The organism is Paenibacillus sp. UMB7766-LJ446, from assembly GCF_030226665.1.
Classification (GTDB): domain Bacteria; phylum Bacillota; class Bacilli; order Paenibacillales; family Paenibacillaceae; genus Paenibacillus; species Paenibacillus vandeheii.
In genome coordinates, this window is the sequence record NZ_JASOYM010000001.1 from 689353 (window position 1) to 746537 (window position 57185).

Annotated in this window: 67 protein-coding genes and 3 pseudogenes (2 of these 70 only partly in view); 12 read left to right on the top strand and 58 right to left on the bottom strand. The window is 44.5% G+C overall.

Annotated elements, in window-relative coordinates:
- The 17 genes from QP794_RS03420 to QP794_RS03500 form a co-directional block, all read right to left on the bottom strand.
- On the bottom strand, positions 1 to 330 hold the 5' portion of the coding sequence (locus QP794_RS03420) for a hypothetical protein (RefSeq protein ID WP_285074911.1). The gene continues 30 nt to the left of window position 1, outside the view; only the first 330 of its 360 coding nucleotides appear in the window; it begins with the start codon at positions 328 to 330; its stop codon lies off the left edge, out of view.
- A gap of 47 nt (positions 331 to 377) precedes the next feature.
- Positions 378 to 734 (bottom strand): immunity protein Imm33 domain-containing protein, encoded by a 357-nt coding sequence (locus QP794_RS03425; RefSeq protein ID WP_285074913.1) that lies wholly within the window; start codon positions 732 to 734, stop codon positions 378 to 380.
- 32 nt (positions 735 to 766) lie between these two features.
- Complete coding sequence (locus tag QP794_RS03430; RefSeq protein WP_285074914.1) at positions 767 to 1063, bottom strand: hypothetical protein; 297 nt, start codon at positions 1061 to 1063, stop codon at positions 767 to 769.
- 379 nt (positions 1064 to 1442) lie between these two features.
- Positions 1443 to 1955: a hypothetical protein gene (locus QP794_RS03435; RefSeq protein ID WP_285074915.1), complete on the bottom strand. Its 513-nt coding sequence runs from the start codon at positions 1953 to 1955 to the stop codon at positions 1443 to 1445.
- A gap of 56 nt (positions 1956 to 2011) precedes the next feature.
- Positions 2012 to 2515 carry a DUF4188 domain-containing protein gene (locus QP794_RS03440; RefSeq protein ID WP_285074916.1) on the bottom strand — a complete coding sequence of 168 codons (504 nt, stop codon included), beginning with the start codon at positions 2513 to 2515 and terminating at the stop codon, positions 2012 to 2014.
- A gap of 89 nt (positions 2516 to 2604) precedes the next feature.
- The gene (locus tag QP794_RS03445) at positions 2605 to 3087 is read right to left on the bottom strand and encodes a GNAT family N-acetyltransferase (protein ID WP_285074918.1); all 483 of its coding nucleotides are present in this window, start codon (positions 3085 to 3087) and stop codon (positions 2605 to 2607) included.
- Positions 3088 to 3089: 2 nt separating this feature from the next.
- Entirely contained in the window at positions 3090 to 3692 is a 603-nt protein-coding gene (locus QP794_RS03450; RefSeq protein ID WP_285074919.1) for a hypothetical protein, read from the bottom strand.
- A 62-nt stretch (positions 3693 to 3754) separates the two neighbouring features.
- A complete protein-coding gene (locus QP794_RS03455; RefSeq protein WP_024628195.1) occupies positions 3755 to 4141 on the bottom strand; it encodes a hypothetical protein in 387 nt (128 codons plus the stop codon).
- A 36-nt stretch (positions 4142 to 4177) separates the two neighbouring features.
- Complete coding sequence (locus QP794_RS03460) at positions 4178 to 4642, bottom strand: NUDIX domain-containing protein (protein WP_285074920.1); 465 nt, start codon at positions 4640 to 4642, stop codon at positions 4178 to 4180.
- Between the two features lie 76 nt (positions 4643 to 4718).
- A complete protein-coding gene (locus tag QP794_RS03465; RefSeq protein ID WP_024628193.1) occupies positions 4719 to 5201 on the bottom strand; it encodes a hypothetical protein in 483 nt (160 codons plus the stop codon).
- A 72-nt stretch (positions 5202 to 5273) separates the two neighbouring features.
- Positions 5274 to 5681 carry a hypothetical protein gene (locus QP794_RS03470; RefSeq protein WP_285074921.1) on the bottom strand — a complete coding sequence of 136 codons (408 nt, stop codon included), beginning with the start codon at positions 5679 to 5681 and terminating at the stop codon, positions 5274 to 5276.
- A gap of 33 nt (positions 5682 to 5714) precedes the next feature.
- Positions 5715 to 6230: a GNAT family N-acetyltransferase gene (locus QP794_RS03475; protein WP_285074923.1), complete on the bottom strand. Its 516-nt coding sequence runs from the start codon at positions 6228 to 6230 to the stop codon at positions 5715 to 5717.
- A 205-nt stretch (positions 6231 to 6435) separates the two neighbouring features.
- Positions 6436 to 6924, bottom strand: coding sequence for a cysteine hydrolase family protein (locus QP794_RS03480; RefSeq protein ID WP_094937679.1), 489 nt, complete (start codon positions 6922 to 6924; stop codon positions 6436 to 6438).
- Complete coding sequence (locus QP794_RS03485) at positions 6921 to 7406, bottom strand: DinB family protein (protein ID WP_024628189.1); 486 nt, start codon at positions 7404 to 7406, stop codon at positions 6921 to 6923. Before QP794_RS03485 ends, QP794_RS03480 begins: the two co-directional genes overlap by 4 nt.
- Before the next feature lie 34 nt (positions 7407 to 7440).
- Positions 7441 to 8154 carry an AAA family ATPase gene (locus QP794_RS03490; protein WP_285074927.1) on the bottom strand — a complete coding sequence of 238 codons (714 nt, stop codon included), beginning with the start codon at positions 8152 to 8154 and terminating at the stop codon, positions 7441 to 7443.
- A 40-nt stretch (positions 8155 to 8194) separates the two neighbouring features.
- Positions 8195 to 8521: a DUF962 domain-containing protein gene (locus QP794_RS03495; RefSeq protein ID WP_285074928.1), complete on the bottom strand. Its 327-nt coding sequence runs from the start codon at positions 8519 to 8521 to the stop codon at positions 8195 to 8197.
- 20 nt (positions 8522 to 8541) lie between these two features.
- A complete protein-coding gene (locus QP794_RS03500; RefSeq protein ID WP_285074929.1) occupies positions 8542 to 8970 on the bottom strand; it encodes a VOC family protein in 429 nt (142 codons plus the stop codon).
- 178 nt (positions 8971 to 9148) lie between these two features.
- On the opposite strand from QP794_RS03500, the pseudogene QP794_RS33115 reads away from it, so the two are divergent.
- Positions 9149 to 9247, top strand: a pseudogene (locus QP794_RS33115) (CidB/LrgB family autolysis modulator); the annotation flags it as partial.
- 219 nt (positions 9248 to 9466) lie between these two features.
- Here the strand turns inward: QP794_RS33115 and QP794_RS03505 are convergent.
- The 4 genes from QP794_RS03505 to QP794_RS03520 form a co-directional block, all read right to left on the bottom strand.
- Complete coding sequence (locus tag QP794_RS03505; protein ID WP_285074931.1) at positions 9467 to 11155, bottom strand: glycerol-3-phosphate dehydrogenase/oxidase; 1689 nt, start codon at positions 11153 to 11155, stop codon at positions 9467 to 9469.
- 206 nt (positions 11156 to 11361) lie between these two features.
- Positions 11362 to 12855 (bottom strand): glycerol kinase GlpK, encoded by a 1494-nt coding sequence (gene glpK / locus QP794_RS03510; protein WP_285074932.1) that lies wholly within the window; start codon positions 12853 to 12855, stop codon positions 11362 to 11364.
- 36 nt (positions 12856 to 12891) lie between these two features.
- A complete protein-coding gene (locus QP794_RS03515; protein ID WP_024628183.1) occupies positions 12892 to 13713 on the bottom strand; it encodes an MIP/aquaporin family protein in 822 nt (273 codons plus the stop codon).
- A gap of 195 nt (positions 13714 to 13908) precedes the next feature.
- Positions 13909 to 14466, bottom strand: a complete 558-nt coding sequence (locus tag QP794_RS03520; protein ID WP_024628182.1) for a glycerol-3-phosphate responsive antiterminator — start codon at positions 14464 to 14466, stop codon at positions 13909 to 13911.
- A gap of 272 nt (positions 14467 to 14738) precedes the next feature.
- On the opposite strand from QP794_RS03520, the gene QP794_RS03525 reads away from it, so the two are divergent.
- Genes QP794_RS03525 through QP794_RS03535 form a run of 3 tightly spaced genes read left to right on the top strand, consistent with a single transcriptional unit; the run spans position 14739 to position 17614 of the window.
- Positions 14739 to 15623: a PRD domain-containing protein gene (locus QP794_RS03525; protein ID WP_285074934.1), complete on the top strand. Its 885-nt coding sequence runs from the start codon at positions 14739 to 14741 to the stop codon at positions 15621 to 15623.
- Positions 15620 to 16126, top strand: coding sequence for a PTS sugar transporter subunit IIA (locus QP794_RS03530; protein WP_024628180.1), 507 nt, complete (start codon positions 15620 to 15622; stop codon positions 16124 to 16126). The genes QP794_RS03525 and QP794_RS03530 overlap by 4 nt, the downstream gene beginning before the upstream one ends.
- Positions 16127 to 16156: 30 nt before the next feature.
- Entirely contained in the window at positions 16157 to 17614 is a 1458-nt protein-coding gene (locus QP794_RS03535; RefSeq protein WP_024628179.1) for a PTS transporter subunit EIIC, read from the top strand.
- Positions 17615 to 17973: 359 nt separating this feature from the next.
- Here the strand turns inward: QP794_RS03535 and QP794_RS03540 are convergent, their stop codons facing one another.
- The 19 genes from QP794_RS03540 to QP794_RS03630 form a co-directional block, all read right to left on the bottom strand.
- Entirely contained in the window at positions 17974 to 18987 is a 1014-nt protein-coding gene (locus QP794_RS03540) for a bifunctional glycosyltransferase family 2/GtrA family protein (RefSeq protein WP_285074939.1), read from the bottom strand.
- A 2-nt stretch (positions 18988 to 18989) separates the two neighbouring features.
- Positions 18990 to 19994, bottom strand: coding sequence for a phosphodiester glycosidase family protein (locus tag QP794_RS03545; protein WP_285074941.1), 1005 nt, complete (start codon positions 19992 to 19994; stop codon positions 18990 to 18992).
- Between the two features lie 209 nt (positions 19995 to 20203).
- Positions 20204 to 21172: a radical SAM protein gene (locus tag QP794_RS03550; protein ID WP_285074942.1), complete on the bottom strand. Its 969-nt coding sequence runs from the start codon at positions 21170 to 21172 to the stop codon at positions 20204 to 20206.
- A gap of 125 nt (positions 21173 to 21297) precedes the next feature.
- Positions 21298 to 21927 (bottom strand): hypothetical protein, encoded by a 630-nt coding sequence (locus QP794_RS03555; RefSeq protein WP_285074943.1) that lies wholly within the window; start codon positions 21925 to 21927, stop codon positions 21298 to 21300.
- Positions 21928 to 21956: 29 nt separating this feature from the next.
- On the bottom strand, positions 21957 to 22526 hold the full coding sequence (locus QP794_RS03560; RefSeq protein ID WP_285074944.1) for a GNAT family N-acetyltransferase: 570 nt from the start codon (positions 22524 to 22526) through the stop codon (positions 21957 to 21959).
- Positions 22527 to 22594: 68 nt separating this feature from the next.
- Entirely contained in the window at positions 22595 to 22903 is a 309-nt protein-coding gene (locus QP794_RS03565; protein WP_285074945.1) for a hypothetical protein, read from the bottom strand.
- A gap of 22 nt (positions 22904 to 22925) precedes the next feature.
- Positions 22926 to 23582, bottom strand: a complete 657-nt coding sequence (locus QP794_RS03570) for a pyridoxine/pyridoxamine 5'-phosphate oxidase (RefSeq protein ID WP_285074947.1) — start codon at positions 23580 to 23582, stop codon at positions 22926 to 22928.
- Between the two features lie 105 nt (positions 23583 to 23687).
- Positions 23688 to 24302 (bottom strand): histidine phosphatase family protein, encoded by a 615-nt coding sequence (locus tag QP794_RS03575; protein ID WP_285074948.1) that lies wholly within the window; start codon positions 24300 to 24302, stop codon positions 23688 to 23690.
- Positions 24303 to 24470: 168 nt separating this feature from the next.
- The gene (locus tag QP794_RS03580; protein WP_285074950.1) at positions 24471 to 24764 is read right to left on the bottom strand and encodes an RNA polymerase alpha subunit C-terminal domain-containing protein; all 294 of its coding nucleotides are present in this window, start codon (positions 24762 to 24764) and stop codon (positions 24471 to 24473) included.
- Between the two features lie 75 nt (positions 24765 to 24839).
- Positions 24840 to 25796, bottom strand: coding sequence for a GNAT family N-acetyltransferase (locus tag QP794_RS03585; protein WP_285074951.1), 957 nt, complete (start codon positions 25794 to 25796; stop codon positions 24840 to 24842).
- Positions 25797 to 25879: 83 nt separating this feature from the next.
- A complete protein-coding gene (locus QP794_RS03590; RefSeq protein WP_285074953.1) occupies positions 25880 to 26383 on the bottom strand; it encodes a GNAT family N-acetyltransferase in 504 nt (167 codons plus the stop codon).
- 47 nt (positions 26384 to 26430) lie between these two features.
- Positions 26431 to 27309 (bottom strand): alpha/beta fold hydrolase, encoded by an 879-nt coding sequence (locus tag QP794_RS03595; protein ID WP_285074955.1) that lies wholly within the window; start codon positions 27307 to 27309, stop codon positions 26431 to 26433.
- Between the two features lie 122 nt (positions 27310 to 27431).
- Positions 27432 to 28010 (bottom strand): helicase, encoded by a 579-nt coding sequence (locus QP794_RS03600; protein WP_285075205.1) that lies wholly within the window; start codon positions 28008 to 28010, stop codon positions 27432 to 27434.
- A gap of 234 nt (positions 28011 to 28244) precedes the next feature.
- Positions 28245 to 29333, bottom strand: a complete 1089-nt coding sequence (locus QP794_RS03605; RefSeq protein ID WP_285074957.1) for an L-dopachrome tautomerase-related protein — start codon at positions 29331 to 29333, stop codon at positions 28245 to 28247.
- Positions 29334 to 29449: 116 nt separating this feature from the next.
- The gene (locus tag QP794_RS03610) at positions 29450 to 29992 is read right to left on the bottom strand and encodes an NUDIX hydrolase (RefSeq protein ID WP_285074958.1); all 543 of its coding nucleotides are present in this window, start codon (positions 29990 to 29992) and stop codon (positions 29450 to 29452) included.
- A 166-nt stretch (positions 29993 to 30158) separates the two neighbouring features.
- Complete coding sequence (locus tag QP794_RS03615; protein ID WP_285074960.1) at positions 30159 to 30836, bottom strand: ABC transporter ATP-binding protein; 678 nt, start codon at positions 30834 to 30836, stop codon at positions 30159 to 30161.
- Positions 30833 to 31957 carry an ABC transporter permease gene (locus QP794_RS03620; RefSeq protein WP_285074961.1) on the bottom strand — a complete coding sequence of 375 codons (1125 nt, stop codon included), beginning with the start codon at positions 31955 to 31957 and terminating at the stop codon, positions 30833 to 30835. The genes QP794_RS03615 and QP794_RS03620 overlap by 4 nt, the downstream gene beginning before the upstream one ends.
- Positions 31958 to 32024: 67 nt before the next feature.
- On the bottom strand, positions 32025 to 33401 hold the full coding sequence (locus tag QP794_RS03625; RefSeq protein ID WP_285074963.1) for a sensor histidine kinase: 1377 nt from the start codon (positions 33399 to 33401) through the stop codon (positions 32025 to 32027).
- Entirely contained in the window at positions 33398 to 34075 is a 678-nt protein-coding gene (locus QP794_RS03630; RefSeq protein ID WP_079346508.1) for a response regulator transcription factor, read from the bottom strand. Before QP794_RS03630 ends, QP794_RS03625 begins: the two co-directional genes overlap by 4 nt.
- Before the next feature lie 507 nt (positions 34076 to 34582).
- Between QP794_RS03630 and QP794_RS03635 the strand changes: the two genes are divergently transcribed.
- Both QP794_RS03635 and QP794_RS03640 read left to right on the top strand, forming a co-directional pair.
- Positions 34583 to 35551: a cation diffusion facilitator family transporter gene (locus tag QP794_RS03635; RefSeq protein WP_285074966.1), complete on the top strand. Its 969-nt coding sequence runs from the start codon at positions 34583 to 34585 to the stop codon at positions 35549 to 35551.
- A gap of 602 nt (positions 35552 to 36153) precedes the next feature.
- Entirely contained in the window at positions 36154 to 36582 is a 429-nt protein-coding gene (locus QP794_RS03640; RefSeq protein ID WP_285074967.1) for a hypothetical protein, read from the top strand.
- Positions 36583 to 36727: 145 nt separating this feature from the next.
- Here QP794_RS03640 and QP794_RS03645 read toward each other — a convergent pair whose 3' ends face one another.
- From QP794_RS03645 to QP794_RS03675, 7 genes and pseudogenes are all read right to left on the bottom strand, one after another.
- A complete protein-coding gene (locus QP794_RS03645) occupies positions 36728 to 37768 on the bottom strand; it encodes a glycine-rich domain-containing protein (RefSeq protein WP_285074969.1) in 1041 nt (346 codons plus the stop codon).
- Positions 37769 to 37907: 139 nt separating this feature from the next.
- A complete protein-coding gene (locus QP794_RS03650; RefSeq protein WP_079346516.1) occupies positions 37908 to 38291 on the bottom strand; it encodes a hypothetical protein in 384 nt (127 codons plus the stop codon).
- A 409-nt stretch (positions 38292 to 38700) separates the two neighbouring features.
- Positions 38701 to 39672: an aldo/keto reductase gene (locus tag QP794_RS03655; protein ID WP_079346518.1), complete on the bottom strand. Its 972-nt coding sequence runs from the start codon at positions 39670 to 39672 to the stop codon at positions 38701 to 38703.
- Positions 39673 to 39697: 25 nt separating this feature from the next.
- Complete coding sequence (locus tag QP794_RS03660; RefSeq protein ID WP_024628148.1) at positions 39698 to 40114, bottom strand: MerR family transcriptional regulator; 417 nt, start codon at positions 40112 to 40114, stop codon at positions 39698 to 39700.
- A gap of 260 nt (positions 40115 to 40374) precedes the next feature.
- Entirely contained in the window at positions 40375 to 40938 is a 564-nt protein-coding gene (locus QP794_RS03665; RefSeq protein ID WP_350338842.1) for a MepB family protein, read from the bottom strand.
- A 71-nt stretch (positions 40939 to 41009) separates the two neighbouring features.
- Positions 41010 to 41873, bottom strand: a complete 864-nt coding sequence (locus QP794_RS03670) for an aminoglycoside phosphotransferase family protein (protein WP_350338845.1) — start codon at positions 41871 to 41873, stop codon at positions 41010 to 41012.
- A gap of 27 nt (positions 41874 to 41900) precedes the next feature.
- Positions 41901 to 42428 (bottom strand): annotated as a pseudogene (locus tag QP794_RS03675) (HAD-IIIA family hydrolase); the annotation flags it as partial.
- Positions 42429 to 42760: 332 nt separating this feature from the next.
- Here QP794_RS03675 and QP794_RS03680 point away from each other — a divergent pair.
- Complete coding sequence (locus QP794_RS03680; protein ID WP_285074972.1) at positions 42761 to 43042, top strand: hypothetical protein; 282 nt, start codon at positions 42761 to 42763, stop codon at positions 43040 to 43042.
- Between the two features lie 237 nt (positions 43043 to 43279).
- Here the strand turns inward: QP794_RS03680 and QP794_RS03685 are convergent, their stop codons facing one another.
- The 6 genes and pseudogenes from QP794_RS03685 to QP794_RS03710 form a co-directional block, all read right to left on the bottom strand.
- A complete protein-coding gene (locus QP794_RS03685) occupies positions 43280 to 43633 on the bottom strand; it encodes a hypothetical protein (RefSeq protein WP_285074974.1) in 354 nt (117 codons plus the stop codon).
- Positions 43634 to 43639: 6 nt separating this feature from the next.
- Entirely contained in the window at positions 43640 to 44143 is a 504-nt protein-coding gene (locus QP794_RS03690; protein ID WP_285074975.1) for an imm11 family protein, read from the bottom strand.
- Positions 44144 to 44178: 35 nt separating this feature from the next.
- Complete coding sequence (locus tag QP794_RS03695) at positions 44179 to 44460, bottom strand: hypothetical protein (protein WP_285074976.1); 282 nt, start codon at positions 44458 to 44460, stop codon at positions 44179 to 44181.
- 33 nt (positions 44461 to 44493) lie between these two features.
- Positions 44494 to 44966 (bottom strand): annotated as a pseudogene (locus QP794_RS33285) (NUDIX domain-containing protein).
- Positions 44967 to 45021: 55 nt separating this feature from the next.
- Positions 45022 to 45210: an HAD hydrolase-like protein gene (locus tag QP794_RS03705; RefSeq protein WP_285074977.1), complete on the bottom strand. Its 189-nt coding sequence runs from the start codon at positions 45208 to 45210 to the stop codon at positions 45022 to 45024.
- The gene (locus QP794_RS03710; RefSeq protein ID WP_285074978.1) at positions 45194 to 45424 is read right to left on the bottom strand and encodes a hypothetical protein; all 231 of its coding nucleotides are present in this window, start codon (positions 45422 to 45424) and stop codon (positions 45194 to 45196) included. Before QP794_RS03710 ends, QP794_RS03705 begins: the two co-directional genes overlap by 17 nt.
- Positions 45425 to 45671: 247 nt before the next feature.
- Here QP794_RS03710 and QP794_RS03715 point away from each other — a divergent pair, with 247 nt between their 5' ends.
- Both QP794_RS03715 and QP794_RS03720 read left to right on the top strand, forming a co-directional pair.
- Complete coding sequence (locus QP794_RS03715) at positions 45672 to 46181, top strand: RNA polymerase sigma factor (RefSeq protein ID WP_285074979.1); 510 nt, start codon at positions 45672 to 45674, stop codon at positions 46179 to 46181.
- Positions 46182 to 46183: 2 nt separating this feature from the next.
- Positions 46184 to 47236 carry an anti sigma factor C-terminal domain-containing protein gene (locus QP794_RS03720; RefSeq protein WP_285074980.1) on the top strand — a complete coding sequence of 351 codons (1053 nt, stop codon included), beginning with the start codon at positions 46184 to 46186 and terminating at the stop codon, positions 47234 to 47236.
- Between the two features lie 124 nt (positions 47237 to 47360).
- Here QP794_RS03720 and QP794_RS03725 read toward each other — a convergent pair whose 3' ends face one another.
- On the bottom strand, positions 47361 to 48224 hold the full coding sequence (locus QP794_RS03725; protein WP_285074982.1) for a DUF4085 family protein: 864 nt from the start codon (positions 48222 to 48224) through the stop codon (positions 47361 to 47363).
- Positions 48225 to 48990: 766 nt separating this feature from the next.
- Positions 48991 to 49308: a winged helix-turn-helix transcriptional regulator gene (locus tag QP794_RS03730; protein ID WP_459282236.1), complete on the bottom strand. Its 318-nt coding sequence runs from the start codon at positions 49306 to 49308 to the stop codon at positions 48991 to 48993.
- 283 nt (positions 49309 to 49591) lie between these two features.
- Between QP794_RS03730 and QP794_RS03735 the strand changes: the two genes are divergently transcribed.
- Entirely contained in the window at positions 49592 to 50179 is a 588-nt protein-coding gene (locus QP794_RS03735; RefSeq protein ID WP_285074985.1) for an NAD(P)H oxidoreductase, read from the top strand.
- Positions 50180 to 50497: 318 nt separating this feature from the next.
- Here QP794_RS03735 and QP794_RS03740 read toward each other — a convergent pair whose 3' ends face one another.
- The 3 genes from QP794_RS03740 to QP794_RS03750 all read right to left on the bottom strand — a co-directional run bounded on the left by QP794_RS03740 (position 50498) and on the right by QP794_RS03750 (position 53088).
- Positions 50498 to 51154: a hypothetical protein gene (locus tag QP794_RS03740; RefSeq protein ID WP_285074987.1), complete on the bottom strand. Its 657-nt coding sequence runs from the start codon at positions 51152 to 51154 to the stop codon at positions 50498 to 50500.
- A 188-nt stretch (positions 51155 to 51342) separates the two neighbouring features.
- The gene (locus QP794_RS03745; protein WP_285074989.1) at positions 51343 to 52215 is read right to left on the bottom strand and encodes a carbohydrate ABC transporter permease; all 873 of its coding nucleotides are present in this window, start codon (positions 52213 to 52215) and stop codon (positions 51343 to 51345) included.
- A gap of 15 nt (positions 52216 to 52230) precedes the next feature.
- Positions 52231 to 53088, bottom strand: a complete 858-nt coding sequence (locus QP794_RS03750) for an ABC transporter permease (RefSeq protein WP_413379527.1) — start codon at positions 53086 to 53088, stop codon at positions 52231 to 52233.
- Positions 53089 to 53364: 276 nt separating this feature from the next.
- Here QP794_RS03750 and QP794_RS03755 point away from each other — a divergent pair, with 276 nt between their 5' ends.
- Positions 53365 to 55173: a sensor histidine kinase gene (locus tag QP794_RS03755; RefSeq protein ID WP_285074990.1), complete on the top strand. Its 1809-nt coding sequence runs from the start codon at positions 53365 to 53367 to the stop codon at positions 55171 to 55173.
- Between the two features lie 432 nt (positions 55174 to 55605).
- Positions 55606 to 57185: the 5' portion of a response regulator transcription factor gene (locus QP794_RS03760; RefSeq protein ID WP_285074992.1), read on the top strand. 31 nt of this gene lie beyond the right edge of the window; 1580 of the gene's 1611 nt are visible here — the first part of the coding sequence; it begins with the start codon at positions 55606 to 55608; its stop codon lies off the right edge, out of view.

The window sequence follows — 57185 nt, forward strand, 5'->3', positions numbered from 1 at the left end:
TATGGTTTTGATTCTAATTTCATTGCCTTCGGCATCCGTATAAAGCTCATCATACGTTGTATAAATCCCCACATGCTGTATATGTCCGCTTCTGAAAATAAGACTCTTTTCCTGACCGTTCATGATCTGAGTATATGTCGTTCCCGCAATGACATCGTAGGAGGCATGTATACCATGCTCGTTTTCGAGCCATTTATAAAAATCTGTTCTGCTTGGATTGGTATAAGCCAGAATGGCAAGTATGATAACTACAACACTAATAGCCATGGTTAATTTACTTATCCTATTTGCTTTATAACTATCTACTTTGTTATCATGCACACTTGGCATTGTTTGACTCCTTTCAAAGTTCCATTTAAACTCGTTGGTTGCTCTACTTATGTCCTGCTCTGCAACTGCTCGTCAAACCATACATCCTCATAATCTTCTGCAATCACAAACCGCCATCCCGGCGCAAGTCCGAGGTACTTCTTGATTTTCAGGTCCCAGTCATCGATGTGTGTTACATGTAAAGGTACAAAAAAATCATCTGCATCCGAATATTCTTCTGCCCAAATATACCATCCGGTTGTATCTCCCTCGGGCTGAATACGCATTCCATGGATCGGTTCCAACTTTTCTTTGACGTTCCAAGCGATTCCAATCTTATGGTGCAATTCGCTGGGCACATAGTCGGCACTGTATTTCTGGCACATCTGCATCTGTTCCTGGATAGAAGCCGTATTTGTCATCATTGATCATCTCATTTCTCATGTGTTGGATATGACTAAAGCAGTTCATAATATTGTTTATAGTTAGAGACCCATTCCTCTTTGGAAAAATCAATAAAGTCATATGACTCGCACTGTCTAAGATAGCCTAACTGTTCTCCTGTTTGCTCCTCGTGCTTCTGTTCCAGATAAGTAACTGTCTTCTCATAACCGGAACCACATAGAAGCTGCACATCAATATAACTGCCTGTATCCTGATTCTTGCGTTTTGCCTTCCAGATCAGCCCAGTGTCCTCTACATTTCCGATGCAGAATAACATAACACATAAGGTTTTGAGATACTTATTATCCACTGCTTCATGATTCTCGATCTCTTGCTGCAACAACTCCCTGATATGCTACCTGTGTTTGGTATCTGGATCTAAGCCGTACAACTCCAAAATCTCTTCTTTGTCCATCTTCGTTCCCCTTGCTTACTTCAGTATGTTGTTTAATTATTCCGCTTTTTTCCTGCTATCCATTCTAGCATAGAAATAGAATTGAATTGTGTGCAGTACTTGTTATGTTAGAAGAATTTAGAATTACAGCAGCATAGTTTCGCCTTCAAAATCACAAAAAAAGAACTACTCCATGAAGAGTAGTTCTCCTAAATCCTTTATCCACACCTGATGCTAAATAGCAGATCCCCTGGAGATTTCATGAAATGATCACTCGTTATTTTTTCAAATTACTTTAGGTGTTGATCTCCGTGTTCTCCAGATACATCTCCTGATTTTGCCGAATTATTTCATTTATGTGTAAAATAACTTCCTGAGCCGTGGCTCGATATTTAGCATATAGTTCTTCCGTTTTTTGAAGCAGGATCGGGTCTTTCTCCAAGTCCGTGGGCAAGACCTCACGCCATGTGTCTCCAACTTTATTTGTATCTGTAATCAAACGCTCGATGTCATCCAACAGAGTCACCATTTCATTTTGGTTAAAATAGCGCATCCCGGTCCTTATTCCATTCCAGCTCTTCATGTCGATAATGTTGTACGCCGAAAACCAATAAAACTCCGCCAAGCTCTTCGTATGGTTATGATAGGAATAGAACAAAAATATCGCTTGTTGTCCTTCATGTAATTGCCGATATACCTCTACCTTTGCTGCAACATCTTTACCACGAACGGAGATCAACATCGGTTGGACACACAGCCAACTAAGCTGCTCAGAACCTAAATCTTCTGGTTTGACTTTAACTTTCAATAACATGCTCCTCTCTACTTGCGATGATTGTACATTCGAAATTCACTAATCATATGTTAAGGATTCTTTGGTGTTTCTACTGCCGGATCATTCTCTCCACCCATTCTACGTCTGGACGTTTCTTTCCTGCCTGTCGCTGGAACATGGTTAGACACTTTAGCCAATCCAAATTTGGGCATATTCGCATATATGGTCTCATATGAACCGGGTTGAGATTTATAGGTTTCATGATAAATCCCTACGCTTCCATCCGATCCAACGGATTGGTTAAATCGTTTCCATGCCTCCAGGTGCAGGCCACCCCGTGCGTATTTCTCCAATTCATCATAAGATCTCCAATATTGCAGCAGGGTCACTCCACGCCAGCTCATAAAAAATTCCGTCCCCAGAAACCCGGTATCTGGGTTCATGTACAGTTCTTTGATCATCGGGCCCATGGATTTAAAAACAGGCAACCACTTATGTATGGCCCATAGGCGATTAACTCTCATTCCAATAATAAAAACAACAAATTCTCCATCGATCTCAGCTGAATATCTTCCCTTGTGTATGTTCGCCATGTGACTCCTCCTTTTTATCAAATATATAATTAGTGCCCGTTCGGAGTGTATTGTGCTTGATGATATTGGCATTACCGTATTCCCGGGCCCTACTCCATTCTATATTGCAAAATCAATTGAAGACCATGAATGCCCATTTTCCGCTCGCCCATATCCAGAAAACCTACTTTCAGATACAGCTTTTGTGCCGCAATATTCCCCTCATTCACAGCTAAAATAATTTCATCGACCTTCGGATCAAGCTGCTTAACCAATTCAGGCAGAGCCCTCATCGCAGCCAATGCATGCCCGTTCCCCTGATGTTTCATCGTAATGGATAGCGCGCGTACCAGTATCTTTCGGGAATAATCCCTTTCCTCTACGTATTCAGAATGCTTATGTAATATGAAGAAACCAACTAGTGTCTCATCATTCAAAATCACCACCGGATATTTGTTCGGATTTTGGAGTGCCTCCTCAATCACTTGCGCAGGCATTGCAGTAAATTGAACCTGTTCATCACTCAGTGAAAAATTAGCCAAGTCTTGATCGTACTTCTCATGATATGGGGCGAGGATAATCCGTTTTTCCATTGTTAAAACACCTCCCACGTTGTAAACAATTGTTTCAGTCTCCGGGCTGTCGTATGAATAAACTCTTCTATAGCTTCCATAGATAATATGCTCAAATCACCTAAGGGCTCATTTTCAAGGTTATTTAAAAAGTCTACTTTTTCTTTTCTATACTGATACACCTCTTGCTCCAGCAACCCACCTAAGTCAAAAGCTTTACCTGCTTCCAGCTTATTCAATAAATCATGGCCCTCAGACCCTTTTCTCAAAATCATAAATTCTAGCTTCGTAACATCCTGCGTATAAATACTTCGCCCATTCGGATGAACTTCATATGCAGGATAAATCTCGAAAGTCCATACCCGGTCCGTATATACATGAGCGATGTACCCGCACAAATATTGCATGAACTTAGGATCACTATGCGCGCGTTCTTTGTTGGAATTGAAAAATGCCCTGAGCTCTTCGTCTGTTGCGAAACGTCCTGCCTCTGGCATGAGATGCGTTTTTGCCTTTTCGGCTCTTTCATTCGTTCTCACATGAATGGAGTCAGGTGCAAGACTTCCCACTATAAATTCATGAGTTGGATCAGATAATAATTCAGTTGCGATTGCAAAATGAACCATAGGCCAAGGCATGTAAGGACTCCTTTCTCTTTTCTTAATAAAATCTAATATGGTTTTATTACTTACAAAGCCAAGTGCACACTCTCTTGCACACTCATCAATTCAATATCCTCACAATAGAATCCCAATACCCCGTCTTCATAGTCCTCAACAAGATATTTCATCGGATGATACCCGTGGTCTTTCAAATCTCTAATATTAAAACCACTAATCTTCACTAGAACACCATTCGGCTGATAATGGAAACTTTCAATGTTATTGAATCTAAAAAGCAATTCATAAGTTGCATTTGAGAATTTCATCAGAAATGTAATGTCTGCTATCATGATATTTTCATAATATTTATCTTGTTTGATATACAAATTAACACCAGCAACCCACTCCAAATCTTGAACAGAAAATGCAAGAATAAAGGGGCTAAGTAACTCCAGATTTTTTATTATAATCAATCCCCACTTGATATTTAGCTAAGTTGTTTATGCATATTACACTCGTAGCAGCTCAGACTCTCCTTGCATCAAATCTATAAATACAGGCTTCTGTACCTTGTTGATTGTGGAAATATCAATTTCATCCAGACTTTTAAAAACAAGCTCTAGCGATTCATTCTGTTCATCTTCAAATAAAAGAGTTGTTTGATCCTTATCAAGTTTCCCATCCAACTCCGCGGTGACGTTAAACAGAAACATCACAAATACAACCTCGTTGCCATCCGGATATGTATATTTCATTTTCTCACCTGTGTAGACGGAGGCCAGTTCATATGAACTCACAACAAGTCCCGTTTCTTCCTTTACTTCTCTAATCATGGTTTCTTCAATACTCTCCCCGGGCTCCATACCACCACCAGGTAATCCCCAATCGCCATAATCTGATCTTGGTTGCAGTAGAATTCTCCCTGTATGATCACGAATAACAGCTCCGCCAGTAACGACAATGCGACTTGTCATTAATCAAGCTCCTTCTAATGGCTCGCTTCTCCTATAGTCAGCAGCAATGTTCCATAAGAGATTTCACTTTAGAAGATCAAATGCCAAAATGCACAATGCACTTCCCATTCACCTCAGCATCTTTTGCCATATTGGCTAGCTTATTTAATTCGTTTATCAATTCAACTCTGTTATACATGAGTTTCTCATAATAGCCCCTCTGTTCATTTCCATCAAAACAATAATCCCCTGTAAGCTTGATCTGATCAGGAGCAAGGTTGAATACATCAATCCATGCGCGAATTAGTTGATGAAACTTCAACAAAGTATCTTTTTCTTCAATAACCGTTATTCCATAGTTGTTCAGTCCACTACATTTTTTACAGGTAGATGGGTTCCACGTATTCAGCCAGTTAAGAGAATCCTGGATATATGAAAGGAACTCATCCTCCAAGCCAACATGTTCCTCTACCATTAGTCCGCTTTTATGTATATGTCCATGAGTATCCCATGAGTAGGAGGTGTAGATAGATTCATTTATTTCTGACTTATTTTCAATAATAAAATTATGCATAGGCATCTTTTAGTCCCCCAGTACTCTATTGGGCTCATTTTCATTCATCATAACCCATGTATTGGTAAATGCGAAAATCTAAAAGATCCTTTTTTTGACTAAAATCTCTGTTCCTTCTTCTTTGTATCTCTCAATAAAATCATTGGTCACATGATCATGATGAAGTATGCCCATATAGTCTGTACCCGGCTTCTTCGGTCTGTAGTCTGAATCTATCGTGTAGATATTGAAGTGAACCTCATCTTCGTCTTCTGACACGTCCGTATTATTGAAAAGTGTAATCACTTCATCTTTAGTTAAAAACTGAAAATCCTCTTGACTCTCGATAATATAAAAAGGGTAATTCAAGTCCTCAACTTGAATCAAATTTTGGTGTTCTTTCAGCTCATTGGGGATTTGTTCCATGTAATGTATCGCTAACTCTTCTGCTTGAAATATTCCTGGAATCCACCTGAACCTGCCTTTTGAAGCTAATATAATATACAAATTAATCTTCCTTCCTATCACGATTATACAAATCTAATCCGTTCTTGCACGTACAAAGGTTTGAGACAGAATCCGATGGCTGCCAGCGATGTTTTCAATTTCAATGCTATACTCGGACTCTACATACTCAATGTGGTGTTGTTCATAGTATTTTTTCCAGAATGAAACAGCCGATTGGTTATTGGCCAGTTGCTCCACTTTGAATCTGCCCTGAAATTGTGCAAACACCAGATCAACCGCTTGAGCCGCTAATCCTTGTCCACGATACTTTTTGACCAGAAACAGCTCTTGTACCGTATAATCTACGTCATCATCTACATATGGAGGAGAGCAAACCAGCACAAATCCGATTACCTTTCCTTCATATTGAATAAAAAACGGATGTAATTCCGCTCGTTCCAGATAGAGATAGGTATTTGTCGGATCGTACTTCCCCTCTTCTAGCAAATCCTCACCCGAGAATTCGGAAAGATCATACATATAGAGGTTATACAAGTTTAAAAATAATTCTTTCTGACTGTTATCGATTCTGGTGATCTGTACTTTCATGTCATTACACCTCACTTTATTAATGAACCACACTTCCCCATCTTTAGTTGCATATCACGCCCCTGCTTACCACTTAAATGTATCGCTTCAACTCCAGTAATTATAGGTAAAATTTTAATTTAAACGATGAAGAATCCTTTCCATCATAAAAGGTTATGTGTAACCAAAAACGGACACGACATCGTCGCGCCCATGGCACTCTCAATTATTTGATTAAATAATTAACTACAGGATAGGAAATCACATTCCGGTCCCTATAGGTTGAAATCACCGCTTCGGGATGCGTGCTGAGAATCCCATTTTGCAACATGACAGGTCTAAATCCTCGCTCCATCGCGCCATTATAGGTGAACAGAACACATTCCTCAGCGGCAAATCCCGATATGATCAACAGCTCAACACCGTGACTTTTCAAGATCTGCTCCAAGTCTGTCTGCCAGAATGCGTTGGAACTTTCCTTGGTAACCGTCAGATCCTTCTCATTCACATCAACCTCAGAAATAATACGATACGCTTCAGAATCTGAATCCTCCATCCCCTCCACGTCCTGCACATGAACCACCACATGCCCGCTCGAACGAAGAACATCTGCAACATGATTGATATATTCACAAGCGCGGTCTATTGCTTTTTGATCCAACTTATCCCTTACAATACTCTCTTGCATATCCACGATCAGAAAACCTATTTTCATATCATCTCTCCTCTTACTTTCTTTCTCAGCATCATGATCTGTCCAATATGATATGCATTATGAATACACACATTGGATATGACATTCCACCATGGGGCATTGAAGTACGAGGGGATGGTCATCCCTAATTTTGCATCATCACTATCCTCTACAGCCTGAATCCAGCGACTAAATGTTGCTCCAAGGTGTTCAATACTTTTCTGCCAATCTTCTTCACTTACCTGGGATGGGTTAACAATGAACGTCTCATCATTATTTATGTTATTATCCAAACCCACTTCACCCTCGATAAAACGCTCCAACCAGGTTTCATTCCAGAAAGTCAGATGATTCACCAACCCCCAGATTGATTGCCCCTCATCATTTACCCATAAGGCTTGGGCAGCGGTTATATCACATAACATTTCTTCCAGCGGCATAAACCAGCTCTTGTCATGATGACATGCAGCCAGTTGGTCCAACAACACCAATTTTGTACTCATATTCGGCCTCCTTACTCCTTTCAAAGTGAAAAAATCAGTCCTTAAACAATTCGTTCAGCATCCGGTCGCGGTTTTCCAGGAAACTGCGGGTGATCTGATAATGTTCCGTATCCTCATACTCCACTTCCTGGATTCCACCATCGTCAAAACTCAGAATGCATGCACCCGGATAACCCAATAAAATTGGCGAATGTGTCGCGATAATAAATTGGGAATTAGCTGATAGATCATGAAGAATGCGCAACAAGGAGAGCTGACGAGCTGGCGATAAGGCGGCTTCGGGCTCATCGAGCAGATAGATGCCTTTGGAATTGAATCGGTTCACAAACAGATTGAGAAAAGACTCCCCATGGGATTGTTCATGCAACGAACGCCCGCCATAATACCTGAGCGACTCGGGCCCCAATTCATCTACATGCGATGCAAATTGATAAAAGGACTCCGAGCGCATGAAGAAACCATTCGTGATTTTTGGCAACCAGGCTAGACGCAAATAGTCACCTAATGATGATTCAGCAGCATCAATCTCAAATTCATTATTTTTCCCGCCCCCTGCTGTGTTAAATCCACATTGATGAGCGATGCCCTCCAGCAGCGTGGACTTACCCGATCCATTCTCACCAACAAAGAACGTAATGTTATTATTAAATTCCAATCGCTCCAGAGACTGTATGGAGGGTATATGAAACGGATATTGATCCGGATTCTCGACTTTAACAGACAGTAACTCCACACTTCGAAGATACATAGACACACTCCTATTTTATAAAGTTCGACTCCTGCTGGTTTCAGTCCTGTTTATTGATCCACGGATGGATGATCTCTTTGCGGGTGATGATCTCAATGGTCCTGAGAAAAAACCAGGTGAACCCGGCATAAAAACCGATATGCGGATATCGGAATGCCGCCGGTTTGTTACCTTCGTAATAGAAGTGCCCAATCCAGGACAGGACGTAATGGATAAGTGCCAGAACCAGCATAACTTTGATATTAATGAACAAGAAAATCCAGGCCACAAACGCCGATAAAAATGCGAAATAATGCAAGATGAGGTTGTTTCGATCCTGATGTTCCTGAAGATAATAATGCAAATCTTTACGAACACGATTCAACATCTGGTCACACTCATTTCACCTTAAAATGTGATCATGGCTCCTTTTTCATCGAATACGGCGGTTGGATTCCAAGTGACTTCCCAGCAGTTATTCTCCGGGTCCAGAAAATAAGCAATTCTTCCGCCCCAAGTAGCGTCATATGGTTCTCTGATTACATTCCCTCCGGCTTCACGAATTTTTCCAATGGTATCATCCACGTCTTCCGCTTTATCCACATTGATTGCCAGTAACGTTCCCTTCAATCCACCAGATACACTGAATGTCATACCCGTATCTTTCTCAAGCTCCCGAATAGGATATAACGATAACAATACACCTGTCGTTTCAAAGACACTGTACTGATCTGAACTGATTGCTGTCTCACTCCAGCCAAGCTTCTGATAGAACGAACGCAGTTCAGGCAAATGTATCGCACCAATAGTTACGAGACTAACTCGCTGTGGAACCATATTCTTCTCCTCCCATATCTTTTCAACATGAATTTGGAATAGGATAACTCCAACCTGTGGATAAGTCATGTTTACGTCAATTGTTGTTAAGGACACCCCCTCTTCAGGTTATTGTGGGTACTTTAACCATTAGACAAGAGGTGCATGGTGTCCTGTTTCTTTTGCAAAAAAATCACTGAGTCGGCTAACCGGAACGATCTCCAGCATCTCTATGGTGCTGGCCGCAGTGTTCACACTGGCAATCGCGTCGTTCCTCGTGGAACTGCTCCTGCACTAACAGCGTAATGGACTATTCACGAACAAAAGGTCGAGAACAGAGGTAAGTTTGCTCCTGTTCTCGACCTTTTTTACGGAATCACAGAAGATCCTGTTAAAGCGATTCCTTCTATTTTCTTCATTTATGAATATGCACGAAGCAATTCCGGAAAAGCGGAGCGTTCCACCACATAAAAAAAGAGAAGCCCCAGTTCAATGGAGCTTCTGGGACTTCCTCCGCCTATCCAACCGACACAGTACTCTTCTCGTCTTCAGGCACCACGGCATAATGCAGTTCCGTCTCCAGCTCCTCCGTGTACCACTCCTGCTGCTCTGCACTCCAGCCTGCCCGTTCGGCCATGAGCCCAATCACCTGTGTTTTCCACTGCTTCACCCAGGCAATATTGAAGAAGAGAGCGCCGGTGCGGCGGATGAAGAAATCAGCCGGCGTGACCGCCATCTCCTCCTCCATGGCGTACAGCAGCGGTACTCGCACCTCATCCGGAAGCGCACCCTCGGCCTGGCCCTGATTCGGCCGGGCGGCAATGGCGAACAGCCGCTCGGCGTTGGAGCCGTAGCGTTTGACCCAGGCTTCCGCCAGTTGGCGTGGCACTCCGTGAGAAGCGCCCTTATCGGCAGTTGAGCGCACGAAGCCCTCAAAACCCTTGGAACCGCCCACATCGCCGCCGGACATGGTCAAGTCTCTGGTAACTGCGCCGCCATAGGAGGCACCTGCCCGGTTCTTCAGCAGCTCTGCTGCCCGATCCACGACCATCTCCGCCATTTTACGGTAGCCTGTCAGCTTGCCGCCCGCAATAGTGACCATCCCGGATGCCGACTCCCAAATTTCATCTCTGCGCGAAATTTCCGAGGGATCTTTGCCTTCCTCATAAATCAGTGGCCGTACCCCCGCCCAACTGGATTCCACATCCTCAGCGGTGATTTTCACGTCCGGGAACATATAGTTGATCGCATTGATAATATAGGTGCGGTCCGCCGTAGTCATTCGCGGATGGGCCGTATCCGTCTTATATACCGTATCCGTCGTTCCGACGTAGGTTTTGCCATCCCGCGGGATCGCAAACACCATCCGCCCATCCGGCGTATCGAAATAGATCGCCTGGTGCAGCGGGAAACGCTGCTGATCGAAGACCAGATGCACACCTTTGGTCAGCTGCAGAATCTTGCCTTTCTTGGACCCGTCCATTTCACGCATCGTGTCGACCCACGGCCCCGCCGCATTAATAACCAGCGTAGCCCGCACATCATAGCCCTCGCCCGATGCACGATCCTTCACATGGGCTCCGATCACACGACCATTTTCGTAGAGAAGCTTGGAGACCCTGGCATAATTAGCTGCCAGAGCGCCGGAGGCGACCGCCTTTTTCATGACCTCGATCGTCATCCGGGCATCATCTGTTCGGTATTCCACGTAGGTGCCGCCGCCCTTCAAGCCTTCACGCTTCAGGAGCGGCTCTTTGGCGAGAGTCTCCTGTGCATCATGCATCCGCCGCCGCTCACTGTGCTTGACACCCGCCAGTCGGTCGTATACCTGCAGCCCGATGGAGGTCGTGAACTTGCCGAACGTTCCCCCTTTATGCATCGGCAGCAACATACGTTCCGGCGTCGTAACATGCGGCCCGTTCTCGTATACAATCGCCCGCTCCTTGCCAACCTCGGCCACCATCCCGACTTCAAACTGCTTCAGATAACGCAGACCACCGTGAACAAGCTTCGTGGAGCGGCTGGAGGTTCCTGCCGCAAAATCCTGCATTTCCGCCAGCGCCACCTTCATGCCGCGTGTAGCCGCGTCGAGCGCAATCCCTGCTCCTGTAATGCCGCCGCCGATCACCAGCACATCGAAATGCTCTCCAGCCATCCGCCGCAGCAGCTTGGCCCGTTCTTTTCCCGCAAATTGAACTGTTGTCATATATTTTCCTCCAATTTCTATTTAAATACATCTATCCCAAAATAATCCTATAGCACAACAAAAAAGAGACCACGAAACTGCACCCACGGCGGTGCCGGGTGTATCGTGGTCTCTCCGAATCTCCTGACAAGGATATTAACTTGGATTCATCGTAACATACTGCTACGGAAAAATAAAGTATAAATCCGCCGCTTTTCAGCTGGTTATTATTTGAAGGCCATAGCGGCCTGAACCGCCTTTTTCCAACCTTCATAAAGCCGCTCCCGGGTATCCTCATCCATAGCCGGCTCAAAGGACCGCTCCACCTTCATGTGCGCTCGCAGCTCATCAAGGTCCTTCCAGAAGCCAACAGCCAGACCGGCCAGAAAAGCGGCACCCAGAGCTGTCGTTTCGTGAATTGCGGGACGCTCCACGGTAGAACTGAGAATATCGCTCTGGAACTGCATCAGGAAGTTGTTCAGAACCGCGCCGCCGTCCACCTTCAATGCCTTCATTTTGATACCCGAGTCGCTCTCCATGGCTGTCAGCACATCCCTGGTCTGATAAGCCAGGGCCTCCAGCGTGGCGCGGATGAAATGCTCCTTAGTCGTGCCGCGTGTCAGTCCAAACATAGCTCCGCGCACATCACTGTCCCAATACGGGCTTCCGAGCCCTACGAAGGCTGGAACCATATATACCCCATCGGTCGACTCTACACGGGCAGCATAAGCTTCGCTATCCTTCGCCTCTTTGAACATGCGCAGTCCGTCGCGCAGCCACTGAATGGCCGAGCCTGCCACAAAAATACTGCCTTCCAGCGCATACTGCACCTTACCCTCTTCCAATCCCCAAGCGATCGTCGTAATCAGCCCATGCTCGGATTCGACCGGCTGATCCCCTGTGTTCATCAGCATGAAGCAGCCCGTGCCATAAGTGTTCTTGGCCATGCCTTTGTCATAACAGGCCTGCCCGAACAGAGCCGCCTGCTGGTCGCCTGCTGCTCCGGCGATCGGCACGTTCTGGCCGAAGAAATGGTAATCGACGGTATGAGCGTACACCTCGGAAGAAGGGCGAGCCTGCGGCAGCATGCTTTGCGGCACACCCAGAATTTCCAGCAGCTCTTCATCCCATTTCAATTCATGAATGTTGTACATCAGCGTTCTGGCCGCATTGGAATAATCCGTTACGTGCGCCTTGCCGCCAGAAAGCTTCCAGATCAGCCAGGTATCAATCGTGCCGAACAGCAGCTCACCGCGTTCAGCCTTCTCACGCGCGCCTTCCACATGATCCAGAATCCATTTCACCTTGGTGCCGGAGAAATACGGATCGATCAACAGCCCTGTTTTGCGGCGGAATACGTCGTTCAATCCCTGTGCTTTCAGCTCTTCGCAAATTTCGGCGGTCTGGCGGGACTGCCATACAATCACGTTGTATACAGGAAGGCCGGTTGTTTTATCCCATACCACGACCGTTTCGCGCTGGTTGGTAATGCCGATGCCGGCAATTTGCGCGGCTTTGACGCCCGACTCGGACAAACAGGAGGCGATGACTGCGAGAATCGAGCTCCAGATTTCATTGGCGTTCTGCTCCACCCAGCCGGGATGGGGGAAGTATTGCGGGAATTCATGCTGTGCCGTATATACGATTTCACCCTTGTGGTTGAATAAAATAGCTCGTGAGCTGGTCGTTCCTTGATCCAGTGACAAAATATATTTTTCCATAAATTACATCCTCCTATATAGTTAATTGAACAATCATCAAGCTACCAGCTTGCCTGCGGTTTTTGCTCCATTCTTGCGCCCGGCCTGCAGAGCAATAACGAGCACAACAGCGATCAGAACCAGCACCACCCAGAACGCCGGAATCAAGGCTCCTTTAAATACAGCACTGTAAAAAAGACCTCCGAACGAACCGCCCAGCAGCGGACCCACAATCGGGATCCACGCATATTTCCAATTGGAGCTTCCTTTGCCCGCGATCGGCAGCAGGAAGTGTGCAAGACGTGGTCCCAAATCCCGTGCGGGGTTGATCGCATAACCTGTCGTACCGCCCAGGGACAAACCGATGCTGACGACCAGGAAACCGACGAGCAGTGGATTAAGCCCTTCTGTGAAAGTGTTAGCCCCCATAGCCTGGAGAGCGAGCACAAAAATAAACGTCCCAATCATCTCGCTAAGCACATTCGAAAACGGATGATCAATCGCCGGCCCGGTGGCAAATACGCCCAGCTTCGCGCCCGGGTCCTCGGTGGCCTTCCAGTGCGGCAGGTAATGCAGATAGACAATCGCTGCACCGGCCATTGCCCCGATCAGTTGAGCGATAATATACGCAGGTACGTCTGCCCATGGGAACGATCCCTGGAATGCCAACGCCAGCGTCACCGCCGGATTCAGATGCGCCCCGCTGATTCCGCCAACCGCATAAACCGCAAACGCTACCGCCAGTCCCCAGCCCATGCTGATAACGATCCAGCCTGAGCCCTTCGCGAGTGATTTATTCAACGTCACCCCGGCGCAAACTCCTGCACCCAGTGTAATCAAAATCATTGTGCCTACCAATTCGGCTAAAAATGGTGTCATCATCCTATCCCCCCCTTAATTTCCCTAGCAAACTTCGTGTAACCACTTCCAACCGCACAAAAAAGAGAAGAGCCGTCACAAAACTCCCCCATGCTGCAGCATGGGATGTCTGTGTGGCTCTCCTCGTCTCCGTCACGGTGTATTAACTTGAGTTGAGCATATCGTAACATGTAAGCGGTGTCAATATGATTTTTTTCACAGACTGTACTGATCGAACAGACTCTTATTCGAGGTGGTGACCGCCGTAGCCCCGGCAGCGAGCGCCAATTCCACTTCCTCGACAGTACGGATCAGCCCTCCGGCAAGAATGGGAATGCCTGTCCGCTCACTGACCTCGGGAATCATTTGCGACATGACGCCGGGTAACACCTCAATAAAATCCGGCTGTGTTTTCTTGACCAGCGAGTAGCTCTTCTCCAGCGCAATCGTATCCAGCATGAACAGGCGCTGAATGGCCAAAATCCCCTTCTTCTTGGCTGTTGTAATGACGCCGGCGCGGGTGGAAATGATGCCAAACGGCTTAATCTCCTGGCAAAGATACTGTGCCGCATATTCGTCGTTCTTCAAACCCTGCACCAGATCGGCATGCAGAAGCATATTCTTCTCCCTGCCGCGGGCCATCTGATACAGGTTGCGGAGCTGCGCCACATGCGTATCCAGAAATACTCCGAACTTGTAATCACTATCCAATATCGCTTCAAACTGCTTCATGTTCTTGGCAGCCGGTATAATCTGCTGTCCGTAAAAAGCCATGTCCCGCCTCCTATAAGTACCTTTTCATTTACACATTTACACATTCCTTATACTAAACGACGAACAGACGGATGACAAAATTATGGTTGACGCGTCGGATCAGTTTCTATATGATGTTGGAAGAACGTATTATATAAAAACATAAAATGAATTGGCGTGTTACCACCCCAGAGGGCATGAGCCAAGAAGCGACGAGACCATACTCGCTTCTTGGCTCTTTTTGTCGTTCCTGAATGAAAGCGTTAACTTTAGAAACGAGGAGGCGGTGAACCGTGAGTAAAGGAATGATGCTGCAGGTGGAGCGGGTCGTCGGCAGCAATATTGTTCTGGCCCGGTCGCACCAGAATACCAAGGAGTACGTGCTGATCGGCAAAGGGTTGGGATTTGCGTTCAAGGGGGAAAGCACCGTGCAGGCCGATGATCCTCGGATTGAGAAAAGGTTCCGGCTGGAGGACCGGGAGGAATGGGGGCAGGCGCAGGAGCTGATGAAGGACTTGGACCCGAATGTCATCGACATCTCTGACCGGATTATCCGTCTCATCACTGATCAGTTTCCTGGCAAGCTGAATGACAAGATCTACCTTGCTCTTCCGAGTCATATTCAGTTCACCTTATATCGGATCCGCAACGGGATGGAGATTCTGAATCCTTTCCTTATGGAGACAAAGCTCAGTTTTCCGAAAGAATTCGAAATCGCCTCGGAAGCAGCGGCCATGATCGGAGAGGCCTTTGGCGTAGAGGTCCCGGAGGATGAGGCCGGGTTCCTGACATACCATGTGTACTCCTCCGTAAACCACGTTCCTGTCGGACAGCTGGTTAAGGTATCAAATGTGATCAGCAAGCTTCAGTCCATTATTGAAGAGGAGGGTGGCGTTCGCTTTGAGCAGGGCAGCCTTAGCCAGGCAAGACTCATGATACACCTGCGCTTCTCCATGGAACGCCTGTATCAGCAGCCGATGACGGCCCCCACCTTCGCACCATATGTGCAAAATGAGTATCCGTCCGAATACCAGCTGGCCAGAAAAATGAGCGCTGTAATGGCCGAGGATTTGGGTACAGAGGTACCCGAGGAAGAAACGGCTTTTCTCGCCATGCATTTATACCGACTTTTTCAAACCCATGCCAAAACCAACAACAGAAAGGACAACACACAATGATCTGGAAATGGAAAAACAACAAATCTGCCAAAACATCTGAGACAATATCCGTCGCCTCCCCGCTCACCGGAACCTGCGTCAGTTTGGAAGAAGTGCCTGACGAAGCGTTCGCGCAAGGACTTATGGGACCGGGAGTTGCAGTGATTCCCCAGGAGGGCAGGCTGGTCGCCCCTATCGACGGCACTGTGGTGCACCTGATCAAATCGCATCATGCCGTAATGATTGAGCATGCTTCCGGGCTGCAGCTGCTGCTGCATATCGGTATGAATACTGTCAGCCTGAAAGGACAGGGCTTCACACCCCAAGTACAGACCGGGGATCAGGTCGCTGTCGGTCAGACCCTGATCGAATTTGACCTGAATGCGATCGCTTCGGCTGGTTATCCGGTCATCACCCCTGTCATCGTTGCGAATGCGGCAGAACAGCCGTGGGAGTCACACCCGGAGTATGGCAATGTAGAAGCAGGCTTGGGAACTATCATGAAAGTCAGCTTGCCCAAATAACATAAATCACAAAAAGAAAGGAAGAACAATATGCTGAAAGTACTGCAAAAGCTGGGAAGATCCCTGATGCTTCCTGTAGCAACCCTGCCTGCGGCAGGTATTCTTCAAGGCTTAGGTCTTCTTAATTATGAAAAGGACATTCCGCTCGGACCCGTGATCGGGGGATTTCTCAATCAGTATGTAGTTCCATTCCTGAATGAGGGGGCGGGGGCGATCTTCGGCAACCTTGCGCTCATCTTCGCCATCGGGGTGGCAATCGGACTGGCGGGGGATGCGGTCGCCGCGCTTTCCGCCCTGATCGCTTATATGGTGCTGACGCGGATTCTGGGAGCCGTTCCAGGTGTATTCGGCTATATTCCTGACGATGTCAAACTGGATATGGGCGTATTGGGCGGGATATTTGCCGGACTACTTGCAGCCTATATGTATAAAAAATACCACAATATCAAGCTTCCTGACTGGCTCGGCTTCTTCTCCGGCAAACGCTTTGTGCCGATGGTCACCGCCGGCTCCATGCTGGTGTTGGCCATCCTGTTCGGCATGATCTGGAGCCCGATTCAGGATGCCATCGGCGCTTTCGGCGCCTGGATTGTAGGCTTTGGCGGCGTTGGCTCCATGGTGTTCATGATCGCCAACCGCCTGCTCATCCCGCTCGGTCTGCATCATGTCCTCAACTCCATCGCCTGGTTCCAGATCGGAGATTATACCAATGCAGCCGGGGAAGTCGTGCACGGCGACCTGACCCGCTTCTTCAACGGAGACCCTACGGCAGGCATGTTCATGTCTGGATTCTTCCCGATTATGATGTTCGCTCTTCCGGCGGCGGCGCTTGCCTTGATTCATACAGCCCGGCCTGAAAAGCGCAAAATGGTCGCTTCGATCTTTATCGGCGCAGCGGTGGCTTCGTTCTTAACGGGTATTACCGAGCCGCTCGAGTTCTCCTTCATGTTCGCGGCGCCTCTGCTGTATGTGGTGCACGCTATTCTTACCGGTGCAGCGGCCCTGATCATGTACCTGCTGAATGTTAAGCTGGGCTTCGCCTTCTCGGCAGGTCTGATCGATTACCTCGTGAACATGAAGCTGTCGACCAATCCGCTGCTCATGATCCCGGTCGGACTCGCATTTGCGGTCGTCTATTATTTCCTGTTCCGGTTCATGATTGTGAAGTTCAACCTGAAAACGCCGGGGCGCGAGGATGACGCTGATGATGCCGATGTCCCCACTGATGCTTCCGCCGTGGCAGCGGCGTCTGCCGACACCAAGGCTGGCAAAGTGCTCGCCGAGATCGGGGGAACAGATAATATCGAGAGCATCGACGCCTGCATCACTCGCCTCCGACTTGTTGTTAGGGACGACAAAGCTGTCAACGACCAGGCGCTCAAACAGCTTGGCGCTTCCGGCATCATGAGGCTCGGTGGCGGAGCTGTGCAGGTCATCTTCGGCACCCAGTCCGAAATTCTGAAGGATGAGATTAAGAAGCTGATGTAACGCTCGTCCTCCTTTGAGTTTAAAAGGACGAGAACAAGGGTAGGCTTACCCTGTTCTCGTCCTTTTTTTGTTAACCAAGAAGCGCAGGATATTCTTTTGAGTGGCCATGTCTTCTTTTGGTTTATGAGGTAGGGGTGAGCACGAAGCAGCGGTGAGCACGAAGCAATTCCGGAAAAGCGTCAGCGTTCGCCTTTGCCCCCTAATTTCTTCGGCTAAAACATCATTTAAAATTTGGGGGCAACTGCGATTGGAGGAAAATCCCAACTACCTCCATCGTACCCCATAACACGGTTAACATGAAACGGTTTTGATTGAAAAAAAGAGAGCAAGCGGTATGCTCACTCTCTCTGAGTTTGAGTTTAATACACAAATCTGCGCTGTGCCCAATAGCTGAACACAAAGATCGACACCTCGGTTAACAGCTTGGCTGCAATCAGCGGGATAATGAGCTTTTCATTGTAGAAGTACAGCAGTCCGTAATTTAATAGCAGTACCAGAAGGACCAGTGAAAAGTATTTCGGTAATGACTGGCGGACCCTGGACGTTTTCCCGGTTGAAAATACATACTTCCGGTTAATCGTATAGTTGAAGATCGAGCTGCATAGTCTCGCTGCAACGACCGATAGGAACAGATTATGCGTGAAATACTGAATGACGAACAATAAGCCAAAATCAATCAGAGCGGACAGCACCGAAGACGTACTGAACATCAGAATCGGCATATAAATGCGGAATGAATCTACCAGCGGGCGGAAATGTGAGGATTTGTTGTGATCCAGATAGACCGTATCAATAAACTCCTCCGTGATCTCATACCCTTCTTTATGTGCTGTTAGCAGCATGTTCATTTCGTATTCAAATCGATCTCCCGGAATCTGGCACAGCCAGTCCAGCATCGAGTACGGAAAACCACGCAGGCCTGTCTGTGTATCATATACTTTCGTACCTGTCGTGAGAGAAAAGACGCCTCGTGTGACCGTGTTGCCGAAACGACTGCGCGCTGGAATGGCTCCACTAAAACGACGGCTACCCAGTACCATGCCGGGGATGGTCTGCTCCAATAGTATATCAAATATACGTTTGATATCATGTGGGAGATGCTGTCCGTCACTGTCCGCACACACAATTCCGCCCTGTGGCCCATGTTCCTTTATATGTTTAAAGCCTGTCTTGAGCGCACGTCCCTTGCCCAAATTGGCCGTATGTGTCAGGACCGTGCACCCATAGGCTTCTGCCGTCTCGAAAATCCCCCGATAACCTGGGCCGCTGCCATCATCTACAATGACAATGGGTCCTAACTTAAAAGTCTGCAACTGTAAAACGAGATTTAATAACCGCACATCCGGTTCGTATGAAGGAATTAGTATCGTCATGATTATTGCCCCTCCTTAAGATAAAGGATGTCACTTACACCGCGTTCCTGATTTTTGCCCAGTGGATTGTTCACAACCCGACCCATGAAGTACATCGTGGATGAACCGCCGCCGTCCAGATTGTAGGCTTCCGTTGCTCCAAGACCTTTCATGACATCTGCAAGCTCAGCGAGTGTCATGCCGCGGCTGTCATCCTGCCGTCCGTCCACCACAACGAACACATAATGATTGGGGGCAATCATACCGATCGCGGTTCTTGGGTTCGCATCCTGGATCGATCGGTTACCAAAGTTGTTATCAATTTTCACACTGCTGAAGTCACTGACAATCTCACCATCCTGAATCAGAATCGGTCCAAAAGATAATGTATTGGTCGCGCCTTCCGCCAGCAGTTCCGATGAGGAAACTTCCGTCTCGTTGTAAGTCTTCATCGTACCGTCACTGAATAGCGCCATCGCATCACGCACCGGATCATCCCGATATACCGTACCATTACGGATAATCACACCATCGTCGCGGAAACCGTAGTAGTCTCCATTGATTGCAAAGATCGCATTGTTGGCCGCTGCAATTTCTGAAGTGTTTTCGGTAATATTCGTGCCAAAGCTGTTATCTGCCAGAGCCGAGCGCAGGCTGCTCGCATCCGTCAGCTGTACATCCGCGACGTAATACGTAATCTGGTCCGAGCCGGAGCCCGTCTGCATCTTGTCGATCTTGACCTGCATATCATCGCTGGAGTAGTTCCAGTCATCTGACGTTGCATTCACTTCAGTTGCGTTAACCTCAGTCGCCGTGTTTGAATCGCTGCTGACCGCTGCTGTGTTATCGTCTGCCACGACTACTTCTACATGTCGAATCAAATACCGGTTCGCCAAACTGTATATCACTGTGCCTAGCCCCAGTATGATGACAAGCGTAAGGATCATCCATTTCCGTCTGGACTTGGGTTTCATGTTAAGTTTGTTGTTCTCATTGTTCCGCTGGTTGGGTTCTCTGTGCATCGTCATACGTGAAATTCACCTCTTAATAAAGTTCTTAAGGCTCATGATAGGTCGGATAGCTTAAATGAATCTGAAACATGGGAACACAAAAAAAAAAGAAGATCGCACTGTCTCCGTCGAGGAGATGATGTAACCTTCTGATTAAATGATGATGAATGGATTTAATCCTACCTATGTATAAACCCAACAGGCACAGTTCAGAGTTGAACCGCCTTTTATAAACGTTGTTGTTCACCTGCAAAAAGAGCCTCGTATGCAGGGCAGGGCTGCTTTTCCAGAAAATCCGTTAACGCTTGCGGCTGTTTGGTATAGATTTCCTTCAAGGACGTTCCCTGATAGATATTACCAATGACAACTGGATGGCATAACTCACAGATAAGAATATCCCCATTCCCATGCAAATGAAGCTGTTTGGTTCCATCCACACAATTGGAGAAGTACACACCCTGCTGTTCATACAAACCCAATTTTTCGGTAAAACGATCCATACAGGTAAAATATAACGTCGTATCTTGCTTCTTGTGCTTGATTAGCTCGTTTACGGAGTGGATGAGCGATTCTGTGGTCACAGTCTGGCTCCACTGGCTATGCGGCATCAAGATGCTGTTCTGGATTTCATGGATGCGCACACCCAGATCATAGACTTTATCGCTAATGGCCTGCATGTTGGCCTGGGTACCTTCAAATAGCAGCGTCTCCAATACGGTTTCCAGCCCCGCCTCAATACAAAGACGGATGTTGTGCTCCAATCGCTCATACATGCGGGGATGTACACGATAATAAGCGGCATATGCATCCGGGTCCGTATAGTTGAACGAAATATGAATATTGGATAAGCCCGCATCACGCAAGGTATGAATTCGTTCTTCCGTCAGCAGGCTGGCATTGGTATTTAACTGCGTGTCAATGCCATGTAGCCCACAATATTTCACAATCTCCAGGCAATCCTGATATTTCAGAGTCACCTCTCCCCCGGACAAACGCACCCGCTTGAGCCGAGGAAGTTCACGGATAATTCGGATAACCTCCTGACCGCTTATGCATTGCCCATCGTCCCGATTGTATGCGCAGCAATAGTCACATTTGTAATTGCAATTGGAGGTCACACCGACCTCCAGTCCTTCCAATTCATATACGCCGGGTGTTTCAAGCTCCAGTGATTTATATCTGTTTTTCGCTGTCAATTTGATGTACCTCCCGATTCCTTATCCATGTTTTTTCAACTTGGAGATTATAGCGGATCTCGGTCGATGCACGATATGACATTATGTACGTTGGGATGTGAAGAACAGAGTAACCCCCAGCCATTTTATTGAGTTTCAGTCCATCTATGCTCAGGATGATATGCAAATTCATAGTCTGCGATCATCAAGAATGACACACGTCTTTGCTGATCAAGCACCATGGATAAAATCATCAAATTTTCATAGCCACCTTCAAGTGCGAATTTATCAAATGACGTTATTACACTGTAGTTGCCTTGTTTATCTCTCTCCATGAGATACGTAATTGAGCGTACTTTTCTTTGATTAGAATCAATAAAGGCTTTCTTTCCGTATTGCTGGATTACTTCTTGAATTGTACTGCCATAACCTATGCCACTTGGCGTTTTGTATTTTTTGGAGTTTGCTGCCGCATCATCGATCACGATTCCATCCAAAATTCCTTCTTTGTAATGAATCCACATACCTTTATACTGGTAAACATTCGTATGATAATAATAATCCACGTGTTTCCCCAACTGCTGCTCAACCTCTGCTCGAGTATCTCCGATTTGAATAGTGATATTCTTTGCTCTATTCTGAACTTTAAATTCTTCTTCTGTAAATATCATAGGCGCAGGAGGCAGATTAGAGACTTCGGAAACACTATCGGATACTTCAGAGTTACTTAAAAGAGTCATAAAAAGAACAACAAATAGTATTCCTTTGGTCAACATTAACATTCCTTTCAAACATGTTCAGCAGGTTATAACAATTGAAAATCTTCTCTGGTCATCGCATACATTTTCAAATCCTGCATTTCGTTTTTTATTTTCATATAATTCCGTAAAACTCCTTCGAATTTCATACCGGTCTTTTCCATGACCTTTGCGGAACCGATGTTTCCCACCAGACATTTGGCCTGAATGCGTTCCAATCCGATGTCTTCAAATCCAAATTGATTAATTCGGCTAACCACTTCCGTCATGATGCCTTGACCCCAGTACTCGTTGGATAACACATAACCCAATTCCACCCTCATACTGTTGCTGTCGCACCCCAAATAATTGCAGCTGCCAATCAGCTTCTTCGTTTGTTTATCCTCGATCCCCCATGGTCCCAGCTTACCCACCTCATATCGACTCATGACAAAATCAATAAAGGATTTGGTATCCTCCTTGCTCTGATGTGCATCCCAGGTTGTATATTCGGATACAGCAGGAACCGCGCAATAACGGTACATTTCATCCAGATCATCATAGGTAATGGGTCTAAGGAAGGTTCGTTCAGTTTCCAATACTGGAAATGGGTCAAAATAACTTTCAATGGACTTCATATGTATGCCTCCCCGGCTTATTCAAATTAGTTTTGCGACCGTTGCTTATAAGAAATCACTTTGTCCCGTTACTCTGTTTTGTTCCCGCTTTCCGCTTCTTGATCTACAATTCCATGACTCACAAATCGCTTGAGACTTTCTTTGGTCTTGGAGCTGGTTGCTTCATATTCCGCCCATATTAAATAGAACAACCCTAGGATTAAAGCAACTATACTCCAATTTCTCAGAGCAGTCCCAACATAATTCAACATCTCCTGGAACAAGTCCGAACTCCATAAAGCTACACCAGAACCAAAAATAGCAGCAGTTAAATATCGAACACCGTACAGAAATGCCGCTATGACCAGCAGAAGTGTCCCTGTAGTTCTACGACTCACACATATTTCCCCCTTTATAAAATTACGGCCATAACCTCTCGTGCTTCCATTGCCCATGTTGCAAAACATAACGGATTCTCAGATGCTTCCGCTCCGGGTCTCCCTGCCAGAATTCAACTTCCTGTGCGTTCACGGCGTACAGTCTCCAATTCGGTGTAATAACATCAGAATCTCGGCTGATTCGTTCCTTCTGAGTGGTAATGGCACGTTCCAATTCTTCCTCGCTCTCAAGCTCCTGACTCTGCCTTCCTGTCATCGCAACTGCGCGTGCCCCTACCGATCTTTTCCGAAAATCGGCCGCCCCCGCTTCCTCGCCCATATCCTCGGCGGTCCCTCTTATTCGAATCTGTCTGCCCAGCGCAGGCCAATAAAAGGTCAGTGCCACCTGCGGATTGTTCTCCAGCTGCTGTCCTTTTCGACTCTCCGAGCCAGATGCAAAATAAAAAGCTTCGTCAACTAAGTCTTTCAAGATTAATACTCGTGCATCTGGAAAACCATTCGAGTCCACTGTCGAGATCGTCATCGCATGAGGTTCTTTCACCTCATAATCAATAGCCAGTCTCAGCCAATCCAAAAAAAGCTCCCCAGGTCGATCCGGTAACAGCTCGGTATCCCAAGATGGAAAAGGTCCAGACAAGGACTTCAACCCGCGCAATAAATCACTCGGTTTATCACTCATATCGACAACCTCCTTAGACTTCCATTTCATTCCATTGTAGCGCAGTCTTTATTATGACTAAAAAGAATTACCTGTTGTGAAAATTGTTTTTATATACTCCCTTTTCTAACCTAGATGACTCATCATATTCATGCTGCTAAACTCCCAACCATTTAATCCTTTTTCAACTGTATGAATACTGGTATTTCCAATAGAATAAAACTCCGATGTATTGTTCCAATTTTGGTGTCCTAAAAGATAATAAAGGATGTTGATTACTCCACCGTGCGTGACCAACAGAACATTGGATTCGACCTTTTGCTCCTCTATACTCTGGCATAAATCTCGAAAGGATGTACATATTCTGTTATGAAAATTTCGAGGACTTTCTCCTCCCGGAAACGGGGTATCCATTCCAAGCGTGTTAAAATAAACGCCTGCATATTTCACTTCAGCTTCCTTGTTTGGCATGCCAGCTAAATCTCCGTTGTTCATTTCTCTCCAGTCTTTCAGGTAATGCGCTTTTATATCCAGCCTTTTTTCAAGTTCTTTTGTAGTCTGTTTTGCACGCGGAAGATCACTGCTAATCATCGTATTTATCTTATATTGCTCTGAATGATGGTACAGGTAATCTCCGAGTCTCTCAGATTGAGTAATACCTTCTTCAACGAGCCCTCGCTGACTCCAGCCACCTCTGTAGCCTTCCTCATCCATTCCGTGTCTCACTAAGAAAATCTTCATGTTATCTCCTCCTCGATTTGAATCCTCTTATAACAAACCCCGGCCTTAGATCTTCCTACTTAGGTCGGAGCATTTCATCTGACAAACTTCCATCCTCAAGTTCTACCGCCATAGGAAGCGATAAGCTACCAATTTCACCAATTCAATCGATTAACCCACAAAAGAGGGTTAATCTTTAAAAGAGAATCCCTCTTCTTCAAGTGCTTGTCGAAGTTTGGGCATCGCTGAAGGCCCAATTCCATGCAGCTTCAAAATCTCTTTTTCAGTGAATTGCGAGAGTAGCTGCAACGTTATAATTCCCTGATTCTCCAGCGCTCGTCTGGCAGGTGCAGACAGCAGTGCAAGAAATCCCTCTTTCGGTTTTCGTTCCTTCTCACAGACAGGACAGGTTGGACAATCGCTACTTTTGTAATAGGAATGCCCTTGTTCGCATGTTCGTAATGTTCCTTTAGTGTTTGCCATGCAGTTCACCCCTTTCTGTTATATGTAATTTTATATAAATTCATATATTCTTGTTTCTTGGATATTGCCACGTAGTTATAACACCTTTTGAAAACTACCAATATCCAGTCTTCGCTCAAACTTATATCCCACGCCTTTAAACATCGCACATTGCTCATATCCATGCTTTTCAAATAAGGATATACTGCGTGTGTTTTCCATACAAACGGTAGCAATCAACGTGTAGAATCCTTGCTCACGTGCAACATCCTCTATAAAACTTAACGCTTTTCCGCCAATACCTTTCCCTACGGTGCCCGGTTTCAAATAAATCGTTACTTCAGCCGAGAAATCATAGGCTTGTTTACTCTTGTATTGGGTAATTAGCACATAACCTCTAATTTCGTTCTCTTCTTTAATGACAAACGATTTAAACCGCGGATTTGGGTTCATGACAGATGCTTTGATTTCTTCCAGAGTCAATTCTTCGGTATGAAATGAGATAGTCGTGTTGGAGACATAGTAATTATATATTTCCCTGACTTCAGTCAAATCCTGTTCTGTTATTTCTTTAAAAGAGTAGATGGGCATTTCCATTTTCATACTGATAAATAACATGTCTTCGTCATTCACTTTGCTATAAAACTCCTTATCTCTTTTAAAGCCTATCCGCTCATATACTTTAATTGCTCGCTCGTTGAATGTGGCAACAACCAGTCGAAAATAAGAACGTTTAAATTGTTTTTGCAAAAATACTAAACTTTGTTTAAGGAATACAGATCCTATCTTTTGCCCTGTCAGATCTGGATCTAATCCGAGACCTATATCCAGATATCCTTCTTCTTGATACAGTCCGATTGCTGTTCCTCCCGGCACACGAGCTGATCCCCCGCAACAAATAAATCCCACTAACCTCTCCCGTTCATCCAGGACTGAAAAGTACTCCCCATTCATCAACTCATGAATATCTTCATCGGAATCAGAGAAACTGTACATTTCGTATTCATGATCATACTTCCAGGTAACGATTCTTTCCGCATCAATTAATCTCATTGGATAATAGGATAAAAGCATAAATAGACCCCCTTCTTATACACGTACGGACTTAACGAAACGAAACTGTATAGAGGACAACATCATTGTTTTTCATATAGACTGGCACTCCAGCTCCCCAGTTCCACTCTTCGGATATATTGGAATCCATAGTCCTTGTAGTATTGATTAAGTCTAAGATTATCTGCCATGCAATCCAGCCTGATCAAGACCTTGCCTTTATGTCTAATATTCTCTTCTGCTGATTTTAGAAGGAGTAGGCCTATATGTTGTCCTTTAAAATCTCTATTCACTGCGAATCGGTGTATGTATCCGGAATCCGGGTTGTCGAGTTCTTTCCAAATCAAGGGATCTGACCATGTTAAGGTATACGTGCCTACGACTTCATTGTTCATTTCAGCAAGATACACATCTGATCCATCATTCATGAATTCAATGACTTGTTCCAAATCGAAATACTCAGGACGCCATTGATATATCTCTTTGGAGTTCAGCCACCGGGCAGACTCTTGCCATAGGTTCAACACAGTTAGTGCTTCCTCCGGTAATGCAAGTCTAGTTGTGAGTTTAGTATTAAGTTGCTCCATCCAGATCCCTCGCTTATTCAAAGTCAAAATCTTTTCCCTGAATTACTTTATTTCAAACGGTCTACTATCCCGATCAACCACGCTGCAAATCGTTCTTTCTCCTCGAACTGTGGGTAATGGGCCGACTCATCAAATACAACAAAATCTTTTTCGGGTGCTTCGATCTCATTGAAATACTCTCGTGCCGCTTTCACAGATGTCATATAATCATATTTCCCCATAACAAAATAAGTCGGAAGCTCCAGTTGATCTACAATGTCTGGCAAATGGTTGGCGGATTCTTCCTTCATAAGAATTTCCTGTGTAGCCTGTACTCCCATGGAATACCGAATCACATCGAGCGCATTATATTCGGTTCCCAGTAGAAAGCCAAGCGTATAAGCCTTGTTATCGTCAATCAGCCTGGCTGCACCGCCATACTTGCGAACTAGATCTCTTGGCGTGTACTTTTCTCCTCGCTCGATTGAATCGCGAAGAAGCTCCAAACTTTCCACATCTTCTTTATTGCCTGCTTTTTTCGCTTGTGTAATCGTATATTCCAAACTATCCAGCTCACTCTGAGGAGTATCCGCCATTTGTCCAATGCCTATATAAGCTATGAATTTGTCCGGTGCTTTGGCTGCCGCTTTTGTTCCTATGTATGTACCAAATGAATGACCAACCAGCACAACCTTCTCTTGTCCCAGCTCGTTAGTAACATCATTCGTTAAAGCGAGCAAATCATCGACAAGCACATCCGAGGTCAAACCTGAATAATCCTCCAACAAATGATATGACTTTCCGCTTCCACGCTGATCATAATGCACAATGGTGAAATGTTGCTCAAGCTCCTGCTGATACTTCCTTACATAAGGAATCTCGGAGCAGCCAGGACCACCATGCACGAAAATAAGAATCGGATTGTTCCGATCCGTCCCGCGAATCATAACCTCATGACCTGCACCATTGATCTCAACCTGTCCTAACGTGCTGATACTATTCTCTCCCTTGATCCCGGGGGTCCATGTGGGAAAGATCAGAGCGAGGATTACGATTAAAAGGATACTAACTATGGCGCGTCTGAATATTTTAATCGACTTTTTATATTTTCAATTCCCTTCAAGGTCTTTTTGGTTTGACTAAAGATAAAATGATCATCAGGGTTCCAAACGTGCAGATGATCAGCACGGTATCCTCGCAGCCACAACACGCCGTCAATTCGTCTAAGATAAAACCCATTCGGAAAATCTTCGTCTTCTGTTAGTATCTCTGATGCAATTGTGATGGAGCCCACTGGAGCTCGATGTCGCTGTATAGGATGTCCCGAATAACCTTCAGGCTGATCCAGATACACCAGCCTTAGGTGAGGCCCCAGCTCAAGCGGGCATAATTCCAAATCTAATTCGCTTGCTCTTTTAAAGATCTGACCCGTAGTAGCTCCATCAGGAAAACCAAGTTCACCAACGGTTAGTTCAACGGTCTGCAGACTGTACTTTGTATCAGAAGTTGTAAATTGATCATCAGTTAATAACTTCTCTCCCAATTCATTCATCATGATAGAGTTTTGTTGCAATTTTTGAAAAAGTTGCGTTTTTGTAAGTCCGCCAACCTCTACTGTCCTCTTAATCGTTTCACACTCAGGGTACATTTTCTCGTTTTCGATACGCACTCGTTATCACTCCTAACAAATTGGGTCAGGCCTAAAAAACGATATAATAGACTGAATTGAAATATTCTAGAATTCCACATACATTTCCTTGTTTACCTATACTCTGTTAGTTGAACAGGCTGCCGCTCGACAGCCTTCATATTCTTTAAAACCTTATAATTATAAAATGCATTTTCTACACAAATAGAGTCTGCTTTGTAAAGTGGGATATATTTATCCAAAGGTAGGAGCAGGTAATTCATCAATTTTCAAACGAAGTAAACTATAAGGTTTTTGTCGCATGTCTTTTCCATAATGAAATCTTGCCTGTCTATGTAATTGGTTCACAATTACATATAAGTGTTGATCCGGACCAATAGAAAAAGTATCCGGCCATAAAATTCTCGGATCATGTGCGATGGTTTCCATTATTCCATTTGGCAATATTTTTCGAATACTATCGTTTTCATAGTCTCCAGCATAAACGTTTCCTTTTGCATCCGTTATCATTCCATCAGATGCACCCTTTTCTCCCCAATACTGCACAAGATAACTTAAATTGAAATCCGGTATCGTTTTGTCTCTTAGGGCTTCTGTTGAGATCGAGTATAGGTAACGACTGGATAGTGGACAGTAAAATAACATTTTTCCATCTGGGGAAATCGCTATACCATCAGAGGCCAATTGAAAGGGAGATGTCGAACCATCCGTGTTTCGATTCATCAAAATTTTACCTTCCACTTTCGGCACAAAATACGGATCGGGTGAGGTTGACCTTGCTCCATTTAACCGTCTATACGCATTTCCGTTTTCTAAATCAACAACGATAATAGCACCTGGACCTCTGGAAGAAGAATCCGTTATATAGGCGTAACCTGCTTTACCCACACGAAAATCAAATCGGACGTCATTCAGATACGTTGTCGGCAAAACTACATCTTCTGCAAATGTATATACTTTTCTTATTGTATTTGTTTTTAAATCTACAGCGACTAATTTTGCTCCTCCTTTAACAGGCTCAGAAAAATTTGGTGCACCCGTATCCAATACCCACAGAGTTCCCCTTCCATCAGCAATTACACTTTGGACACTGACGAAGGACATACTGATATTCAAAGGGTTTATCAAATTCGTTTCTAAATTTGGATAAGGCTGCAACTGACCCTCAACAATTTCCGCTACCGTAAATCTAACGTCATCTCCCCATTTCGGAAAGCAAATGAAGATGCGCCCGGTTTCTGATACACTAACGCCTGTAGGCATAGCCCCATAGAATGAAAAAACGAGCTCTAACTTTCCGAAATATTCCTCCATAGGTAACATAGTTTTAGGATATCCTCCCCAACATATTTGAATAGATATTACCTAATAATATGTTTAAGACTTTGTCTAATGCCTGGCTCTTCATTATTCTTTTTCTAACCGAAACATGTCTCTTGCTACTCACGTTTGCTTCCTTCTCGCAGCACATAAGCCAATTGGTACATTTCCGCAATGTCATATCTGTTCTGTTCTTCAAATCTCTTAATCGCTTCACCAATCTCTACAACCTCTACAGCAATCACCTGTTCCCCATCCACCGGATTCAACGGTTGGCCCACAAGTTCAACCTCTCCATAGCCAATGAGTCTCACAAAATGAGGATGCGGAATATGCGCTCTGTACGGCTCAGGCGCACTCGACATGCAATGAAAATGTCCAAACAACTGATACGTGATCAACTTTGCTCCGAGCTCCTCCATCACTTCACGTTTCAGTCCATCCATATACTTCTCTCCTGCCTCCAACGTACCTCCGGGCAGCTCCCATTTCCCATTATCGATCTGAAAAATAACCACTTGTTCCCCGACAAACGGGATGATACTCACATTGCTCACCAGCGTTTCATCCACGATATCGTTCAACCTAAACTCCGCTTCAACAATCCCCCAATGAATCGACGTACTGAGCGCCGGGAATTGTTCCCGATCCAAAGTCTTCATCTTCTATCCAATCCTTTCTATGTAAAATGAATCTTCCATCTATATCCTATCTTTCATTATAGATCAAAAAAGAAAAAAGAAGGCCACCATTCCCATCGGGAATCCATGGACCTTCTAAGGTTATATCAGTTGAACTAAAACATGTTTACACATGCCACTCCGAGCGCTAATGGTGTACCAGTTTCCCATTTTCCAAAAAGAGAACCCTATCACATAGCGGCAAAATCCGCTCATCATGCGTAACCATAACTGCACTCTTGCCCTGCTCTGCAACCAGCTTCGCAATCATGCTCACAATATCCAGTCCGCGTTCCGCATCCAGGCTGGCTGTTGGCTCATCCGCGAGCAATACGGCTGGATCATTCATCAATGCTCTCGCAATGGCAACCCGCTGGCGTTCCCCGCCGGACAGCTTCTCTGCATATGCCTTACGCCGATGGGTTAAACCTACCGTTTCCAGCAGTTCATCCACTCGCTTTGCTGCCTTGGTTTTGTCCGTTCCGGCCAGCTTGGCGACCACCATCAGTTGTTCTTCCACTTTCAGATACGGAATGAGGTTGGCACTTTGAAAAATAAATCCAAGGTGCTGAAGCCGCACATCGGATATATCCTGCTTGTTTTTGCCCATAATTGATGCGCCATCCAGCAGAACCTGACCTTCCGTCGGTTCAAGGAGTGCCCCTGCGATGGACAGAAATGTGCTTTTGCCTGAGCCGGAAGGCCCCATCACTGCGACGAGTTCTCCTTCGGCCACCTCTAGATCCAGCTTATCCAGTATCGTCCGTTTGACCCCACCATCTTCGAAGGTCTGTGTAATTCCCTGTAATACCAGTCGGTTTTTCATGCTGCAGTCCTCCCAATCGCATCAAGCGCATCAATTTTGGTAACCTTCCACACCGAGAATAACGAACCCGCCATAGACATTATGACGAATAACACGCAGGTTAGTGCCAGTGTGGATAAGCTTAATTGAAACGGCATTGAAGCTGGCAAGATGGACTCAAACAGCTGAACCAGCAGAACACTGATCACCAGACTGCCGACGGACAGAAGCAATACTTGCAATGAAACACTGCCAGCCAGATACGAATTTCGCGTCCCGATGGCTTTCAAAATGCCAAATTGACTCGTTTTCTGAATCGTGATGACGTAGAAGAATACCGCAAGTACAAACGCCGAAATGACAAATAAAAAGGCAATCATCATGAGCAGTGATCCCTGCTCTTCTTTGTACCCAGGAATGGCAGATACCGCATCGGACTTCGTAATCACTTCAGTATTCGGTAGAACGCTACTCAGGCTGTCTACCTTCTCGCCTGCATCCTTAACAGCAATTGCATTGTATACAGGAGCATTGGAGTCTGCTGTTCCTTGCGAAGTACGGGAACCTTCCTGGATAACAAGCCATTCCTGTTCGTTCAGGAACACAACCGGTGAGTGACTAAAGGACTCATTTTCAACAAATCCACCCACGGTCCACTCCGTTCCCGAGGCTTGATCAACCAGTACCGTTCCAATCGTCACGCCGGATTCAGACAGCTTTTGATCCACCACAACCTGCCCGTCTTTCTGATCCGTGATCGGAGACCCTTCGGTTACGGTTGGAGCGAGCCAGCCTTCAGGATTCACCATGAAAAGTGTTACATCAATCTTCTTCGTCTCACCAGCTAGACTGACCGTTGTCATTTTCACACCCAGCGGCTCAGCATTCTCTTTCCCCACAACGGATCGTGTCTGCTCCAACTGGTCCTGATTCACCTGGGAGCGGGTAAAACGATGATTTGAATCCTGCTCCAGAACAAAATGGGTTGCTGCCATATTTTTGATGGAAGCCGCGTTGTCATACGCGAGTCCCTGTGCCAGACCTGTTACAAATAAAACCAGAAATGAAACAAGTACCATAATTGTAGCAATTAACGCATACCGTCCTTTGGCAAACCTCATCTCTCTAATAGCCAAGTACATAATTCTCTGACCTCCTCTTGATAACCCAAGTATAGGAGGCGAAAATGAACGGCAAATGAATAACAGATTACATCTGCGGGAGAGTCACGGTAAAGACTGTTCCTTCAGCTGAACTGGACACCTCAATCGTGCCGTCATGGATTCGGATAATTTTCTGCACAATGGCAAGTCCAAGCCCGGTTCGGCCGGAAGAACGCTCTCTTGCACGGTCTACCCGGTAGAAACGATCAAACAGGAAAGGCAAATGCTCCGCCGCAATCCCATCCCCTGTATCCCGAATATGGATTACGCATTGGGCATTGATCTCCTCGGCACGGATCTCGATGCTTCTCCCCTGTGGAAGATGATTCACGGCATTACCCAGCAGATTCATCCAGACCTGCATGAGCAGCACTTCATTGCCATATAGCTGGATGGATTCGGGTACCGAAATTCGGAGCAGCAGCTCCTTTTCTTCCAGCTGCCATTGCAGCACCTGAACCGCTTGACGGAACTGATCCCGCAGAGAGAATTTCACTTTCGTCAAATCCTCATGGCCTTGTTCAAGGGAGGAGAGCAGCAGCAACTGTTTACTCAGCAACGAGAGATGGCGACTCTCCTCCTCAATAATGGAGGCATAGTGCTCCCGTTCTTGTTCAGGCAGTTCGCGATCCCCCACCAATTGGGCAAATCCCTGAATGGAGGTTAACGGTGATTGAATCTCATGTGATACATTGGATACAAACTGCTGACGTGCCTGATCTACCCGTTCCAACTCACGACTCATGGTCATGAAATGCTGGGCTAGCTGTCCAATCTCGTCGCGCCGCGTGGTACGTAATTTCAGATTATAGTTTCCTTGGGCAATGCGCTTGGTCGCCTCCGACAGACGTTCAATCGGATTCACCAGATAGCGGGTACTGATCAAAAAGAGCAGGATGCTAATGCCCACCGTAAACGCTCCAATCAGCGCAAAAAAGATACGCAGTTCACCGAATTGCAAAATGACATCCGGACGGATAAACAGAGCATAACTTGCAGTGCCCATCTGCAGATGAACACCGACGGTATTGCTCAGTTGATTATCAAAGAACCCGGTAATGAACGGTTTGCTAGGAAACTCGGCCACGCCGTGGTAAACCTCACCACCAAGTACCCGGTCTACAGCCTGCTTGTCCAGATCCTTCTGGCGGAATTCACGACCATAGAATTGGTCATTCCCTTTGCCATCCGTCACATAGATTTCGTAACCGAGCGCTGCGGCATTATTCAGATAATGCTCCACCGTAGCGGGTTCCTGCTCCACAAACTGCTTCATTTGCATTGCGATGCTCACCAGCTTCTCATCATTGAAAGACTTCAGCTTCGCATGATAATAAATATTGGATAAAAGAAAACCAAGCATGGCGCTGACCAGAATCACCGCGATTGTAATCAGGAATACCCGAAAGTACAGTGATCTCAATGCGCTTTCACCTCAATCTTATAACCAATCCCCCGTACCGTCTGAATGACAAAATCATCCGCATAATCGGCAAAACGGTCACGCAGCCGCTTAATGTGCACATCCACGGTGCGATCATCTCCTTCGTAATCCGCTCCCCAGACCAACCGAATCAGTTCATCACGCGAGAACAAACGGCCCGGAAACTGAGCCAGCTGTGAGAGCAATTCGAACTCCTTCATTGGCAAAAAGAGAATCGATTGCCCATCGGAGACCTCCACATTGTTCCGGTCAATCACGATGCGGTTCATGCGAATGATATCACTGGACGTGCGATGGTACCGGCGAAATAATGCTTTGACCCGGTAGACCAGTTCCTCGGGTTCAAACGGCTTTGTCACATACTCATCCGTACCTCTTAAGTACCCATCCCGCTTGTCGGATAGCTGATCCCGTGCTGTCAGTAGCATGATCGGAATGTCATAATGTTGGCGAATGAAATCACATAACTCCAGTCCATCCATGCCTGGCATCATCACATCCAGGATCGCCAGATCGATCGGTGTTTCTTGCATCACCTTGACCGCTTCCACCCCATCCTGCGCTTCATGCACCCGGTACCCTTCCTTGGTCATAACATGCCGGAGAAGTGCTCTAATATTGGCATCATCGTCCGCCAGAAGCAGATTCTTCATATCGTTGTCCGCCCCTTTTCTGTAAGTTCTATTGATATAGGCTCATAAACAAAATCAGGGGTTGCCACTTGTGAATGACATCACTACGGGTTCGAAGAATTCTTTCGATCGCTATTCAAACCTGCGAACTCATTCGTTTCTTCAGAATCCTTTTCGTCCCTTCGCTCTGTTCACCCGTATACGTAACCCCTGATTTTTAGATTAGCTGTATACTTGCTTGAAATTTTTGCTATGTAGCGGGAACTTCCGCGACTTTGATCCTGCTCAGATGGTAGCACAAAAGCAATGTAAATCGCCAGCGAACATGCAATGAGCGCACCGGTCATGTTTATATTTTCTCAAAGCTGGTTGACACTATTATTAGGCGCACCTATAATAAAAACATAACATATGAACAGTTGCTCATATATTCACTTATAAATGATTAATCGTTGCCGAGGATCACTTTTAGTCACAAAAGAAATCATATTACATACCGGAGCACGGCTCCAAAGGAGAGGATTTCATATGTCCGGACATCACCACAATCACGACCATGGACACAATCATGCTCACACTAATAACAAAAAAGTACTTTTGTTTTCCTTCATTATTATTACTGTTTATATGATTGTTGAAGCCGTTGGCGGATTCATGACGAACAGCTTGGCCCTCATCTCCGATGCAGGTCATATGTTGTCTGATTCCATAGCTTTGGGGATTGCCTTGCTGGCGTTTACTTTTGGCGAAAAAGCGGTGAACACAGGCAAAACGTACGGGTACAGACGCTTTGAGATTTTGGCAGCTACGTTAAATGGGGTCACCTTAATCGCTGTCTCCCTCTACATCTTTTACGAAGCGATTGGTCGCTTCATCAACCCGCCAGAAGTCGCAACGGTCGGCATGTTGATCATCAGCATCATTGGACTACTCATCAATATTTTGGTGGCCTGGATCATGATGCGCGGTAGCGATACAGAGAAAAACTTGAATATGCGCGGAGCTTATCTCCATGTCATCAGTGATATGCTGGGATCGGTTGGCGCCATTGCTGCGGCTCTGCTCATGATGTTCTTCGGCTGGGGCTGGGCTGATCCCCTCGCAAGTGTCATTGTTGCTGTACTGGTCCTGCGCAGTGGATTCTTCGTCACCAAATCATCCTTGCATATCTTGATGGAAGGAACGCCCGCGAATGTCGATGTGAGTGACCTTGTGCAAACGATTCAGAAGGTAGATGGTGTCAAAGGCGTTCACGACGTGCATGTCTGGTCCATCACCAGTAACCTGAACGCACTGACTGCTCATATTGTGGTGGATGGAACGATGGATGTCTACGCATCCGAGGTGCTTGTTCAAAAGATCGAGCATCTGTTGGAGCATAAAGAAATCAAGCATGTGACCTTGCAGGTCGAGTCTGAGAAACATCTTCACGACACCTCGGTATTATGCACCGTCAAAGGTGAAACACCGGATGCCCATGCGCATCATCACCATTGAGACTGCGAGATATTTAGCTGTAAATTGAAACAGGACTGATTCCCGGTAGCGGAATAGTCCTGTTTTTCATTTTGCACGTAACTTTAATTCCTTTCGGGTGTTATGTAATACAGATGGCAGTATCGAATTCATCGTGTTAATGCACAGTGCTTTTTTTGTTGCGCTTAACCTGACAAATATAATAACGAGGAGGTCAAATCGATCATGGGAAAATTCCAAAAGTTTTTGTCAGTGATCCTTGTCCTGATCACGCTTCTTCTGCTTCTTAACTACCTGGAGTTAAGGGAAAACAATAGACTACAAGTCATCATCATTAAAGGAATATATAACTAACATCTATATTCTCTCGTCAATGATAAATTTTTTCTCATCTTGTTTATTGTTGTTTTGTTTTTTGATTTCAGTTTTCAACTCATGCACTTCTTTGATCAGATACTCAAGTCTTATTGATGTTTTTGACGAATCTATGGCATAACGTACAACTACTACAATGATAAGAAATACAAAAAAAACATATAAACAATAATATTAAAGCTCCAAAGAGATCCATTTAGGTTAACAACTCCTTACTTATATTAAACTTATCGAATGAGGTAACGTTCATGACAAAAAAAGCATTCTATCCGTTTCTTCTCTTCTTCCTTCTTCTCACGGCCTGCGCTTCAGAAGATTCTGCTGAAAATCAGGACACGGAGACTATCCCAAGAAATGAGACTGCACCTGTAATCATGAGTGTTGAGACTAACTTTTCCGAGAAAGGAGGTTGGGTCGTCGTCCCTGCAAAAAGTACAGAATTAAATGTCACAGTAGAGACGACCAACGCAGAAACACTCCTTTTTTGGATTGTTCCAACGGGGACGGAAACTTGGGGAGAGCGAGAACTGATTGGTTACGATATTAACGCGAAAGATGGTTGGAATGTAACGTGGAATATTGCCGGTAAGTCTTTGCATCATCGCTTGGTTGTTCAAGCATTAGGGAGTGATGGAAAGACAATCACCGACGAAACGATAAATATTACGAACGAGTAATTTGAGTTATTTAACGATAGCATATTTAATAATCGGCGCCCACTTTAATCAATCTTTTATTAAGTGGGCGCCGATTGTTTAAAGGTAATACCCCTGGGTTACTTGATCTAAAATGAAATCTCCCCGTCATACTGTGCCTCCATCATTAATCGCCACCACCGCCACAAGATGAGCAGCCGGAAGAGCTGCAGGAAGAGTCGGAAGATGACCCGGAGGATGATCCTGAACCTCCTGAAGAACCACTGCTGTCAGTACAATGATCTGCATAACAGCTGGAACTGCTCGTACAACCGCTGCTTGACGAAGCACCGTAGGCCGTCTTTTCCTGTGGGAGAATTTTCTGCTCCAGACGACCCATGTGCACCCCATATGTTGCCTCATGATGAACCGAATGGTATACCATTGCAGTCGCCATGATGAGAGCCACATCGCTCGCACCCGAGGATTCGAGGGATAGTTCTTTCTCGCTCAGTTTTGACGATCTTTGTAGTTTTTCAATCAGGTAGGTGATAACCTGTGCCGCTTCAGAATCTTCCTGCATGCGTCTAGCATGAAAGAGTTGACCCACTAGTTCAGATTGATTGCCGTGTGCGATCAGCTTCTGAGTTTCACTGGATAACGGATAGCTGAAGAAATCACCCCAGATCGCGGAACTATAGGGAGTGAACTCAAATAATTGGCAATACACCCAGTCAAACCAGGCTCGTGCTCCTGGCGTTTCGCGGCGGGTAACTGCCGGCTCATGATGTACCGTGGAACCCATAAATTCTGTACAAAAATCAGCATATGACTTGGTAAACATCAGCATTTCATGCCATAGCTCGTCCACCTCTTCGCTGAACATCGGCACCTGCTTAAGCAATGAAGCCATAATGAAGTATCGCTTTAGCTCAAGCAGTTTCCAACGATACTCCAACGTTTTCATGTGAGGATATTCCTGCTGAATTCGGATCTTGAGTTTATTGGCAAAATGCTTATTTAAGCTCTTTTCCAATTGATGAACGGTATGCTCATAAGAAACTTCTTCACGAAGTCCGAGATTCAAAGGCATTTTTTTTCGTCTATACGTAATCCTTTTATGCTTCTTGCGGCTTCCTGCTGGACGAAAAATCCTGAGCTTACGCCAAACCAAATATGATGCAACAACCATTACACCTGCTGCTATGTAGTAGTAGATAGGCGACATCGAGGCCTCTCCTCTCCGTAGATCTTTTCTATGTATGGGCGAAACTCCCATTAGTATAAATGACGAGCCGCAACTATTAAAGAGCCCTTTGGCATACATGCCAGGGCTGTAAGGTGGTACATTTTATTTCAGCACATTGTTATGAGATGGCTATGATTACACTGGTTAAAAGCAGGAGCAAAGTTACGGGAGCCCAGATTCTTCGTTCCCATACGCTTCTTGTAATGAGGTTTAATATCGTACCCAGCACCAAATACGCAACAATAAACCAAATCGCCGTACCTGCAAACGTAGACCATCCAGGCAAGATCAGACCTGATTTACTCAGGACAACTAGAGCGATAAAGGCTAGAATAGCGATCTGAAACAAGCAGGCAAATCGCATGGATCGGGGGTATTTCCCGGGAAACTTCCCACCCATGGCATACTCGCCCCACGGCACACCTACTGCTAAAGCAACCTGAAAGAGAATCACGATTAGGATCAGGATGGTAAATGCTATTGATGACGTTAATACGATCATAACCACACTCCAGTATTCAAAGTGGCAGTAGAATCACTCCCATAATAGGGATGCCTTATTTTCCAATCGTAGATCCTTCATTCTCTACAGAAATGCAAACATGATTGTTCTCTAAATTATACAGGATATGACACTAAATCATACTTCCTTTTTTGCCTTTTCGACTCCCCTGCCTGTCCGTTAACCACAGTAACATTCAATAAGTTTGTAATATAGAAGCTCACCCTCGCAAACATCGTAGCATCTTCATATGATCTATGGAATCCACTCGCTCTTTCAACATCGTGTCTCTCGATTGGGAATCAATACAAATAGAGACTTTCACTAAAGGAGAGTCTCTATTTGTATTCTATATTTGTATTTTACTGAGCAACTACTTCTCTACTAATAATAAGTTATAAGGACACTTTTACCCATTAAGCTGAGTCATCATTTCTTTCATATAACGTGTTCCATAGACCTCATTTTGGGGACTTACCTTTTCAATGCGAGCTAAGTCATCAGGTGTCAGTTCAATCGTTGCAGCGTTCGCATTTTCCTCCAAATATTTGATTCGTTTCGTTCCCGGAATCGGCAATGCGTTATTAGCCATAGTCCAAGCTAAAGCCAATTGTGCAGGCGTACAACTCTTCTCCATGGCGATCTCTTTGATTTTATCCACAACTTCTATATTTTTGGCGAAATTGTCTCCTTGGAACCTCGGCATATATCTGCGCAGATCATTAACATCCAAATCTTCGAACTTCCGTATCTCACCTGAGATAAACCCTCTGCTTAATGGACTGTATGCAATATGAGTAATATTCAATTCTCTAGCAGTCGGTAGAATCTCGTCCTCAATATCCCGGCTCCACAGGGAATATTCGCTCTGCAACGCAGAAATCGGATGAACGGCGTGTGCACGGCGTAAAGTGGAAGCCGATGCTTCCGACAAGCCAAGGCAGCGGACTTTCCCCTCTTTAACCAAGTCAGCCATCGCGCCAACAGTCTCCTCAATCGGAATCTGAGGATCTACCCTGTGTTGGTAGTACAGATCAATATAGTCGGTGTCCAGCCTGCGAAGACTTGCTTCTACAGCCTTTTTCACGTAATCCGGATGACCATTCAACGTCTCATAGTTTGGGGTATACGCGAATTTGGTAGCAATAATGGCCTGATCCCGACGTCCCTTCAGCGCTTTCCCCAGTAGTTCTTCATTATGACCATTACCATACACATCTGCTGTATCTAGCAGTGTAACGCCAATCTCCAGGGCGTGATGGATGGTCTTCATTGACTCCTCATCATTGGTTTCCCCATACATCCCCGGAGACATGCCCATAATTCCCAATCCAATCGAAGATACGACTATATCGCTATTTCCCAGCACTCTTTGCTTCATTTCTCCATCTCTCCACCCGTTAATATTAGTCCTTACCGATGCTTTCCATTTGATCTAGCAGCTTGCTTTCTGAAGGAAGCTTTCCTGTTTCTATGTCTTCATAGATGGTCAATTTGTTATTTACCGCTGCAAGTGCTTCGGCAATTTCAAGTTGGCGGCGATGTAATTCTTCCTTATATTCGTGAAGGATCGCTTTCCGTTGTGGAATGGTTGAATCCCCGTCCAGTGCCAGACTAACCATATGTTTCAGTGTAGATACTTTCATACCCGTTGCCCGGAAACAAGACATTAGTCTCATCCAATCCAAATGTTCTTCCTCGAACATCCGATTTCCATGTTGATCCCGCCTAATGTAAGGGAGCAGTCCCTCCTTCTCGTAGTAACGAATTTTATGTGCAGGACAACCCAGCCGCTCCGAAGCTTCTTTTATCGAGAAAGCCATACTGCTGACTCCTCCTTTATGTTCATTTTTGGATGCATTTGGCCGGTTCTTTTACATCCTAAGGCTTAATGTTCACATTAAGGCAAGCACAAATTTTAAAAAAAATTAAATGAACTGACGTTCACTATTTTTAACAAATGGAGGACATAGCACACGCTTCAGTACTGGGAAATAACGAATAGAGGAGATATGTCGAAAAGATCGGTGAAAAGCTGGGATTCGGAGGAAAAGAACTTGGAGAATCTGAGCAATTGTTTCACTTACTTTAATTGTTCGGTGCCATAAAGTACCCGGGCCTGATCACAGTTCAACGGTTCGGTAAAAGGTACTTCCATGAAGTATTCCAGTTGCCACTGTTGCGTTTTTTGAGCCTGCTTACTTGTTGGCTTGTCCCAAGGCGGATATACACGTATGGCCCGCTTGCCACCTTCGCCTTGATCCGATATGATATCTCGCTGTAACAATACATGCTTCGGAAATACAAATTGACCAAAGTGGCTGCCTGTGCGCGCACTAATGACATACATATCTGATGGATCTGATACGTCATATGGCTGTGTCGATCTATCCTCACTCCGCTGCCACAGGGTAACAAATTGTCCGATCTTGGTTGGCGTGGTTTTGGCGACGCGAAATCGAATGGAGAGAGAATTTAAGGTGAACACATACGCCCCGTATTCAGCATTTTGTGCTTCTTCATGTGGTTGTGAGCAAACAAAGCCACACCTGTCATAGATAAGTTCTTTACTGGCAAGTAAGTCGCTATGAAATATATCTGGGGTCGTCCAAATATTCGGACGATTCAAACTACTTTTGTTATCCAACTTGTGATATCTCTCCTGTCTTGTATAGTCTGAACTAAGGCATTTGCGATAGCTGTAAAAAGTTTGCTAGTTCAAAGTTCCTGACATAATCGCTTCCATTCCTGCCATGCCTTCAAGTATTCAGGCAGATCATCAGGATGATGCTTGTTACTCAGCCCAATTCGGCAATATAGATGGACCAGAGCTTCCTCTATCAATCTGGATTTTTCCATATCTACTTGCTCTAACAGTTCGAACGTAGCAAATAATGTTTCGGTGTTGATATCATCCGGCGAGGAGCTAAAAGCATACAAGAAATCATAGAGGATAGGTCCAACCATTGGAGATGGGTCAATAACGCCGATGAGTTCATTTTGATCATATACAAAATTATGAACCCCCGTATCGCCATGTAAAAAAAACTTCTCTTCTTCCTCATGAAACAGCCGATCCACTTTGGATTGAACCAGATTATAATCATCTTTCGTTAAAATACTTCCGATATTCATCTTTGCTTCTTGAATACTGATCTGATTGAATTCTTTCCATGTCCTCTGTGGGAACTCTATTCTGCCCCATGATTTCGGTTCTGAAGAACGCACATATGTATTGAACAGCTCTTTCACCAGACGAGTTAACCAGTCTCTCTTCAGTCCCCGATTGAAATGGGTTGTGCCTTCTATATAGGAGTAAATTAGATAAGTGTTGTCCCGATCAGTCAACATAACCTCAGGCAGTAACGGGGAATTCTTATACGTTTCCAGAAACTGCTGGGCGATGTGAATCTGCTCAGATTCATCCGATTTCAAAATATATTGCTTATTCAGATTCGTACTCAACCGATAAACACGTCCAGCGGTGGTACCTGACAAACTTTGAATTCCAGTGATTTCGTCGTTAATATGATGCATCTTGAATAGGTCATTAATCTCTTTTGTCGTAGGGTTGATTAGCATATGGTTCTCCTCATATAGTTCCCTTCCATGAATGATCCATTGTACGGCATCCCAGATATCCTCTGCGATATAATCAGGTTCGGTATCCGTCCATTTGTCTCTGAATTTGGTTAATGAAGATTCTCCCCAGCCTGTTCTCACCATGATCTTGGTCGCTCCTACGGCATGGGCAACAAGCATATCTGTATCCCCTACATCACCAATAACTATGCATTTGGATAAATCCAGACCGTGTTCCTCTGAGGCCTGTAGTAACATTCCGTGTTTAGGCTTTCTGCAACTGCATTCTTGCTCATGCGGACATATATAAGAGTGATCGAATCCGTAATCGCGAAATTGCTCTTCAAAATCCTCAACACTTGCTTCTCGACGTGAGATTCGGTATTGATTAGTAAAAGCCAGTACCATAATTCCTTCTCGTTTCAAACGCATAATTGCTTCTTGAGCATTTGGGTATAATCTGAAATCTCTCGGATGGATAAAATGACCTGTACCACCGATTGTTCCATCTCTGTCTATAAAAACAGCTTGTACGTTCCCCTGTGGTTTCATCATGGTCTGTTCCTTTCTTAGAAAAATTTCAAGTCGTGTCGTTCATCTATACTTTCTCATCGATAATATGCTTGCTATCATCTTGCTGCTTATGGTGTTGCTGTTTTAATTTCAGTTTTCAGATAGTGTACTTCTTTGATTAATATATCCAGCTTTTTCGAAGTTTTAGATGAATCTATGGCATAACGTATTATTGCAGCAAAGATAAGAACCACAATTAAACTGTAATTGATTAACTGTTATGTTTACATGCATAAAACGTATTGTCAAACCAAGTGCTACGGAATTACTCTGAAGGATTTGTGAATACCACTATATAGAAAGAGGTAATAATCATGACAAATAGAGCATTTTTCCCGATTCTTCTGCTCTTCCTTCTTCTCACAGCCTGTGCTTCAGAAGTTCCTGCTGAAAATCACGACACTGAAGTTGTCCTAAGAAATGAAGCTCTGCCCATAATTACGAATGTTGAGACTAACTTTCCCAAAAAAGAAGGTTGGTTTGTAATTCCTACAGATAGCACAGAGTTAAATGTCACAGTAGAGGCGACCAATGCGGAAACCCTTCTTTTCTGGAGCGTTCCAACAGGACAGATACTTGGGGAGAAAGAGAACTGATCGGATACGATACCAATGAGAACGATGGTTGGAAAATAACGTGGAATATTACGGGTAAGTCTGTGCATGACCACATGAATGTTCAAGCATTGGGGAGTGACGGTAAGACCATAACCGATGAAACGATAAATATTACGAATGAGTAAGGTTATTTAAATCCTTTAATTAACGAAGATATAATTAATAATGGAGGCCTCCCCCGATAACTATTATCTTAGGTGGGCCTCCATTATTTTGTTACTTAAAGCCTATACTCTCTTTCAAACGGTTAAACATCGTTTTACTTCTTTCTGGAATTCCCCACTGAAGTTCCAACAAAATGGGAGGATAATAGATGGGGTTGATCCATGAGTAGCTCCCATCCAATTGAAGGTTCCCTAACCAAATTCGCTTTTCCTTATCTGCCTTGATCGCCCACTTACCGGAGTACACCATATGGCCTTTATTTTTACGAGCGAACTTCTTGGCTTTATCAAAATTAAACACTTCTAGCAGGGAGCTATCAATTTCCTGACCCATCCGTTCATGCTTTTCTTCTTTGGCTTTCCAGGAAAATTCCGAATCCCAAATCTCCACCAATTGATAACCCACGATGAATTAACTTAATATTTCTTGCAAAAAATCTGAAACATATATGTACGATAACTCTCTATCCTCGCTTGGTAGTTTAATTCTGAATATGTGTTGTCCTTGTAAAGCTTTTTGATCTAAAGCGAGTGAATACTCATCAAACTGCGGAACGTCGTCATAATAAGTCCTTACTTTGGAATTTTCCGGGTCTATACAATCGATAACGCTCAGCACGTGTAAAATATAGTATTCCTCTTCAGTGGCCATAGAGAGTGGCAAAAATTCAATATGTTCAATGTGATTCTGTTCCAATAGTTCTTTCACTTTCCTACTAATGACAAGCGCTCCCGTGTATCTGTTTAAAATATCGGCTGGTTTGCCCACATCATTAAATTCAACGATAGGTGTAGACCATTCCTGAATAATCGGCTTATCACTGCCTAAGGCCTCATAAACCTGATCTAATTCCTCCGAATCGCTAAATTCAATCGTATTATTCGGTGGATAGTAATCTAACAACCATGCTTTCATTCATTTCACTCCTGCTTATAAGATGCGTACTGCTGCTAAACAAACCAAAAATGATAAAACCCTTCCGAAAACCAAAACCATATGATTCCTAATATCATGATGATGCTTCCTAGTACTTTTAAGATAACTTCTATAGACTTAGAGATCTGACCGTTTGGCAGGATATCCTCAAATCCCTCATTTGGTTTTATTCCCCTATATCTCATCAGAACAAAACATTTATATAAAATATCGGGAAAGAAGTACAACACAATCCCCACGACAAACACCGGAATGGATAAATAACCAATTGTGCTGGTAGTCCATTCAATATCCATACCTTCTGATTTCCTCCCATATAGATTCATTGATTATTTAATAAAATGCGCTCTTTCCTCTTGGTTGGAACTAAAAATATAATCTGGATACTTGTTTGCAATAGGTGGATGCTCATTCTCGGGGAAAAATTGCAGATCCTTCATCTCTTCATTATCGGATGTCAGTTGTCCAGATTTGATACTGCAATCAAATACGATCGTTAAATATTCAACCTGGTGACCATTACTGTATGTAAACCGCTGCTCTTCACCACCATAGATCCCTATCACTTTCTCCGGTTCTATGATAAGTCCTGTCTCTTCTCATGCTTCTCTTACCATCGCTTAAGCAAGAGTCCCCCCGGGCTCGATTGCTCCAGCGATTAAGCCCCAGTTGGTTTCATTATGTTTACGACCGAACAAAATCTCTCCTTGTTCATTTCGGATAACCCCAGCCACACCCATATAAAAATCAACTCGTTTCCGATCTTTTCCCTAAGGTTTTTATAATAGTCAGACATGCCCATAGTTGAATACCCTCCTACCACCTTTTTATTGAAGTTCGATGCCATTCGGCTTACCTCACTCAGGTCCTCTAATAATCCATTGCACTGCATCTAAAATATATTCTGCGATATAATCAGGCTCTGTCTCTGACCATCTGTCTCTAAATTTTGTTAATGAGGATTTTCCCCAACCTGTCTTCACCATGATCTTTGTCGCTCCTACTACATGGGCAGCAAGCATGTCGGTATCACTGATCAAATCCATATTCATGAAATTGTTCATCAAAATCTTGAACAGTTGCTTCTCCACGAGAAATTCTGTATTGATTTGTAAAAGCAAAGACCTTAATTCCGCTTGTTTTTAAAAGCATGATTGCTTCCTTCGCATTCGGATATAATTCAAAATCTCTAGGATGGATAAAGTGACCTGTACCACCGATTGTTCCATCTCTATCCATAAAAACAGCTTGTATATCCATATTTGATTTGATCATGGTCTGTTCCTTTCCAAGAGAATTTTAAGTTGTTAAGCTACACTATATCTTTCGGGCCCAATTTAAAAGTTTTCTAAACTTTCTCATTAATGATATGTTTTTTGTTTTCTTACTTATGGTTACTCCTTTTTCTTATTTCAGTTTTCTAAAGAAACCTCCTAAATTTTTTCAATTTACTGTAACATTATTTGACTTGACTCGTTGTCTAAAGAGAAGGAGGAGGAAACTTGAAATGAGGAGTGATCAATATGCAGAACTATTCAAGCAGTACCAATCCTCCCTGCATCTCTATCTATACCGTATGTGTGGATCTCAGGAGACAGCTGAGGAGTTAGTTCAAGAAACCTTTTACAGAGCCATGGTATCCATGAAAGCCGAGCATGCAAATTACGCCAGAGCCTGGCTATACAAAGTAGCTCGGCATTTATTTATTGATTGGTATCGTAAATATCGTGGAGAAATTCAAATGAATCGAGAGATGGAACAGCAAGCAACAGAAAATACATATCGTTCCCCTGAGGAAGTACTCACAGCTCGTGAACGAACCCTTCGTATTCAACAAGTGATGAAGAAACTTCCCGAACAGTATAGAACCATCTTGTTGTTACGAGAAATGAATGAGTTATCTTATAAGGAACTTTGCGAGATTCTGGATATGAACATGAACCAGGTCAAGGTAACTCTTTTTCGCGCCAGAGAACGATTCAAAGCAGAGATGCTTCAAATGAAAGGAGACGTTTGAGAATGTCTAAAACACCACATGATGAGGAACGTGTATTTCAGGAAGATGATTTTGAGTATCAGCATCCTGAATGGGGTCATAAGCAGTTTAAAAGAATGGTTTGGAAAACGAGATGGAAATTTTTCCTTAATGCAGGAGGAGCTCTTTTTCTAGTATTTATGGTCTATTACATCTATGTATCGTCCCTCCATATTTATTTTGATCAATCAGAGGTACGTAACAATTTCATGCGTTCCATAATATCTGTTGTTGAAATGCATGGTGATGGACTTCGTGTAGAAAAAAGAATATCTGTTGAACCTTTTGAAGTAACCCCGTTTCTAACTCAGAAAGCTAATCTGAAAATATATCGACACGTGGGCTCATGGGAAGTAATCACAGGTGAAATTCAAGCTGAACTCAGTATAACCGGTAAATTCACCTATGCGATTACTAATACAGGAGCGTATATGAATGGCAATAACCCTGGCCCTTTCTATCTCCCTTATTCAATAGTCGATGGTAAATCTGATCATAATGATTCTGAGGAAAGTAGTAGCCTTAAGCGGCTAGGTAAAATTGATGATGGACATGTCGCAGAGATGTCATTATCCCTGAAAGATCTAGCGTCTCCCGACCAACTGTTGCGGCTCCTTTCAGATTACGATGTTGCGGTGACTGCCATGCCGATCTATTCAGGCGAATTCACCGAGCCTGGTGTTTCGTATTCACGCGCAGGAATGTTCGACTATAATATTCCTCATCTTAGCCTTAAGCCTCTTTATGAATTCAATGACAATGGTGCAAGATGGTTTAATTACTTTGTCCCAGACGATTCAGGACAGATGCAGGAACAAGTTCAAGCGATGATGTCTGATCTAGAATGGATGTCAAACCATCTTGAATACAGTGGTGCTGAACTGGATAAACAACGTCTTACCTATTTAAAAAAGAATGGCATTCAAGTATATGGCGCGGTGGTTACTGGTCCCATACGTGAGTTGGAGAAGATTACAAAGCTATCGGAATTCCATCATTTTCAATTGAATCGTGTAGAGACATGGAATTGGAATTAAAATTTATATTAAAAAGAGATAATACCTGTTTAATCAGTGGTATTATCTCTTTTTTCTGATTTCTTTTTACCTTGTGTCACGTTATTGTTACGAGAAGCTCAGTTTCTCTACCGCCGCCTCTGTCTCACTCTTCATCAGCGAGAATATCTTCACAGCGAACAATCAGTTCAGGCATAGGTGCCCCTCCAAAAAGAACATGCAACTCATACCCCTGATCAATCCGATAAAGCTCTTGATACAGCCAGTAACTGCCGACAATCTCTCCCTCTTGCTTGATGATTTCGGGATTAACGAGCGTAAGTTTATTTATATTGGTGAAACCTCCACGGGTATCAAAACGAATGACAAATTCCTCTCCTGTCAGCAGTTCCGTCACTGTACAATCATGAAATTGAACCCGGCTATGTATTTCACCTGGAATATCCTGTGCCACAATAGCTTCCCTGTATTCTTTCGATATGCGGTCCATCTCTTTCCTGTTTTCCGCGCTCTGTTTCTTCAACTGCCGCAATATTTCTCTTGTGCAATACCCCAGCGTAAACACACGGATATCTGCAATTTGTCCCAGGATTTCCTTTGGCAAACGCTCCGTCTGATGCTCAAAATTCCACTTCATCGCTTCTTTGTACTCTTCTTTGCATTTCTTCGCGTCAAAAGGTGGACGCGCATCATAATTGGCGATCAGCTTCTCAATATGAGCACGCTCTTCCGGTGGCATGTGGTACACGATCTGATCCTCTTCCGACACCTCTTCCCCACTAAAAGCTTTGTCTACACGAGTGAGCACCTGACCATCATGAGCTAACATGTAACGGGGATCAATGTCATACATTTCGCGCTCCTGCTTTATATGTTCATTTTCCTTTCTTTTATACAGCCGTTGGAAAAGAGCTTCGTTCCATTCGCAAGCTCCGTTATGTACTCTTAAGCCAAAATGAAGACCCATCTGCTGACACGTTTCGTACCATTCTTTTGTTAAATATTTCATGGGCATCTCTCCTGTTGATATTCTGAATTAGACCTTTAAATTCACCGCTCGCTGATGTAAGGGAACTGGCAAAAGTGAACAGCATTATGCCCTAATGACATGACGGTCTCAATGCAATAAAAGTACAATTCTAAGCTAAGGTTTGAAAGAACTTGTGTTTTATATCTTTATGATTCCGTGCTGCCCATGCATGTAACTCCTCTAATCCTTCGGTCTCCTGATTTCTTTGGAAATAAAAGCATAAATCCATCGGCACTAACCGTTTTCCATAGAGTTTAAAACCTATCCGTTTGTAATTTACATAAATACACTCAATCTGGGATGCATCATATTTCCGATGTTTTGTAGAGATCACATGATCGCTTTCCAGCGTAATGCTGGGTTTGGTAAAAAACAAACGCCGAATCAGAAAAATGATATAACCCAGAATAAATGTCAATATAACGATCAGGAAAGACTTCAGAATACCATTTTCGTCGAATATAACATTTCTGAAAAAAATAACTTCAATGGCCAGCATGCATATTAAATTCACTACAGCTCTTGGGTAAGTCGTCGAATATGTGATAAGCTATCCCTCCTATTCAAAATTTCCATCAATCCTCAGCTACTTGGAAGGAGTCTTCCATGCTTTTCAACAAAATGCAAAATATCATCGCTTCCGGCAATTTCGCTTCGTCAAACGTCATCCATGGGTAATCGCTATGTTCATGATTTAACTGGACAGGCTAGCTCTCGTCCACATACCCTATCTTCTCCCCTCTATTCAACGCTCTGGAGAGTCAAACTCCTCCAAAACTTTAGATTTATCCCCGTGAACCTTCTCCAGGTGCTCCTCTCCCCAATAACACAAATGGTCCAGGGCAGGCTTTAATCCCCAGCCATAGTCAGTCAACTCATATTCCACTTTAGGGGGAACCTCCGAATATACCTTTCGCTGTACAATCTCATCTTTTTCCAGACCTCTAAGCTGTGTTGTCAGCATTTTCTGCGTAATGTCCGGTATTAACCGCCGCAATTCTGAAGTACGTTTCCGCCCTGTCATCAAATGATAAATAATCAAAGGCTTCCACTTCCCGCCCATCACTTCCAAAGCCACTTCCACGCCTACTCTATATTTCTTGGGTGAGCCCGTTTGTCCCTGTTCCGTCAACGTACATCCCTCCTTCTCCACTTCTTTTCGGTCCACTATTTAAACCCTATTTCAGTGGGTCAATTCAGGGTACATTCATGTTCCTATGGCACTTCATTCTTCCTATAGAACATCAAAGTGCGTACTTCCAGATGTTTTCATTCCTGTTTATAATAGCATCAGCGATGAAGCCATGGCTACAAGACTGCTAAGAGAAAGGTAGTGAAATGCAATTATGAACGTATTAGTCGTTGTGTCGCATTCGAGAAAAGATTCCCTGACCTTTCAGGTTACCGATCGTTTCGTGCAGGGTCTGGCCGAGGCTGGTCACGGTTATGAGATATTGGATTTGCATGAGATTGGCTTCGACCCGATTCTCCGAGGCATAGATGAACCTGACTTCACTGAAGAACATCAGGTGTTCTCCCCTGAGATTGAAACGGAGATGGAGCGATTGAAGAAGCACGATGCTGTCGCTTTTGTGTTTCCTCTCTGGTGGTGGCATCTGCCAGCCATGCTGAAAGGCTATGTGGATCGTGTCATGAACAACGGGTTTGCCTACGGCACAAACAAGCTGCATCATCAGCAGATATTGTGGATTGCTCTTGCGGGCGTGACGGAAGAACAAATGAAGAAGCGTAATTATGATGAGTCAATCACAAATCTGCTCAATGTGGGTATTTCCAATTACTGCGGCGTGCCCCAGTCGAGCGTTGAATTTTTATATGAAACGCTGGATGCGAAGCCTGAGCATTACGAGACATTGTTGAAGCAGGCGCAACAGTTAGGGTTGAATTATGCCACTGATAATCCGACACCATAACGGTAATATGACCCTAATATGAGGACCGAACGATTAGTTTTTAATTTCTGTGGCTCGAAGGCCTTCTTGTAAAAATAAATCACTTTAACCATCCCGTTAACCTTGCGCGATTACGTTAATAGAACAACTACACTCAAACACAGCAAAAAGGTCGCTCCGATGAGCGACCTAGTCTGTTATTTAACACTGTCGAGAGAAGGGGATACGCACTTGCTACATAGACCAAAGTTCAAAAAGTTCTATTCAAAGTCACTTGATATACAAACGGACCATGAGTTTTGATTCTCTTGAATCATCAACATTTTCCTTCCTATCTTCCTATCTCACTGCACTAGTAAAACTCGCTTTAAAAATAGAATCATACACATGGGTGTAACTATCATAGTACTCAAGTGCTTTTTTTCTCTCTTGATAGAAAGACTTTAATCTTTCCTTGTCTCCGGTATCGGCATAAGTTATTAACTCAAGACTTGCTTTTTGGTATGCTTCTACACTTTCCCTCGCAGGAGAAAAATCATATGAATTATAATCCAGTACGGGAGTAAATGCCTCTGGACTGATACCAACATTCGATTCAGCTTCCTCTATGAACTGTTGTAATTTCGAGAAGTCTACTGACTCTTCTAATATCACTTTACCGAGAATATTAACCACTTCTTGGTCGATCTTGTTGAATCGAGTTGTGAAAACATGATTGAAAACATGCATCTCCATTAAATTTCTCATGTAAAGAAAGTAACTATTCACAAGATGAAGTGTTGAGTTTTTATATTCTACCGAAAATCTAGCACCTCGAAGAATGTTGGCCGGGATATACACATGACCGTCTATGATTTGGGGTTCGGCACCCGCTCGGGTCTTTAGTTCTTTTTCGTTAAATACCACACTTATCTTTTTTGATGCACTTAAAGCTTTATAAGCCATGGATGCACTTAGTAACGACAAAACAAGGGTAACGATTAACATCTTTTTCACTTATACACACCCCTCGATATAGATAATAAGGATAACTTTCTCATCATCTCATCGTACCATTTTATTCAAGTAAAGGTAATCCACTACATACGGGCAACATATTTTTCAGCAAAAAAAGAAGCCACCTCCCTGGCCTTCCCCAGTTCAGCAGCTCCTTTTTCATACCCTATTCTAACCTCTACACGCGACTACTCCTTCACAGCCCCAACCACGATCCCGGTTACAAAGTACCGTTGCAGGAACGGATACACGAGCAGGATCGGCAGTGCGCTAATAAAGATCTGTGAAGCCCGAATGGTCCGTTGGGACAGATTGGCGACGAGTTCCGGATCGAGCTTCGACATGTCGGCCTGAACGATAATTGTCTGCATGAATGTTGCCAGTGGCAGCTTTTCTGCATCACGGATATAGATGATCCCGTCAAAATACGCATTCCAATGTCCGACCATCATGAACAGGGAGACTGTTGCAATGACGGGTACGGAGACGGGCAGATAGATTTTGATAAACGTCTGAAAGTGTCCTGCACCGTCGATAAAAGCGGCTTCCTCTAGATCTTTTGGAACGGTACGGAAGAAATTCAGCAGCAGAATGATGTTAAATACCGCAACCAGTCCTGGCAGGATCAATGCCAGTAATGTATTCATTAATCCCAGCTTTAGAATCAGGATATACCCCGGAATGAGGCCACCACTGAACAGCATCGTGATGACAAAATACCATAGATAGATGTTGCGTGCACGGAACACCCGCGTTTCCTTGGAGAGCGCATAGGCTGCAATCGTATTCACGATTAACGCAAGTCCTGTACCCAGCACCGTCCGCTCCACGGACACTCTCAAAGATGAGAGGAAGTTAGTATTAGCAAATGTCTTCGTATATGCTTCTAATGTAAAACCAATCGGCCAGAATGTAACCAGGCCGGCATTGGCAGGTGCGGATGCACTTAGTGATATCATGAACAAATGATATAAAGGCAGCAAGCTGAGCAGTGAAAGGATGGTCAGGAACACATTATTGAATATGCTGAATATGCGGTAAGGCATCGTTTTATGATACATGTCTCGTCATCCTTTCTAGAAAATTCGGTATCCAGCGAATCGGTAAGCCAGTCGGTAGGAGATCACAATCAGGATCAAGCTAATGACCGATTTGAACAGATTCACGGCGGTAGCGAAACTGAACTGTCCACTTAGCAGACCTTCTCTATACACAAAAGTATCAATAATATCCCCTTGCTGGTAAATCAACGGACTATATAAGTTAAAGATCTGGTCAAAGTTGGCATTAAGCACATTACCCAGTGCCAGCGTTGCGATTACGATCCCAATCGGAATAAGTGCCGGGATGGTAATATACATCGTTTGCTTCCAGCGCCCCGCCCCATCTACTTCAGCCGCTTCATACAGTGACGGGTTAATGCCGGACAATGCCGCGAGGAAAATGATCGTATTGAATCCAAACTCTTTCCAGACATCACTCGCAATAATGGTAAACCGGAACCAGCTGCCATCCCCAAGAAAGAAGATCGGCTTGATGCCGAATACCGAAACCAGGAACTGATTGACAATACCCGTCTGTGCCAGAATGTCGATCAGAATGCCTGACAGTGTAACCCAAGATAAAAAGTGCGGAAGATACACGAGCGTTTGAATCGTTCTTTTCAGCGCCATCTTCCGTACCTCATTAAGTAATAAGGCGAAGACAAACGGAATAATGAGGTTCATGATAATCTTGGAACAGGCAAAAAACAGCGTATTCCACGTAATTTGCAAGAAATAATCATTTTCCCACATGTATCTGAAATGCTTCAGTCCGACCCATTCGGAATCGAAAAAACCAAGTGCAGGTTTATAATCTTGAAATGCCATCAAAATCCCGGACATCGGAATGTATGAAAAAATAAAGACCATAATAGCCGCCGGCAACACCATCAAGTGCAGAATCCATGGTTGTTTATAGCGTTTTTTTGTTTTTCTGTTCGGCTTGCTCCCAATGTCCGCCTGAGGTACCCGGTTAGCTTCCATATTAGCCTCCATAGCGCGCTCCTGTTCCCAAAAAAAAGTTTTTGTGTGTAATGGGGATCTCTGCTATAAATAGTATCAGGCATTTCTCAGGTCTGACTATATAACATTGTTAGGCTTGATAGTGTTTTGTTAGGAATATCATCTGAAGAGGTTGTTTACACACGAATTTGAAGGAGACACTTTATGAATATATGGAAGCGCTTTATATCATTTGGAAGAACATCCAGATCCCGGTTTAGTCTGTTTGCCAAAATAAACTGTTTAATTGTGGTCCTGTTCATCCCCATTATTATCATGTATACCTACTCGAACAACGTCACTTATGATGTTGTTCGCAAAGAGCTACAGGTTTCCAATACGAAGCAGCTCACGTTTTTATCCAGTCAGATCGATTCCCGCATCAATCAGATGATGGATTTCAGTCTTATTCTCTCCAGAGATCCCAATGTCAGAGCATTCAATGGCTTGAACATTTGGAATGATCGTTATGACAAGATGCAGACCCGATATGTCATTCAGGAAAAGCTGATGCTTCAATCCGGGGTTACCGATATATGGCCTACCCGATATGCTGTGCATTCACAGCAGAATCAAGATGTCATTGCCAACTATAATAGAACAACCGGGTATGATGAGAATTACCTGAAAAGAAATATGAGCGGACAATGGACGTATGGTGATGGTGCCGAGTCAAAAGAGGATATGAAATCCTTTTACTGGTTCTTTACGGATTCCTTGGCCCAGCCGGGCATGTTGACGGGTAGCAATCTGGTGATCGAAGCCAGCTTCAGTTATGAGAACATTCAGAACATGCTGGATACGTATAAGGCAGGTGGACAAGGTGATCCCTTCTTTTATCACAAAGGAAATTCGCCCATTCTGAACCGCAGTGCAGACAAGCAGCTGTCCGAAGAGCTCATTCGTTATCTGGATGAACACTCGTCTGAGGATACCACACAGGATGTCGTCAAGCTGAACGGGAAAAAGTATCTCGTTAGCTCGGTGAAATCCTACTATCTGGATTGGCATTTGGTCGACGTGGTACCACTCTATCAGATTCTGCAGCCGATCTCGCTCAGTCGGAACTTGTTCTATCTGTTTATGATTTTGCTGTTTGTGGTGGGCATTTCCGCTTCGATCCTGTTATATAGAAACATTCAATATCCGATCAAAAAGCTGATCCAGGGCTTACGCCGCGTGCAGCGCGGAGATTATTCCGTACGTCTGCATAGCAAGGATCAGAATGAGTTCTCGTTTCTGTTTCAACGATTCAACGATATGTCCCATCAGATTCAAGACCTGATCGAGAACGTGTTCCAGGAAAAGATCAGAGCCAAGGAAGCTACCCTGAAGCAGTTACAGGCGCAGATCAATCCTCATTTTCTATATAACTGTCTTGGCTATATCATCAACATGGCCCAGATGAAGGATGAGCATGCCGTCGTCTCCATGGCGCATAACCTCAGTGCCTACTATCGATATACGACACGAGTGGAGCGGGAGACATCTTCTCTAAAAGAAGAAATCAATCTGCTCGTCAACTATTTGGATATCCAGAAACTGCGTAATGGACGAATCGAATATCACATCGACATCCCTGAAGATATGCTTGCCCAGTCGGTACCACGATTAATGCTGCAACCGATTGTGGAGAATTCCGTCATTCACGGCGTCGCGAAGTCGTATTCATCCGGTGAAATTCGAATTACTGGCGAGAGCTCGAACGGGTTCTGCAAAATTTACATTGATGATGACGGACATGGCTTGAGCACGGATCAGTTGGAGGCGTTGAATCTGAAAATGCAGCAGCCGCTGCAGGAGGAAATGGGCTGTGGCCTCTGGAACACGAATCAGCGAATCATGCACCTATTCGGTAATCAGTCCTACCTCCTATTCGGCCCATCCCCTCTCGGCGGATTCCGAACCGAGATGATCTGGGAGATCCCAAAAGAGGATACTGATTCCGATAAAGGAAATACCAATACGAATTGATATCATTGATATCGATACTAACGATAAGTTGACGATTTAATTTTAACTAACCATTTGCACGTGAACGTAGAGGACAGAAAAAACTGAAGAAGCGAAGTGTAAGGAAGTGCTTTCCTGAAAGCCTTTGTTGAAAGAAGGCTGAATAGGGGCATAGGCTTCGCCATTATTACAATTCCACCTTTATATAAGGCCTTGTTTAGAATAAAGGGTTAGAGTACATGTGAACCTAAGCGAAGGATTGAAGGGATTCTGTAGAAGCGAAGCGTTCGCCTTTCAAGCACCATTTTAACCTTACAATCTTCTAATTCAAAAAATGGGGCTTGAACAGCGATCGAAAGAACCCTACAAATCCGTAGTGACTTTGTTCACTTCACGTATCCTTTAATTTTAATTATTGGCCTTATATACCAACCACCAAGGGAGACAAACATCATGCAAATGATCATCGTAGACGATGAAGCACACTGGGTAGATAACCTGTCCATGACCAAACCCTGGCATACGCTCGGGATCGAACAGGTGCACAAAGCATACTCGGCACACGAAGCACTTCAACTGATCGATACACACCCTATAGATATTGTGATCTCGGATATTCAAATGCCTGAAATGACTGGTATTGAACTGATCGAACGGATCAGAGTCCGTGACAAAAAAATAAAGTGTATTCTTTTATCCGGACATTCCGAATTTGATTATGCCAAAAAAGCCATCCAGTTCGAGGCCGTCGATTACTTGCTGAAGCCACCGACGGATGATGAATTAATGGATGCCGTTCAGAAGGCCATCGATCAATTAAATACCGAATGGGAACTCGTAAGCTCACTGAAACGAACCCAGTTTACCCTGCGGGAGAATCTGCCGCATTTGCGGGGTCGACTGCTTCTTGAAGCTTTGCAGGGACATCGAATTGCCTCCAGCGAATGGGCACGTAAACTTGCGAATTACGATCTACCCTTCTACGCCGGGAATTGTGCATTAATGCTTGTACGTATGGAAGAAGAATTCGGGAAATATGACAACAACGATCAAACCTTGCTTGAATATGCGGTCATCAATATGGCGGAAGAGATTATGGGTGAGTTTATGGAAGTGTGGGGCGTGAAGGAGGAGCATGGATATCTGGTATTTCTGCTTCAACTGAAAGAGAACGATACGGACATTGGCAAAGAAACCATACTGGAGAAGCTTTCCGTACAACTTCAGTCCAAAGTTAAGCAGTTTCTGAAGGGGTCCCTCTCCATCGTCATCACCGAGTGGTTCACGTTTCCCGATCAGCTATATGATCGTTTTCGGCAGGCCTCCGCTTATTTCCGGCAAATTGTCGGCGACGAGCGTGAATTCGTCATGCGGGTCAGCGACGTGGAGACTCCGTCGGCACAAGGTCCGCTGGATGTCCTGTATACCCCACCCACTTTCATTCATCTGTTAGAGAGTGGTCAATGGGATGCGGCAGAAGAAAAAATACTAGCCGTCTGTGCGGAGCTGGATGAGAAATGGTCGGAATCGTGGGAGCATTGTATGGAGGCTGGTTTTTTAATTACGGCTTCGTTCACCAATCTCGCACACCGAAACAGGCTGACTTTGGCTAATTTAATGGGTGACGATATCGAGTGGTTGCAGAGTGGGGAAGCTTTCACCACCATCAGTAAACTGCGCAAATGGTCGCTAAGTGTGCTCGCCAAACTCAAGGAAGGCACGTCCAACGAGATCAAGGACATCCGTTCCGAGTATGTGAAGAAGATTCAGGATTTCACGGATAAAAACCTGCATCTGGATGTTTCTTTGCGTGTACTGGCCGACCATGTTAATCTGCATCCGACCCATTTGTCCAAGATATATAAGATTGAAACGGGTGAAGGCATCAGTGATTATATCTCGCGCCTGCGTATAGATCGGGCCTGTCACAAACTGGTTACGACCACCAAAAAAGTATATGAAATCAGCATGGAAATTGGCTACATGGACCCGGCGTATTTTATCAAAGTGTTCAAGCGCCAGTTCGGCGTCAC

Bases quoted from the DNA above. Each gene is read 5' to 3' on its own strand.
- QP794_RS03655 (WP_079346518.1), bottom strand. From the start codon at position 39,672: ATGAAGCAAAGAGTGCTGGGAAATAGCGATATAGTCGTATCTTCGATT.
- QP794_RS03580 (WP_285074950.1), bottom strand. From the start codon at position 24,764: ATGGCAAACACTAAAGGAACATTACGAACATGCGAACAAGGGCATTCC.
- QP794_RS03630 (WP_079346508.1), bottom strand. From the start codon at position 34,075: ATGAAGAATCTGCTTCTGGCGGACGATGATGCCAATATTAGAGCACTT.
- QP794_RS03445 (WP_285074918.1), bottom strand. From the start codon at position 3,087: ATGGAAAAACGGATTATCCTCGCCCCATATCATGAGAAGTACGATCAA.
- QP794_RS03450 (WP_285074919.1), bottom strand. From the start codon at position 3,692: ATGGTTCATTTTGCAATCGCAACTGAATTATTATCTGATCCAACTCAT.
- QP794_RS03600 (WP_285075205.1), bottom strand. From the start codon at position 28,010: ATGTACCCTGAGTGTGAAACGATTAAGAGGACAGTAGAGGTTGGCGGA.
- QP794_RS03640 (WP_285074967.1), top strand. From the start codon at position 36,154: ATGACAAAAAAAGCATTCTATCCGTTTCTTCTCTTCTTCCTTCTTCTC.
- QP794_RS03490 (WP_285074927.1), bottom strand. From the start codon at position 8,154: ATGTATCTTCGAAGTGTGGAGTTACTGTCTGTTAAAGTCGAGAATCCG.
- QP794_RS03590 (WP_285074953.1), bottom strand. From the start codon at position 26,383: ATGGAGCAACTTAATACTAAACTCACAACTAGACTTGCATTACCGGAG.
- QP794_RS03540 (WP_285074939.1), bottom strand. From the start codon at position 18,987: ATGACGATACTAATTCCTTCATACGAACCGGATGTGCGGTTATTAAAT.
- QP794_RS03480 (WP_094937679.1), bottom strand. From the start codon at position 6,924: ATGAAAATAGGTTTTCTGATCGTGGATATGCAAGAGAGTATTGTAAGG.
- QP794_RS03475 (WP_285074923.1), bottom strand. From the start codon at position 6,230: ATGAAAGTACAGATCACCAGAATCGATAACAGTCAGAAAGAATTATTT.
- QP794_RS03725 (WP_285074982.1), bottom strand. From the start codon at position 48,224: ATGAAATATTTAACAAAAGAATGGTACGAAACGTGTCAGCAGATGGGT.
- QP794_RS03575 (WP_285074948.1), bottom strand. From the start codon at position 24,302: ATGAAGATTTTCTTAGTGAGACACGGAATGGATGAGGAAGGCTACAGA.
- QP794_RS03465 (WP_024628193.1), bottom strand. From the start codon at position 5,201: ATGCCTATGCATAATTTTATTATTGAAAATAAGTCAGAAATAAATGAA.
- QP794_RS03620 (WP_285074961.1), bottom strand. From the start codon at position 31,957: ATGTACTTGGCTATTAGAGAGATGAGGTTTGCCAAAGGACGGTATGCG.
- QP794_RS03460 (WP_285074920.1), bottom strand. From the start codon at position 4,642: ATGACAAGTCGCATTGTCGTTACTGGCGGAGCTGTTATTCGTGATCAT.
- QP794_RS03615 (WP_285074960.1), bottom strand. From the start codon at position 30,836: ATGAAAAACCGACTGGTATTACAGGGAATTACACAGACCTTCGAAGAT.
- QP794_RS03610 (WP_285074958.1), bottom strand. From the start codon at position 29,992: ATGAAGACTTTGGATCGGGAACAATTCCCGGCGCTCAGTACGTCGATT.
- QP794_RS03635 (WP_285074966.1), top strand. From the start codon at position 34,583: ATGTCCGGACATCACCACAATCACGACCATGGACACAATCATGCTCAC.
- QP794_RS03695 (WP_285074976.1), bottom strand. From the start codon at position 44,460: ATGGATATTGAATGGACTACCAGCACAATTGGTTATTTATCCATTCCG.
- QP794_RS03745 (WP_285074989.1), bottom strand. From the start codon at position 52,215: ATGTATCATAAAACGATGCCTTACCGCATATTCAGCATATTCAATAAT.
- QP794_RS03670 (WP_350338845.1), bottom strand. From the start codon at position 41,873: ATGCTAATCAACCCTACGACAAAAGAGATTAATGACCTATTCAAGATG.
- QP794_RS03440 (WP_285074916.1), bottom strand. From the start codon at position 2,515: ATGGCGAACATACACAAGGGAAGATATTCAGCTGAGATCGATGGAGAA.
- QP794_RS03535 (WP_024628179.1), top strand. From the start codon at position 16,157: ATGCTGAAAGTACTGCAAAAGCTGGGAAGATCCCTGATGCTTCCTGTA.
- QP794_RS03505 (WP_285074931.1), bottom strand. From the start codon at position 11,155: ATGACAACAGTTCAATTTGCGGGAAAAGAACGGGCCAAGCTGCTGCGG.
- QP794_RS03530 (WP_024628180.1), top strand. From the start codon at position 15,620: ATGATCTGGAAATGGAAAAACAACAAATCTGCCAAAACATCTGAGACA.
- QP794_RS03425 (WP_285074913.1), bottom strand. From the start codon at position 734: ATGATGACAAATACGGCTTCTATCCAGGAACAGATGCAGATGTGCCAG.
- QP794_RS03570 (WP_285074947.1), bottom strand. From the start codon at position 23,582: ATGAGTGATAAACCGAGTGATTTATTGCGCGGGTTGAAGTCCTTGTCT.
- QP794_RS03495 (WP_285074928.1), bottom strand. From the start codon at position 8,521: ATGTTGAATCGTGTTCGTAAAGATTTGCATTATTATCTTCAGGAACAT.
- QP794_RS03730 (WP_459282236.1), bottom strand. From the start codon at position 49,308: ATGGGCGGGAAGTGGAAGCCTTTGATTATTTATCATTTGATGACAGGG.
- QP794_RS03660 (WP_024628148.1), bottom strand. From the start codon at position 40,114: ATGGCTTTCTCGATAAAAGAAGCTTCGGAGCGGCTGGGTTGTCCTGCA.
- glpK (WP_285074932.1), bottom strand. From the start codon at position 12,855: ATGGAAAAATATATTTTGTCACTGGATCAAGGAACGACCAGCTCACGA.
- QP794_RS03585 (WP_285074951.1), bottom strand. From the start codon at position 25,796: ATGAGATTAATTGATGCGGAAAGAATCGTTACCTGGAAGTATGATCAT.
- QP794_RS03750 (WP_413379527.1), bottom strand. From the start codon at position 53,088: ATGGTGTTGCCGGCGGCTATTATGGTCTTTATTTTTTCATACATTCCG.
- QP794_RS03680 (WP_285074972.1), top strand. From the start codon at position 42,761: ATGACAAATAGAGCATTTTTCCCGATTCTTCTGCTCTTCCTTCTTCTC.
- QP794_RS03715 (WP_285074979.1), top strand. From the start codon at position 45,672: ATGAGGAGTGATCAATATGCAGAACTATTCAAGCAGTACCAATCCTCC.
- QP794_RS03485 (WP_024628189.1), bottom strand. From the start codon at position 7,406: ATGAGTACAAAATTGGTGTTGTTGGACCAACTGGCTGCATGTCATCAT.
- QP794_RS03650 (WP_079346516.1), bottom strand. From the start codon at position 38,291: ATGATCGTATTAACGTCATCAATAGCATTTACCATCCTGATCCTAATC.
- QP794_RS03560 (WP_285074944.1), bottom strand. From the start codon at position 22,526: ATGAAGTCCATTGAAAGTTATTTTGACCCATTTCCAGTATTGGAAACT.
- QP794_RS03515 (WP_024628183.1), bottom strand. From the start codon at position 13,713: ATGACACCATTTTTAGCCGAATTGGTAGGCACAATGATTTTGATTACA.
- QP794_RS03755 (WP_285074990.1), top strand. From the start codon at position 53,365: ATGAATATATGGAAGCGCTTTATATCATTTGGAAGAACATCCAGATCC.
- QP794_RS03720 (WP_285074980.1), top strand. From the start codon at position 46,184: ATGTCTAAAACACCACATGATGAGGAACGTGTATTTCAGGAAGATGAT.
- QP794_RS03645 (WP_285074969.1), bottom strand. From the start codon at position 37,768: ATGTCGCCTATCTACTACTACATAGCAGCAGGTGTAATGGTTGTTGCA.
- QP794_RS03735 (WP_285074985.1), top strand. From the start codon at position 49,592: ATGAACGTATTAGTCGTTGTGTCGCATTCGAGAAAAGATTCCCTGACC.
- QP794_RS03605 (WP_285074957.1), bottom strand. From the start codon at position 29,333: ATGTTACCTATGGAGGAATATTTCGGAAAGTTAGAGCTCGTTTTTTCA.
- QP794_RS03690 (WP_285074975.1), bottom strand. From the start codon at position 44,143: ATGAAAGCATGGTTGTTAGATTACTATCCACCGAATAATACGATTGAA.
- QP794_RS03555 (WP_285074943.1), bottom strand. From the start codon at position 21,927: ATGTTGACCAAAGGAATACTATTTGTTGTTCTTTTTATGACTCTTTTA.
- QP794_RS03710 (WP_285074978.1), bottom strand. From the start codon at position 45,424: ATGGATATACAAGCTGTTTTTATGGATAGAGATGGAACAATCGGTGGT.
- QP794_RS03705 (WP_285074977.1), bottom strand. From the start codon at position 45,210: ATGGATTTGATCAGTGATACCGACATGCTTGCTGCCCATGTAGTAGGA.
- QP794_RS03520 (WP_024628182.1), bottom strand. From the start codon at position 14,466: ATGGCTTTTTACGGACAGCAGATTATACCGGCTGCCAAGAACATGAAG.
- QP794_RS03545 (WP_285074941.1), bottom strand. From the start codon at position 19,994: ATGACGATGCACAGAGAACCCAACCAGCGGAACAATGAGAACAACAAA.
- QP794_RS03500 (WP_285074929.1), bottom strand. From the start codon at position 8,970: ATGGTTCCACAGCGAGTTAGTCTCGTAACTATTGGTGCGATACATTTG.
- QP794_RS03595 (WP_285074955.1), bottom strand. From the start codon at position 27,309: ATGATTCGCGGGACGGATCGGAACAATCCGATTCTTATTTTCGTGCAT.